This window comes from Microbacterium pasadenense, from assembly GCF_047246565.1.
In the GTDB taxonomy this organism is placed as follows: domain Bacteria; phylum Actinomycetota; class Actinomycetes; order Actinomycetales; family Microbacteriaceae; genus Microbacterium.
Genome location: NZ_JBFOKN010000001.1, coordinates 449041 through 506711, shown reverse-complemented (window position 1 = coordinate 506711; position 57671 = coordinate 449041). Strand labels below are relative to the sequence as shown.

Annotated in this window: 43 protein-coding genes and 1 pseudogene (2 of these 44 only partly in view); 15 read left to right on the top strand and 29 right to left on the bottom strand. The window is 71.4% G+C overall.

Annotation, left to right across the window (positions count from 1 at the left end; all coding sequences use genetic code 11):
• Positions 1 to 273, top strand: the 3' portion of a protein-coding gene (locus AB3M83_RS02400) for a recombinase family protein (RefSeq protein WP_412944809.1). The gene continues 162 nt to the left of window position 1, outside the view; 273 of the gene's 435 nt are visible here — the last part of the coding sequence; its start codon lies beyond the left edge, outside the window; the stop codon is at positions 271 to 273.
• Positions 274 to 301: 28 nt separating this feature from the next.
• On the opposite strand, the gene AB3M83_RS02395 is transcribed toward AB3M83_RS02400, so the two are convergent.
• The 11 genes from AB3M83_RS02395 to AB3M83_RS02345 all read right to left on the bottom strand — a co-directional run bounded on the left by AB3M83_RS02395 (position 302) and on the right by AB3M83_RS02345 (position 21278).
• Positions 302 to 1945 carry a serine/threonine-protein kinase gene (locus tag AB3M83_RS02395; protein WP_412944808.1) on the bottom strand — a complete coding sequence of 548 codons (1644 nt, stop codon included), beginning with the start codon at positions 1943 to 1945 and terminating at the stop codon, positions 302 to 304.
• The gene (locus tag AB3M83_RS02390; protein WP_412944807.1) at positions 1942 to 3354 is read right to left on the bottom strand and encodes an FHA domain-containing protein; all 1413 of its coding nucleotides are present in this window, start codon (positions 3352 to 3354) and stop codon (positions 1942 to 1944) included. The genes AB3M83_RS02395 and AB3M83_RS02390 overlap by 4 nt, the downstream gene beginning before the upstream one ends.
• Complete coding sequence (locus AB3M83_RS02385; protein ID WP_412944806.1) at positions 3354 to 4181, bottom strand: PP2C family protein-serine/threonine phosphatase; 828 nt, start codon at positions 4179 to 4181, stop codon at positions 3354 to 3356. The genes AB3M83_RS02390 and AB3M83_RS02385 overlap by 1 nt, the downstream gene beginning before the upstream one ends.
• A complete protein-coding gene (locus AB3M83_RS02380; protein WP_412944805.1) occupies positions 4178 to 5251 on the bottom strand; it encodes an RDD family protein in 1074 nt (357 codons plus the stop codon). Before AB3M83_RS02380 ends, AB3M83_RS02385 begins: the two co-directional genes overlap by 4 nt.
• A gap of 7 nt (positions 5252 to 5258) precedes the next feature.
• A complete protein-coding gene (locus AB3M83_RS02375; RefSeq protein ID WP_412944804.1) occupies positions 5259 to 7574 on the bottom strand; it encodes a transglutaminaseTgpA domain-containing protein in 2316 nt (771 codons plus the stop codon).
• Entirely contained in the window at positions 7571 to 8926 is a 1356-nt protein-coding gene (locus AB3M83_RS02370) for a DUF58 domain-containing protein (RefSeq protein WP_412944803.1), read from the bottom strand. The genes AB3M83_RS02375 and AB3M83_RS02370 overlap by 4 nt, the downstream gene beginning before the upstream one ends.
• Positions 8926 to 9897: an AAA family ATPase gene (locus tag AB3M83_RS02365; RefSeq protein WP_412944802.1), complete on the bottom strand. Its 972-nt coding sequence runs from the start codon at positions 9895 to 9897 to the stop codon at positions 8926 to 8928. The genes AB3M83_RS02370 and AB3M83_RS02365 overlap by 1 nt, the downstream gene beginning before the upstream one ends.
• Positions 9898 to 9941: 44 nt before the next feature.
• A complete protein-coding gene (locus tag AB3M83_RS02360) occupies positions 9942 to 16034 on the bottom strand; it encodes an Ig-like domain-containing protein (protein ID WP_412944801.1) in 6093 nt (2030 codons plus the stop codon).
• 188 nt (positions 16035 to 16222) lie between these two features.
• Positions 16223 to 18565 carry an ATP-binding cassette domain-containing protein gene (locus AB3M83_RS02355; RefSeq protein WP_412944800.1) on the bottom strand — a complete coding sequence of 781 codons (2343 nt, stop codon included), beginning with the start codon at positions 18563 to 18565 and terminating at the stop codon, positions 16223 to 16225.
• 5 nt (positions 18566 to 18570) lie between these two features.
• Positions 18571 to 19143 carry a DNA-3-methyladenine glycosylase I gene (locus tag AB3M83_RS02350; RefSeq protein WP_412944799.1) on the bottom strand — a complete coding sequence of 191 codons (573 nt, stop codon included), beginning with the start codon at positions 19141 to 19143 and terminating at the stop codon, positions 18571 to 18573.
• A gap of 29 nt (positions 19144 to 19172) precedes the next feature.
• Positions 19173 to 21278, bottom strand: a complete 2106-nt coding sequence (locus AB3M83_RS02345; RefSeq protein ID WP_412944798.1) for an acyl-CoA dehydrogenase family protein — start codon at positions 21276 to 21278, stop codon at positions 19173 to 19175.
• Between the two features lie 285 nt (positions 21279 to 21563).
• Here AB3M83_RS02345 and AB3M83_RS02340 point away from each other — a divergent pair, with 285 nt between their 5' ends.
• Complete coding sequence (locus tag AB3M83_RS02340) at positions 21564 to 22634, top strand: Gfo/Idh/MocA family protein (RefSeq protein WP_412944797.1); 1071 nt, start codon at positions 21564 to 21566, stop codon at positions 22632 to 22634.
• Positions 22631 to 23893, top strand: a complete 1263-nt coding sequence (locus AB3M83_RS02335) for an endo-1,4-beta-xylanase (RefSeq protein ID WP_412944796.1) — start codon at positions 22631 to 22633, stop codon at positions 23891 to 23893. Before AB3M83_RS02340 ends, AB3M83_RS02335 begins: the two co-directional genes overlap by 4 nt.
• Here AB3M83_RS02335 and recQ read toward each other — a convergent pair.
• The 6 genes from recQ to AB3M83_RS02305 form a co-directional block, all read right to left on the bottom strand.
• A complete protein-coding gene (gene recQ / locus AB3M83_RS02330; protein WP_412944795.1) occupies positions 23854 to 25929 on the bottom strand; it encodes a DNA helicase RecQ in 2076 nt (691 codons plus the stop codon). The two genes, AB3M83_RS02335 and recQ, sit on opposite strands and share 40 nt — an antisense overlap.
• Before the next feature lie 82 nt (positions 25930 to 26011).
• Complete coding sequence (locus tag AB3M83_RS02325) at positions 26012 to 26548, bottom strand: DUF1697 domain-containing protein (RefSeq protein WP_412944794.1); 537 nt, start codon at positions 26546 to 26548, stop codon at positions 26012 to 26014.
• A gap of 45 nt (positions 26549 to 26593) precedes the next feature.
• The gene (locus AB3M83_RS02320) at positions 26594 to 29095 is read right to left on the bottom strand and encodes a DEAD/DEAH box helicase (RefSeq protein ID WP_412944793.1); all 2502 of its coding nucleotides are present in this window, start codon (positions 29093 to 29095) and stop codon (positions 26594 to 26596) included.
• Positions 29096 to 29141: 46 nt separating this feature from the next.
• Complete coding sequence (locus AB3M83_RS02315) at positions 29142 to 30599, bottom strand: sodium/solute symporter (RefSeq protein ID WP_412944791.1); 1458 nt, start codon at positions 30597 to 30599, stop codon at positions 29142 to 29144.
• Positions 30596 to 30958 carry a heavy metal transporter gene (locus tag AB3M83_RS02310; protein ID WP_412944790.1) on the bottom strand — a complete coding sequence of 121 codons (363 nt, stop codon included), beginning with the start codon at positions 30956 to 30958 and terminating at the stop codon, positions 30596 to 30598. The genes AB3M83_RS02315 and AB3M83_RS02310 overlap by 4 nt, the downstream gene beginning before the upstream one ends.
• Positions 30955 to 31650, bottom strand: coding sequence for a LytR/AlgR family response regulator transcription factor (locus AB3M83_RS02305; protein WP_412945958.1), 696 nt, complete (start codon positions 31648 to 31650; stop codon positions 30955 to 30957). The genes AB3M83_RS02310 and AB3M83_RS02305 overlap by 4 nt, the downstream gene beginning before the upstream one ends.
• On the opposite strand from AB3M83_RS02305, the pseudogene AB3M83_RS02300 reads away from it, so the two are divergent.
• Positions 31627 to 31695: pseudogene (locus AB3M83_RS02300) on the top strand (hypothetical protein); the annotation flags it as partial. The gene AB3M83_RS02305 and the pseudogene AB3M83_RS02300 sit on opposite strands and share 24 nt — an antisense overlap.
• Here the strand turns inward: AB3M83_RS02300 and AB3M83_RS02295 are convergent.
• Genes AB3M83_RS02295 through AB3M83_RS02285 form a run of 3 tightly spaced genes read right to left on the bottom strand, consistent with a single transcriptional unit; the run spans position 31671 to position 35414 of the window.
• Positions 31671 to 32858 (bottom strand): sensor histidine kinase, encoded by a 1188-nt coding sequence (locus AB3M83_RS02295; protein WP_412944789.1) that lies wholly within the window; start codon positions 32856 to 32858, stop codon positions 31671 to 31673. The pseudogene AB3M83_RS02300 and the gene AB3M83_RS02295 overlap by 25 nt on opposite strands.
• Before the next feature lie 25 nt (positions 32859 to 32883).
• Positions 32884 to 33123 (bottom strand): YbdD/YjiX family protein, encoded by a 240-nt coding sequence (locus tag AB3M83_RS02290; RefSeq protein ID WP_412944788.1) that lies wholly within the window; start codon positions 33121 to 33123, stop codon positions 32884 to 32886.
• A gap of 11 nt (positions 33124 to 33134) precedes the next feature.
• The gene (locus tag AB3M83_RS02285; RefSeq protein ID WP_412944787.1) at positions 33135 to 35414 is read right to left on the bottom strand and encodes a carbon starvation CstA family protein; all 2280 of its coding nucleotides are present in this window, start codon (positions 35412 to 35414) and stop codon (positions 33135 to 33137) included.
• Between the two features lie 181 nt (positions 35415 to 35595).
• Here AB3M83_RS02285 and AB3M83_RS02280 point away from each other — a divergent pair, with 181 nt between their 5' ends.
• From AB3M83_RS02280 to AB3M83_RS02255, 6 genes are all read left to right on the top strand, one after another.
• Entirely contained in the window at positions 35596 to 35904 is a 309-nt protein-coding gene (locus tag AB3M83_RS02280) for a GNAT family N-acetyltransferase (RefSeq protein WP_412944786.1), read from the top strand.
• Positions 35901 to 36872, top strand: coding sequence for a pirin family protein (locus tag AB3M83_RS02275; protein ID WP_412944785.1), 972 nt, complete (start codon positions 35901 to 35903; stop codon positions 36870 to 36872). Before AB3M83_RS02280 ends, AB3M83_RS02275 begins: the two co-directional genes overlap by 4 nt.
• An 86-nt stretch (positions 36873 to 36958) precedes the next feature.
• Entirely contained in the window at positions 36959 to 37537 is a 579-nt protein-coding gene (locus AB3M83_RS02270) for an ECF transporter S component (RefSeq protein WP_412944784.1), read from the top strand.
• A complete protein-coding gene (locus AB3M83_RS02265; protein ID WP_412944783.1) occupies positions 37534 to 39303 on the top strand; it encodes an ABC transporter ATP-binding protein in 1770 nt (589 codons plus the stop codon). The genes AB3M83_RS02270 and AB3M83_RS02265 overlap by 4 nt, the downstream gene beginning before the upstream one ends.
• The gene (locus tag AB3M83_RS02260; protein ID WP_412944782.1) at positions 39300 to 40094 is read left to right on the top strand and encodes an energy-coupling factor transporter transmembrane component T family protein; all 795 of its coding nucleotides are present in this window, start codon (positions 39300 to 39302) and stop codon (positions 40092 to 40094) included. Before AB3M83_RS02265 ends, AB3M83_RS02260 begins: the two co-directional genes overlap by 4 nt.
• Positions 40095 to 40183: 89 nt before the next feature.
• On the top strand, positions 40184 to 41728 hold the full coding sequence (locus AB3M83_RS02255; protein WP_412944780.1) for an APC family permease: 1545 nt from the start codon (positions 40184 to 40186) through the stop codon (positions 41726 to 41728).
• Between the two features lie 227 nt (positions 41729 to 41955).
• Here the strand turns inward: AB3M83_RS02255 and AB3M83_RS02250 are convergent, their stop codons facing one another.
• A complete protein-coding gene (locus AB3M83_RS02250) occupies positions 41956 to 43119 on the bottom strand; it encodes an acyl-CoA dehydrogenase family protein (protein WP_412944779.1) in 1164 nt (387 codons plus the stop codon).
• 153 nt (positions 43120 to 43272) lie between these two features.
• A complete protein-coding gene (locus tag AB3M83_RS02245) occupies positions 43273 to 44247 on the bottom strand; it encodes a M15 family metallopeptidase (RefSeq protein WP_412944778.1) in 975 nt (324 codons plus the stop codon).
• A 103-nt stretch (positions 44248 to 44350) separates the two neighbouring features.
• Here AB3M83_RS02245 and AB3M83_RS02240 point away from each other — a divergent pair, with 103 nt between their 5' ends.
• Both AB3M83_RS02240 and nagA read left to right on the top strand, forming a co-directional pair.
• Positions 44351 to 45418, top strand: coding sequence for an Rv2578c family radical SAM protein (locus tag AB3M83_RS02240; RefSeq protein WP_412944777.1), 1068 nt, complete (start codon positions 44351 to 44353; stop codon positions 45416 to 45418).
• A 179-nt stretch (positions 45419 to 45597) separates the two neighbouring features.
• Positions 45598 to 46752, top strand: coding sequence for an N-acetylglucosamine-6-phosphate deacetylase (gene nagA, locus AB3M83_RS02235; RefSeq protein WP_412944776.1), 1155 nt, complete (start codon positions 45598 to 45600; stop codon positions 46750 to 46752).
• A 51-nt stretch (positions 46753 to 46803) separates the two neighbouring features.
• Here the strand turns inward: nagA and AB3M83_RS02230 are convergent, their stop codons facing one another.
• Positions 46804 to 49092 (bottom strand): DEAD/DEAH box helicase, encoded by a 2289-nt coding sequence (locus AB3M83_RS02230; RefSeq protein WP_412944775.1) that lies wholly within the window; start codon positions 49090 to 49092, stop codon positions 46804 to 46806.
• 245 nt (positions 49093 to 49337) lie between these two features.
• Between AB3M83_RS02230 and AB3M83_RS02225 the strand changes: the two genes are divergently transcribed.
• Positions 49338 to 50252: an aldose 1-epimerase family protein gene (locus AB3M83_RS02225; RefSeq protein WP_412944774.1), complete on the top strand. Its 915-nt coding sequence runs from the start codon at positions 49338 to 49340 to the stop codon at positions 50250 to 50252.
• Positions 50253 to 50259: 7 nt separating this feature from the next.
• Here the strand turns inward: AB3M83_RS02225 and AB3M83_RS02220 are convergent, their stop codons facing one another.
• The 5 genes from AB3M83_RS02220 to AB3M83_RS02200 form a co-directional block, all read right to left on the bottom strand.
• Positions 50260 to 53712: an efflux RND transporter permease subunit gene (locus AB3M83_RS02220; protein WP_412944772.1), complete on the bottom strand. Its 3453-nt coding sequence runs from the start codon at positions 53710 to 53712 to the stop codon at positions 50260 to 50262.
• 106 nt (positions 53713 to 53818) lie between these two features.
• A complete protein-coding gene (locus AB3M83_RS02215) occupies positions 53819 to 54199 on the bottom strand; it encodes a fluoride efflux transporter FluC (protein WP_412944771.1) in 381 nt (126 codons plus the stop codon).
• Complete coding sequence (locus tag AB3M83_RS02210) at positions 54196 to 54600, bottom strand: CrcB family protein (protein WP_412944770.1); 405 nt, start codon at positions 54598 to 54600, stop codon at positions 54196 to 54198. The genes AB3M83_RS02215 and AB3M83_RS02210 overlap by 4 nt, the downstream gene beginning before the upstream one ends.
• A gap of 19 nt (positions 54601 to 54619) precedes the next feature.
• Positions 54620 to 55582, bottom strand: coding sequence for a DNA topoisomerase IB (locus AB3M83_RS02205; RefSeq protein WP_412944769.1), 963 nt, complete (start codon positions 55580 to 55582; stop codon positions 54620 to 54622).
• A gap of 1 nt (position 55583) precedes the next feature.
• Positions 55584 to 55853 (bottom strand): DUF7218 family protein, encoded by a 270-nt coding sequence (locus tag AB3M83_RS02200; protein ID WP_412944767.1) that lies wholly within the window; start codon positions 55851 to 55853, stop codon positions 55584 to 55586.
• Positions 55854 to 56034: 181 nt separating this feature from the next.
• Between AB3M83_RS02200 and AB3M83_RS02195 the strand changes: the two genes are divergently transcribed.
• On the top strand, positions 56035 to 56193 hold the full coding sequence (locus tag AB3M83_RS02195; RefSeq protein ID WP_412944765.1) for a hypothetical protein: 159 nt from the start codon (positions 56035 to 56037) through the stop codon (positions 56191 to 56193).
• Between the two features lie 117 nt (positions 56194 to 56310).
• Here AB3M83_RS02195 and AB3M83_RS02190 read toward each other — a convergent pair whose 3' ends face one another.
• Entirely contained in the window at positions 56311 to 57078 is a 768-nt protein-coding gene (locus AB3M83_RS02190) for a MerR family transcriptional regulator (protein ID WP_412944764.1), read from the bottom strand.
• A 134-nt stretch (positions 57079 to 57212) separates the two neighbouring features.
• On the opposite strand from AB3M83_RS02190, the gene AB3M83_RS02185 reads away from it, so the two are divergent.
• Positions 57213 to 57671 carry the 5' portion of a DUF4097 family beta strand repeat-containing protein gene (locus AB3M83_RS02185; protein ID WP_412944762.1) on the top strand. The gene runs 396 nt beyond the window's last position, so 459 of the gene's 855 nt are visible here — the first part of the coding sequence; its start codon is at positions 57213 to 57215; its stop codon lies beyond the right edge, outside the window.

Here is a 57671-nt window from a genome sequence, read left to right as displayed (position 1 = left end):
GTCGTCTCACGGCCCGACATGCCGAGCATCTTCACCCAGCGCGAGGCGCTGGCGCGCTTCGGCGTCCCGATCGAGGGCTTCCGGCACCCGGCGCCCGAGACCGGCGAGACCTGGGAGGACCGTCTCACCCGGCTGTTCGGCCGCCTCGGCGCGGGCGACGTCCTCGTCGTGACCGACGTGAAGGCGCTCGGCCGCGACGTCGACGAGGAGACCCGCACGGTCGCCGAACTGCGGCGCCGGTCGGTGATCGTGAAGGTCCTCGACCGCGGCTGAGGTCAGCCGCGGCCCGACGGATGCCGCGTCACTCGGCCACGCAGATGCGGCTTTCCTGGCTGACCGTGCCGTCGGCACGACGCAGTGCGACGTCGATGCAGACCTGGGTGTCGCCGTCCAGCGACACCGTCACGGTCGGGTCGGGCACGTTCCGGGCATCGCCGCCACCGCCGTCGAGCCGCACCCGCTGCCAGATGAAGCTGTCCCCGTCCTGCGGGTCGGGATTGTTCCAGCGGAACACGACCTGATCGCCGTCGATACGGCCTGACCCGTCCTCGGGCGCCGGCACGAATCCCGCGACCGGATCCTGCGGCTGGGGCGGTGCCGCGGAGGTCGACGGCGCGGGCGAGGTCTCGTCGGGGGGCGGCGCGAGCAGGCTGGCGGTCGCGACGATCCCGACGATCACGATCGCGGCGGCCGCGATGCCGAGCCCGACCCACAGGCCGCGACGCGACGTCGCCGCCGGGGCGGACGGCGCCCCCGGAGGCATGCCCGGCGCGGTCGCCGCGGGAGCGGCGGATGCCGTCGCGCCCGGGATCGTCCCCTGCGGCGGGACGCTCCGCGGCCCGCGGACGATCGTGCCGTCGTCGACGGCGGTCGTGGCCGTGTGCGCCGGCGGAATGGACGTGGGCGCGCGGAGCATCGTGGCATCCGCCCCCGTCGTCTCCGGCTGCACCTGCGCGGCGTACGCGCTCCGCTCCCAGGTGGGGCCGGCCGCGGGGGCGGTGTGCGGATCGATCGAGACGATCCCGCGCACGCGGGTCAGCTCGCCGTCGTCCTCCTCCTCCTCCGCCGGCGGCGAGTCGTCGAGGATGTCGATCGGCGTCACGGAGTGCGCGAGCTCGATCTGCACCTTCTGCAGAGCGCGGGCGAAGGCGACCGCGGATTCGAAGCGGTCACCGGCGCGCTTGGCCATCGCGCGCTCGAGCACGAGCTGCAGCGATGCCGGCGCATCGGGGCGCTCCAGCCGCGGCAACGGCTCGCCCTCGATGCGCCGGATGAGCTCGGCGCCGCCGTTCCGCCCGCCCGGCACCTCGAAGGGCGAGCGACCGGAGAGCAGGTTGTAGACGGTGGCGCCGAGCGCCCACACGTCGGATCGGACGGTGAACTCGGGATTGTCGGCGAAGGATTCCGGCGGCGACCACGGAATCGACATCCCCGCCGCCGGGTCGGCGCCGTCGGCCGTCGTCGCGATGCCGAAGTCGGTGAGCGCGGGGCGGTTGTACTCCGTGACGAGGATGTTCGCCGGTTTGATGTCGCGGTGCAGGATGCCGGCGCGGTGAGCCGTCTCGACCGCCGCCGCGACCTGGATGCCGACGCGCAGCGCCTCGGCGACCGAGATCGGAGAGCTCCGCGCGCGCACCTGCAGGTTCGGCTTGGAGCAGTACTCCATGACGAGATAGGACCGACCGTCGTCGGACACTCCCGCCTGGTAGATCGTGACGATCGCAGGGTGGGTCGAGAGCATCGCCATGACGTTCGCCTCGGCCTGGAACTGCTCGCGCGCACCGCCCGTCATCTTCTCGGCGAGCAGCACCTTGACGGCGACGCGGCGACGCGGCAGCGCCTGCTCGTACAGGTAGACGTCGGCGAATCCGCCGGAGCCGAGGACCTGCTGATAGCTGAAGCCCGCCAGCTGCGGCGGGGGCGCGGGAGCGCGCTTCGAACTCACGGAAGATCCTCGAAGGTCAGCGTCACGCCGTCGCCGAGGTCCAGGACGTCGGCGTTCACCACCATGGTCGGCTCGTTCGGGTGCAGGCGCACGGGGTCGTGCCCGCCGCGCAGGAGGACGGTGCCGTTGGTGCTGGCGAGGTCGATCGCGAGCACGTGCTCGCCCTCGGCCCGGATCTCGACGTGGTTGCGCGAGATGTCGTGCTGCGGTCCGTCCACGGCGATGAGGGTGGGCAGCTCCGCCTCCGCGGGCCGGGTCGAGCGCGGGCGCCGACCGATGATGACGGTCCGCTCGAGCTCGAACGTCCGGCCGTCGGCGAGGCGGATGCGTCCCTGCGACGGGCTTCGGCCGGGCACGTTGTCGATCGATTCGTACGACACCGGCGCCTCACCCCGGAGCGCACGCGCCTCGGCGACCGAGATCGTCGCGCCGTCGTGGTCGCCCAGCTGGCCGGGGAGAGGTGGGGCCGGTGCGACGAACGGCGGGAACGCCGGCACCTCGAGGAGGGCGGGCGCGGGTGACGTCGCCGGCTTGCGGGGACTGGCGATCGTCTCGCCGAGGACGGGGTCGTCGAATCCCGCGACCGTGTCGGCGCTGACCGGCGCGGGCGGAGGTTCCGGCGCCGCGAGAGGCTCGGATTCCGGGTTCGCCTCCGGCGCTGCGAGAGGTTCGGGTTCCGGGTCCGCTTCGGGCGCTGCGAGCGGTTCCGGGTCCGCCTCCGGCGCTGCCGGCGGTTCCGGGTCCGCTTCCGGCGCCGCGAGCGGTTCCGGCTCAAGCACAGGCACGGGCTCGGGCACCGGCACGGCCGCGAGCACGGGCTCGGGAACCACCGGGGGCTCGACCACGCGCGGCGTCGGGTCCGCGGCATCCGCGAGGGATGCCGGCACGGCAGCGGCGACCGGGACGTCGGGCGCGGTCCGAGGGACCTCGGCCGAGCGGGCGTCGGCGGACGCGTCGCTTGCGTCGAGGGTGAGGACGAGACTCGCGATCGGAACGACGCCCGAGTCGATGGGGAGCGGATCCGCGGCGCCGTCCGCGCCGAGATCGACGCTCACCCGGGTCGCGCCGGCGATGAAGCGCTCCGTCCAGGTGGACACACCCGCGCCCGAGACGGCCTCCGGGCCAGAGGGGGTCTCGATGATGAGCTCGACCGGTCCGCGAGCGGCGACGCGCACGCCGTCACCCTCGGCGACGGCCAGCCCGAAGGGAGGGATCGCCGTCAGCGACGTGCCGAACGCCCCCGTGAGGGATTCCAGGATGGCGCCGATGCCGCCGCCGTCCAGCCGGCGCCAGACCGCCTCGACCGCGTGCGGGGTGACTTCGGGTGGAAGGACCGCGAGCGCCGTGCCGGTCACCGCGGCACGCCACGCCCCCGCGGCTCCATCCGGCTGATATCGCACTCCGCGCATCACGCGCCCCCTTTCGCCGCAGAACGCGGTCGTGTGTCTCCGTCTGCCTCCGAGACGGCGCCCGCGGGAGCCGTCTCGTACGCATCATCATCGTGCCCTGCCACGCTCAGGGCGTCGACCACGACCGCCGTGATGTTGTCCCGGCCGCCGTGCAGCATCGCCTCGTGGACCAGTCGGGTGGCGGCATCCTCCGCGCGCGGGACGTCGCCGAGCACCTCGGCGATCCGCTCCGCCGACACCTCTCCCGAGAGTCCGTCGGAGCAGATCAGGATGCGGTCGCCAGGCTCCGCCGGGACGAGCCAGAAGTCCGCCTCGCCGCCGCTGCCCGCGCCGATCGCGCGGGTGATCTCGTTGCGCCGACTGTCGCGGCCGGCCGATTCGCCGTCGAGGACGCCCGCGTCGATGAGCTCCTGCACGACGGAGTGGTCGACGCTGATCTGCTCGAGCAGGCCGTCCGCGTAGCGGTAGGTCCGCGAGTCGCCCACATTGATCGTCAGCCAGTATCCGGATCCGCCGACCTCGGTGACCGCGACGCCGCTCAGCGTGGTGCCGGCGGCACGACCCTGGTGGCCGATGCGCTCGACCGCGACCCGCGCCCGGGCGAGGGCGTCGCGCATCGCGTCGATCCCCACGGTCGCGGAACCCGCCAGCAGCCCGAACTCCGCCATCACCGCCTGACTCGCGGCCGCGCCGGCATCGTGACCGCCCATGCCGTCGGCGACGAGGAAGAGGGGGTACCGGGCCAGATGGGAGTCCTCGTTCACCCGCCGACGCAGCCCTGGATGGGTCGCCGCGCCGATGCGCACGTCGATCACCCGCGCCGTCACCGGGCACCCTCCACGGTCACGCGACGATCGCCGACCTCGAGGACGTCGCCGGACCACAGTCGCGCACGCTCCCCGGGGACGATCCGCTGCGGCTGACCGGAGCGCACGACGACGACGCCGTTCAGCGAGTGCCGGTCGAGCACCCAGGCGCCTCGCTCGTCCGCGCCGATCTCGAAATGCGTCTTGGAGATCGACAGGGTCTCGTCGCGGACCGGCACGGCCTGCAGACCCGGCTCGGCCACGGGACTGCGCCCGAACAGTGTCGCCTCGTACACGGTGTGGCGCGTGCCGTCGTCCCAGACCAGCATCGCCAGCGTCGGCGCACTGGAGGGGTGCGCCTTGGGACGGATGCCGTTGCGCGTGGGGACTCCCGGCACGGTCGAGATGACGTCCACCGGCAGGGTGCGCGGCACGGCTCCGGCCGCCCGCGACGCCGGCGCCCACGACGCGGGTGCGGGTGCGGCTGCGGCGGGCGCCGCAACCTTCTCGGCGCGCACCGGAACGGGCCCCCGCGGTGGAGCGGATGCCAGGGCGATCACGGCCGGCTGCGGCGGGACGCGGGTCGCGCCTCCGATGGGCGCCGGCGCGACGGACCGGCGCAGCGCCGGCTCGATCCGCGCCGGTGCCGTCGCCGCGGGCCGTACCGGCACGGCATCCGTCATCACGGCGCCGGAGGCCAGGTCATGCCAGCCGCGGCGCCACGAGGACGGGTCGAAGAGGGGCGAGAACAGGCCGACGACGGCCGATGCGGTGAGGACCCAGAGGACGTTGCGGCCGAGGGCGCGAGCGAACCCGAGATCATCGTCGTCGTCGGCGTGCGCGAGGCGCAGGCCCATGACGCGCATCCCGAGGGAGCCGCTCCGTCCCTGCATCGCGGTCTGCACGACGAACCAGCCGAGTGCGACACCGGCGGCGGTCGGCGCCAGCGCGGCCAGGGGCACGGCGCCGTCCGTCAGGACCGAGAGCGTCACGACGAGGCTCGAGGCGACCGCCGTGACCGCCACCGAGATGGCGAGGTCGATCGCCACCGCGGAGACGCGGTGGCTGAGCGCGGCAGCGGAACGACCCATCAGCGCGTCACCTCCGCCCCGAACGCGACCGGCGAAGCGATCGCAGGCTCAGCCGTGCGCGCAGCCGCGCCCAGAAGCCGCGGCCCCCGGCGAGCCCGGTGACGATCTCGTCGACCTCCCGCCAGAAGGCCTCGACGTCCTCGGGCGAGGGATCGCCGGGCCCGTACACCTCGGCGTCCGCACGAGTCGCGAGGGTCGTGACGCGCGCCTCGTCGAGCGCCTCACCGAGCATCTCGGCGCTCTCCACGCGCGTCGCTCCGGCAGCGACCGGAACGCGGTAGTCGACGGCACGGTCGACGAGCTCGTCCCAGCCGCCCGAGATCCGATCGGCGGTGCGCTCCGCGCTCCGGCGACGGGTGCGACGGGCAGCCTTGAGGGCGCCGATGATGAGGAACGGCGAGAGCAGCAGCGCGAGGGTGCCGAGTCCGATGCCCGTGTAGAGCAGGATCGGCCCGAGCCAGTTCTCCGCGGGCTCCTCCTCGTCGTCCTGCCCGCGGTCCTCCGCGGGGGCCGGGGGCGCCTCCGCCGGCTCCTGTGCGGGAGGCGGCGGCTGCAGCACCTGCGGCTTCGGGTTGGCGCGGGGCTTGGTGTTCTGCTCGCTCGGCTCGTTGTCCTCGTCGGGGGTCGGGTCGAACGGGATCCACCCGTGGCTCGTGAAGGCGATCTCCACCCAGGCGTGCAGGTTGTCGCCGGTCGCGGTGAAGACGCCGTTCGCGCTGCGCTCCTCCTCGTCGGGATACCAGCCCATGACGACGCGGGCGGGCATGCCGAGCTGCGTCGCCATCAGCGCCATCGCGACGGCGTACTGCTCGTCGTCGCCGACCATCTGCTCGCCGCTGACGAGCTGCGTGATGCGGGCCGAGCCGTGCCCGGACGGCGAGTAGACGTCGTCCGCGAGGCCGTGGCTGAAGTACCCGTCGCTCTGCAGCCAGGCCTCCAGCGCCCGGGCCCGCTCGATGGGTGTCTCGGCGTCCTCGGTGGCGTCCGAGGCCAGCTCGCTGAGCGACTGCGGGATGCCGCTCTGCTTGGGCATCTTCAGCGGCGCGAACGGGACGTCGGCGAGAGCCTCGTCCTCGGGGATCGCCGGGATGACGGTGTCGATCGTGTAGGCGTCGCCCGGACGGAGCTCGGCCGTCGTCACCGCCGTGCCGGTGGCGTCGTTGAAGTGGGCGCCGCGACGCAGGTCGCTCGCGCGGGAGCCGTCGAAGGCGAACTCGGTGGCGGACCCGACCGACGGCATCCACACGCCGTCGAGCTCGGCGACCTCGACGCGCACTGTCGTCTCGTCGCCCTCCGCGGCCGGCGACATGTTGGACCGGACGGCGGTGAAGGCGCTCGACGACCCGGCACCGTCGTCGGCGACGTTGAAGACGATCCCGTCATAGGCGTCCATCGTCGCGAGCCGGACGCGACCGTCCTCGGGCAGACCCGAGACGGTGAAGAGCGGATCGGTCTCGTGGTCGCGGACGAACATGCGCCAGGACTGCAGCGGACTGGCGTAGTCGTGGATGTCGAACGGCGGGATCACGAAGTCGCGGAGGATGTAACGCTGCACGGGCGGTGCGGCGGAAGCCGCGGCCGCCGCGCCGGCACCGGCGGCGAGGACGAGGACCAGCCCGCCCGAGACGAGCCGACGTGTCCGCGCGGCGTTCGAGGCGCCTTCGCCGGGCTCCGCGGCGACGACCGCGGCCCGCTCCGGGCTCCACAGGGCGCGGAGCCCGAGCCACACCACGGCGACGAGGGCGAACAGCAGACCCTGCGCGATCGGCGCCGCGGGCTCCGCCGTGCCGAGCAGGATGCCGAGGGCGACGTACAGCGCGAGGGGCAGGAGTGCCCACACGGCGTGCCGGGCGCGCAGCGCGAGCGAGGCGGCGAGCACCGTCGCGACGAGGGTCATGAGGAACGGGACGATCAGGTGCCCGTCGCTCGCCGCGACCGGCGGCACGGTGGTGAGCAGATCCTTCCACGCCGTGATGACGCCGACGGCGAGCTGTCGCCAGGTCTCCAGGGTCGGGATCACGCCGAAGAACGCGGTGTGCGGCAGCGCGAGGGCACCGCCGAGGAGGAAGTACACGGCGACGGTCGCGCCGCTGAGGGTCAGGACGCCCCAGCGCCGGCGCTGCCCGACGAAGGCCAGGGCCAGCCCGAGGACGACGGCGCCGATCGAGGCGACGAGATACTGGCCGGTCTCGAAGGTGGTCGCGAAGCCGATGATGCCGACCGCCAGGAGCAGCACGACGGCCGCCACATCGGTGATCAGGCGTCGCACGTCGATGCCGGCGAGGTTCAGCCCGGGCAGCTTCACCCCGGTCACGCGACTCACGACAGCACCTTCCGGATCGCGCTCGGGAGCTGATCGAGGGCGCCCAGGGCGACCACGTCGGCGTCGCCGACGCGGCGCAGCACGGGGCTGTCGACGCGGCTGTCCGCGATGATCGCGAGCGCGCGGACGCCGTACGGAACACGCGAGCACGCGAGGCGGAGCTCGCCGGCGTCCACCAGCGAGCCGCAGATGAGGACCGCGACCGCGGCATCCGGCGCATGCGTCGCCAGCACGCCGGCGAGCGCCACGATGCCGCCCTCACGGGGCCGGCTCGGCTCGAGCGCCGACAGGGAATCGAGGAAGCGCCGACCCGACTCGGCGCGGATCTTGCCGGCGGAGGTCCGGACATCGAGCGTCCGCGAGTCGCGCAGCGCACGCAGGCCGATGGAGCCGGCGACGGAGATGGCCGTCTCGAACTCCTCGGGGTCGCGGTACTCGCCGGGGTGGGTCGACAGGGCGACCACGAAGTGCGACCGGCGTGTCTGCTCGTACTCGCGGACCATCAGATCGCCGACCCGCGCCGTCGACTTCCAGTGCACGTGACGGAGGTCGTCACCGGGCTGATACTCCCGCAGCGCGTGGAAGGAGACGTCGTCGCGGGCGAGATGCTGATCCGGCAGGCCCTCGAGATCACGCATCTGCCCGAGCGAGAGCCCTTCGAGAAGAGAGGTCTTCGGGTGGACGAAGAGGTCCACCGCCTGGCGGCGGTCGTTCGTGCGCTCGAAGAGCCCGAGCGGGTCGCCGCGGAGCACGCTGACCGGGCCGACCGCCAGGACGCCGCGCGCCGTGGTGGGGATGGCGAAGAGCTCTTCGTGGACCTCGCCGGCGGACAGCCGCGGCACCGAGAAGACGCCGCGGCCCGAGCCGACCGGCAGGACCACTTCGGCGGGCAGCAGCGGCCGCGACGTGCGATTCGCGAGTGTGAGCGCGCCGACGGCCCGCTCGCCCACGACGACGCGCGTCCGGGTGAGGTCGAGCTCGACCTGGTAGGCGGTGCGACCGAACAGGAACGCGACGCACAGGAGCGCGATCACCGTCGCGACGACGGCGGCGACGAGGGCCTCCTCCCACCCGAGCGTGAGGGTCGTGATCCACAGCGCGACGGCGAGCCCGACGACGATCCACCCGATCGGTCGGACGACTCGGGCGACGACGGCCGTCTTCGCACCCGCGATCCGCGCCCAGGCAGCGGCGGTCTCGCGGAGGCGCTCCGCTCGGGTGGCCTCGCGCGGAGCGAGCTGCGGGGCGCTGACCGGTGCGGTCTCGGGTGGCGGCGCATCCGGATATTCGGGCAGGCCGGAGGGCCCGGGTGCGTTCCGCACCTCGGGGGCCGTCTCCGGCGACAGGGTCATCAGGCGCTGGCCCGCGCGAGCGGTGCCTCGACATCTGCGAGGGCGCGTTCGATGACGGATTCCGCGGTGGTCCCGGCGAACTCCGCCTCGGGGTCGAGGACCAGACGGTGCGTCCACACCGGCGCTGCGAGCGCCTTCACGTCGTCGGGGATCACGTAGTGCCGGCCCTGCGAGGCCGCGACCACGCGCGCCATGCGCATCATCGAGATCGCGCCGCGCACCGAGACGCCGAGCTTCGTCGACGACGACTCGCGGGTCGCCTCGACGAGCTGCGCCGCGTAGCGGGCGACGGCGGGGTCGACGTGGACGGATGCCGCGAGGTCGGCCATGTCGGCCACGGCGCGCGTGGTGATGACGGGGCTGAGACGCGACGAGGGGTTCCGCTCCACCGTGCCCGCGAGGATGCGCTCGGCGACGGCCAGCGACGGGTAGCCGATGGACGTCTTGATCATGAAGCGGTCCAGCTGCGCCTCGGGCAGCTTGTAGGTGCCGGCCTGCTCGATGGGGTTCTGGGTCGCGATCACGAGGAAGGGACGGCCGACCTCGTGCGGGGTGCCGTCGACGGTGACCCGGGACTCCTCCATGACCTCCAGCAGCGCCGACTGGGTCTTCGGCGAGGCGCGGTTGATCTCGTCCGCGAGGACGATCGACGCGAACACGGGACCCCGGTGGAACTCGAACGTGTGGTTCTTCTGGTCGTAGATCGTGACGCCGGTGACGTCCGAGGGCAGCAGGTCCGGCGTGAACTGGATGCGGGTCGACGAGCCCTGCACACTGGCGGCGAGCGCCTTCGCGAGGCTCGTCTTGCCGGTGCCGGGAGCGTCCTCGAGGAGGACGTGCCCCTCGGCCAGCATGGCGGCCAGGACGAGGCCGACGACCTCGCGCTTGCCCATCACAGCCAGGTCGACGTTGTCGACCAGGCGGGTGAACGTGTCGCGGAACCAGGCCGCCTGTTCGGGGGTCATGCTCATTCGTTCAGTCCTTGCTCTCGAAGTTCGTCCGCGTCTCGGAAGGATCAGCCACGGGGCCACCAGCGCTTCTCGGTGTCGACGGCGCCGCCCCAGCCCTGGATGTCGACCCACACGTCGTAGCCGTCCGCACCGAGGAAGCATTGGAGGACGACCTGGCCATTGGCGGGCACGTTGTACGACCATGCCGTCCCGCTCACGTTGCCGCCGCTGTACTTGCACATGACGTTGTAGTTTCCGGCGGGGAAGTTCTCGGTGTTGAGGACGAACCGGTAACACCCGTTGTTGCAGGAGTCGGGAACCCTCGCTCCGCGGGTCACCCATGCCTTCGGCTGCGGCGGCGGCGGCTCGGCGACCGTGGTGGCGCTGTCATTGGCGGTCGTGGTCTGCCCTGCCGCCGTCGTCCGGACATTCAGCTCGCGGGTCGTGCTGTAGCCGAGGTCGTAGGACTCGCGTCCCGACGCGGCCACAGTCCGCCAGCCGCGCCCGTCGCCGGTGCGGATCTCGGTCTTGATATCCCGGCCGTTGCGTGCCGGCGAGGACCATTCCATCGTGATCGTCCGGCCGTTGGCGGTCGCCTTGGCACTGGGGTTGCCGATGGGCCCGTACGGACGGACCTGGTTGGATGCCCCGGACGCGGCGCCCTCGTACGTGGTGCCGTCGGCGGTCGCGACCGCCCTGATCTGGACGCTGTAGGCGCCGTTGTTGTTGACGACCCCGTTGCCGATGGTGCCGCTGCTCGACGAGCCGCCCGCGACCCAGTCCGCCCGCCACCCGGTGCCGTTGACGTTGTACTGGTAGCGGATCTCGCCCGCGTTCGCGCCGTTCGAGGCGCCCGGGCTCCAGTTGACATCGATCCTGTTGTTGCCTTCGCGAGCCGCCACGGCCGTCGGCGCACCCGGCGGCGTGAAGGCGCGGCGGGGGGCGGACTGCGGGCTGGTCTCTCCCCAGCCCGCCTTGTTCGTCGCGCGCACCGAGTACGTGTAGTCGGACTGCGAGGTGTCGACGGTGACTGCCTGGCTGGTCTGACCGGCCGGGACGGAGACGGTCCTGACCGTGCTGCCGCCGCGGATGACGTTGAGCTCGTATCCGGCGATGGCGTCGCCGTTCTCCGCGGGTGCGTTCCAGCTCACCCGCATCTGCGCCTGGTTGCCGACGGGGTCCAATCGGGCGACGGTCGGGGCGCCGGGGGCCGCCGGAGGCGCCGCCGGGATCATGCCCGCCGACCACGCCGAGAAGTCCGAGGGTTCGGGCGCGCGGTTGTGGGCGCGGACGCGGACCTGGTACTCCGTGCCGTTCTGCAGGCCGTCCCAGGTCGTGGAGTTGCCGGTCAACCCGGTCCGCTGCACGACGCCGGACGGCGGCGCCGGCGAGATCTCGAGAGTGAAGCTCTCGACCGGGGACCCCTCCGTGCGAGGCGTCGTCCACGCGACCTCGAGGCTGCGGTCGCCGAACTCGAGCGTGGGCGGGTTCGGCTGATCGGGACGCACGTCGGGGCGCGCCGTCTCGGACGACACCGACCGGTCCGACTCGCCCACGCTGTTGGTGGCCGTGACGGAGAAGTTGTACTCCACGTTGTTCGTCAGCCCGTCGAGGGTGCAGGTCGTCGACGCGCACTCGCGACTGTAGCCGCCGGCGTCGGAGCGGACCGTGTAGCCGGTGATGGGCCGTCCGTTGTCCACCGGCGGCGTCCAGCTGAGCACCACGGTCCGGCTCTCCACCGCCGTGACGGTGGGCTTGCCCGGGGCATCCGGACGCCCCTGCACGACGACGCGGACGCGGCCGTCCACGCGGCGGTCGGCGTCCTCGGTCTTGTCCTGGACGGTGTAGCGCACCACGACGGTGCCGACGAAGTCGCCGGGCGTCGCCAGGCTCACGCTGTCGCCGTCCGCGGACAGCGACGTCACCTCGCCGGTCTCCACCTGTGTGCCGACGATCGTGAGGGGGGTGTCGGGGAACGGGTTCACGTCGTTTCGGAGCACGTTCACCGAGATCGACTCGCCCTGATCCGCCTGTTCGACGACATCGTCGTTGACCGAGGGGAGCTCACGCGTGGACGCCGTCACCGTGACGGCGATCGACGCCTCCACGGGCTCGGTCTCGCCGTCGGTGACGCTCACGCTCAGCGTGAAGCGCGTGCCCTTCTCGACGTTCGCGTCCGCACCCACGCGGAGCTGCCCGTCGGACACGGACGCGTCGATGCCGGAGGGCGCGTCGGAGCCGAGCGAGAACTGGAGCCTCTCCTGATCGCCGGGGTCGGGGTCGGTGGCGAGCTCACGGAGGCCGAGCACCGCGGCATCCTCCCCCGGTGCGACGGTCATCGACGCTCCGGTCATCTCGGGCTGCTGGTTCTCCGGCGGCAGGACCGTGATCGGGATCGTCAGCGTGGCCTTGCGCCCCTTCGGATCGTCCGGCCCCGTGCCGTCGGTGACCTCGAAGGTGAGGGCGTCCGCGCCGAAGTACCGGTCGGCGGAGGTGTACACGAGCGTCCGCTGGTCCTTGACGAGGTTGGCGCCGTTGCTGTGGGCGGCAACCACCTTCGCGGCCTCGGTCACGACCACGTCGCGTCCGCCGGACGCCTGCACATAGTCGGACAGCGGCAGTTCGATGGTCTCGCCGCTGGGGACCTCGACCGGCGTGGTCGAGAGCAGACTCGGGGGCACGTCGCCGAGTGCCGGCACGTGGACGAAGGCCGCGGCGACCTGATCGTCCTGGTCGCGCACGGCGTACGTGATGAGCTGGCGCTCCTCCCCCACGGTCAGCCGGACGGACCCGTCCGCGAGGACCCGTGCGTCGCCGGCGCCGGCCCCGAGGGTGACCTCGAGCGCCGCCCGCGTGCCGTCGGGGTCATCGTCGTTGGCGAGGACGTCGACGGTGACCGTCCCGTCCTCGGCGATGTCCTCCGCGAGGACGCGATCGTCGCGGGCGATGGGCCGCATCAGCGGCACGTCGGGATCGACGGTCACCTGGACGGCGGTCGTCGCCTCGAGGCCGCGGGAATCAGCGATCGTGTAGAGCACGCTCGTCTGCATCGCCTCATCGGGCGCCGTGATCAGCAGCTGCTCACCCGACACCTCGGCGTCCAGCCCGGCCACGTCGGGGACCTCGACGGCGTTCTCGGCGAAGCCGAATCCGTCGCCGTCGGGATCGGAGTCGTTCTGCAGGACGTCCACCGCGACCTGACGACCGGGCCGGACGGTGACGGTGTCGCGGACCGCGTAGGGCGCCTGGTTCGTCGACTCCGGGGGCGCGATCCCCACCTCGACGCGTGCCGTCGCCTCCTTGCCGAGATTGTCGCGCACGCGGTAGTCGAAGCGGTCGACGCCCACGGCATCCGCGAACGCCTCGTAGACGAAGGAGTCGACCCCCACCGAGGTCACCCGGCCCTTGCGCGGGGCGGACGCGATGCCCGCGAGCTCGACGGAGTCGCCGTCCGCGTCGATCCCGTCGAGGGCGATGGGGACGGTGACCTTGGAACCGCTCAGGGTGCGGACGGTGACGTCGCGCGGGCGGGGCGCCGCGTTCGCGTCGTCGTTGCGCGGCAGGATGCGGATCGTCACGTACGCGGCATCGCGCTGGCCGGTGGAGTCGACCACCTCGTAGGTCGCGTTGACGGTCTTGGCCTCGTCGCCCGCCCGGAAGCGCAGCGTGTTCTCCGAGACGAACAGGTCGCCGTCCTCGTCGTCGACCAGCGGCGGAACGAGCTCGGGCGAGATGGAGATCTCGTCGCCGTTGGGGTGGTAGTCGTTCTTCATCACGGGGATCGTGACGATGTCGCCCACGCGGACGACCGCCTCGTCTTCGACGGCGATCGGCGGTCGGAGCTTCTCCGCGGCCGGCACCGGGATGACGATCACCTCGCCCTGGGCCGACTTCGCCCCGTTGGAGATGGTGTAGGTCAGACGCACCTGCTGGTCGAGTGAGCCCTGGTCGCTGACGCGGATGGTCTCGTGCCCGAGCACCGCCGCAGCGACGCCGCTGCCGTTCTCGGCCGTCACGGACTGGACGACGAGGATGCCGCCGGCGGGGTCCGTGTCGTTGCCGAGGACGTTGACCAGCACATCCCCACCGGCGGGCAGGAGCGCGACGTCCCGCACCGCGATGGGCACGACGTCCTCGTCCTCGTCGGGCAGGACGTCGACGCGCACGATGCCGGGCGCGGAGTTCGCGCCTGCCGAGGCGAGGTAGGTCACGTAGGAGGTGCCGACCGTGCCCGATTCGAAGGTGAACGACTTGTCGGGATAGTCGCGTGTGATCCGGCCGCCCTCGACGTCCTCGACGCGGGTGAGGCGGAGCAGCTCGCTGCCCGTGCTGGTGTCGTTGGCGAGCGGTCGCACCGTGACGGGGCGATCGACCCGCGTCACGACGTGGTCGGCGTTCGTCACCGGGAGCGTCGTGCCGAGGGGCCGGATGTCGTAGCGTGCGATGCCGGCGCCGCGCTCGGTGCCGTCGGAGACCGCGATCGGCACGTCCTTGCGGCCCTGCACGCCGCCGATGGCGCGATACGTGATCTGGCCGTCCGACGTGAACTCGGCTTCGTCGCCGCCGTCGGGAGTGACCTCCTGCAGGAAGATGTCGTCGCCGTCCGGGTCGATCCAGTCGGTCAGGACGTTGTACGACACGACACCGCCGTTCTCGACGGTGATCGCGGTGGTCCGCTTCTGCACGGGAGGCGAGTTCGCATCTAGCGGGCTGACGGTCAGGTCGACGCGCGCCTCGTCCGTGCCCCCGCGTCCGTCGTCGATCTGGTACGTGAAGGAGGTCGTGCCCGCGGCATCCTCATCGAGCTTGATCTGAAGGGCTGTGCCGTTGTAGATCGGCGTGATCTCGCCGAAGGACGGCTCGTTCTCGACGGATGCGACGAGCACGTCGCCGTCGGCGTCGAGGTCGTTCTCGATGACGGGGAGGACCGTCGTGCGACCCGGCCGGACGCCGTAGCGGTCGTTCTTCGCGATCGGCTCGGTGTTCTTGTCGGTGCGCTCGGGGAGGGTCGTCTGGATGGTCTCCTCGGTCGTCTCCTCCTCCTCTTCGCCTTCGCCCTCGGGAGGCGTGAGGTCCTCCCAGTTGTCGACCTGCTGCAGGGCGTCGCTGGCCATCCAGGCGGCGCCGCCGAAGACGTCGTTCAGCACGACGACGTCGCGGTTGACCCGGAAGCGGAGGTCGCTGGACGGGTCGATCCCCTCGACCGTCTCGACGAACGGCTTCTGGTCACCGCAGTCGCGGACGAACACGCCCGACCCCGACCAGGCGCCGTAGGCGCATCCGGCGACGTACACCGGCTGGGCCGGGGCGCCCTCGGCGCCGGAGTCGACGACGACGGGCTCACCGCCGTCGAGCGGGATGCGCATCAGCTCCGTCGGGGTCGCGAGGGTGATCGCGTCCGTCGCGTTCGAGGGCTGCTGCAGCACGGCGTCGGCGGGGACCTCGGTCTGCACGCCGTCGCTCGTGTAGAGCATCGACGTGTCGTGGTCGAGGACGACGCTGATGTCGCCCACGGCCGTCATCGAGAGCGTGTGGTCCTTCTCGACGCCCTCCAGTTCTCGTTCGCCGGTCTGCACGAAGGCGGCATCCGGACCCACGCCGTAGGCGTAGAGCATGCCTTCCTCGGGGGATGCCGCGTACGCGGTGCCGGAGGTGCTCACCGTGGTGACGGCGCCCTTGCCGAGTTCGGCGAGCGGGTCGCCCGCTTCGGCGCCGATCGCGCCGATGGACGTGAAGGCGGCGACGCGCAGGGCGCCCGTCTCGTCAACGGCCGATACCGTCGGTCCGCCCAGGACGACGCGCGCCCCGGGACCGAGGTCGGCGCTGTCGGACAGCGCTACGCGGGCGGGGTCGATGGCGGTGACGGTGGCCTCGGTCTGGTCCGTCACGAGGATGCGGTTGCCCGCCTGGGCGATGTCGTACTCGGCCGACAGCGTGCGGAGGCCGCCGTCGAGCAGCCGCGACTCGTTGTTGAAGTGACCCACGAGCAGGCTCGACTGCTTGGTCAGCCACACACCGCCGTCGTTGAGATCCACCTCGGTCGTCGGTTCGCCCTCATAGGTGGCGGCGAGAACGCCGATGGTGACGGCGGCGACCGTCACCGCCCCGACCGATGCGAGCGTGCGTGGGCGCGCACGAAGCCACGCGAACGACTTCATGAAGCTCGGCCTCCCCCGGGGCGTGCATTGTGCGTGGCGTCGGGACCTGATTGCTGGATCAGGCGCTCACAGATGAATCTGATCGTGGTCAGCCTAAGCGAGAGACCGGGGCGGTTCGAGCGCGTGACGTGGGGAGAACTCCCCATGTATGGTTCGCTTTCACGCAGAAGCCCCGGCCGTCCGGGGTTTCAGGAGGCGACGTAGCGTGCGAGGTACTCGCCGGTGAGGGTCGGCTGCTGCGCCACCAGCTCTGCCGGCGTCCCCTCGAACACGATCCGCCCGCCGTCGTTGCCCGCTCCCGGGCCGAGATCGACGATCCAGTCGGCGTGGGCCATGACCGCCTGATGGTGTTCGATGACGATCACCGAGTTCCCCGCATCCACCAGCCGGTCCAGCAGCGCGAGCAGATTGTCGACGTCCGCGAGGTGGAGCCCTGTCGTCGGCTCGTCGAGGACGTAGATCGCCCCCTTCTTCGCCATCGCGATCGCCAGCTTCAGGCGCTGCCGCTCGCCGCCCGAGAGGGTGTTGAGCGCCTGCCCGAGGGTGATGTACCCCAGCCCGACGTCGATCATGCGCCCCAGTGTCGCCTTCGCGGGACCGGTCGTGAAGCCGTGCGCCTCCTCGGCCGACATCGCGAGGACCTCGGCGATGTTCTTGCCCTCGAGCGTGTACTCGAGGACCGCGTCGCTGAACCCGGAGCCCTCGCACACCTCGCACCGCGTCTCGACGCTCTGCGTGAAGCCGAGGTTGGTGATGATGACGCCGAGCCCCTTGCACGCGAGGCAGGCGCCCTCCGAGTTGGCGCTGAACAGCGACGCCTTCACGCCGTTCGCCTTCGCGAACGCGGTCCTGATCGCGTCCAGCACGCCGGTGTACGTGGCGGGGCTCGACCGGCGTGATCCCTTGATGGCGGACTGGTCCACCACGACCACATCGTCGAACGCCGGCACGTTGCCGTGGATCAGTGAGGACTTGCCCGAACCCGCCACCCCGGTCACCACGGTGAGGACGCCCAGCGGGATGTCGACGTCGACGCCGACGAGGTTGTGCTGCGCCGCCCCGCGGATCTCGAGAGCGCCCGTCGGGACGCGCGTCGCGCCCTTCAGCCGGGCACGGTGGTCGAGGTGGCGGCCGGTGAGCGTCTCGGACGCCCGCAGCCCGGCGACGTCGCCCTCGAACATGATCTCGCCGCCGTGCGCGCCGGCGCGGGGGCCGAGGTCGACGACGTGGTCCGCGATCGCGATGACCTCGGGCTTGTGCTCCACGACGAGGACCGTGTTGCCCTTGTCGCGCAGCAGCTGCAGCAGCTCGTTCATCCGCTGGATGTCGTGCGGGTGGAGACCCGCCGTGGGTTCGTCGAAGACGTACGTGACATCGGTGAGCGCCGACCCGAGGTGGCGGATCATCTTGGTGCGCTGCGCCTCGCCGCCCGAGAGCGTGCCGGATGCCCGATCCAGCGACAGGTAGCCGAGACCGATGTCGATGAAGGACCCGATCGTCTTCTGCAGACCTCCGAGGAGGGGGCCCACCGCGGTCCGGTCGACGGTGTCGAGCCAGGCGGCGAGATCGGTGATCTGCATCGCGGCGGCATCGGCGATGCTCACCCCGTTGATCTTCGACGACCGCGCGCCGTCGTTGAGACGGGTCCCTCCGCAGGCCGGACAGGCGAGGAACTTGACCGCGCGGTCGACGAAGGAGCGGATGTGGGGCTGCAGCGCGTCACGGTCCTTCTGCAGCATCGACTTCGTGATCTTCGGCACCAGGCCCTCGTAGGTCATGTTGATGCCCGAGATCTTGACCTTCGTCGGCTCCTTGTACAGGAAGTCGGCGAGCTCCTGGTCGGTGTAGTCCGCGATCGGCTTGTCGGCGTCCACGAGTCCCGATTCGCTGATGCCGCGCACCATCCAGCCGTCGACGTTGTAACCCGGGATGGTGATCGCGCCCTCGTTCAGGGACTTCGACCGGTCGAAGAGCTCGTCGAGGTCGACGTCGGTCACCTGGCCCAGTCCCTCGCACCTCGGGCACATGCCGCCGGTGATCTCGAAGGTGCGGTGCTCCCTCGTGCCCTGCTTGTCGCCGACCTTCAGGGTCACGGCTCCCGACCCGGACACCGACGGCACATTGAACGAGAACGCCTGCGGCGACCCGACGTGCGGCTGCCCGAGGCGGCTGAACAGCACGCGCAGCATCGCATGCACGTCCGTGGCCGTGCCCACCGTCGAGCGGGCGTTGGCGCCCATGCGCTCCTGGTCGACGATGATCGCGGGACTGACGTTCTCGAGACCGTCGACCTCGGGGCGGTTCAGCTGTCCCATGAACTGCTGCACGAACGTCGGATAGGTCTCGTTGATGAGCCGCTGCGATTCCGTCGCGATCGTGCCGAACACGAGCGACGACTTGCCCGACCCGCTCACGCCGGTGAAGACGGTGAGCCGGCGCTTCGGGATCTCGACGTGGATGTCCTTCAGGTTGTTCTCGCGCGCGCCGATCACTCGGATGACGTCATGGGAGTCTGCGACGTGGCTGGCCATGGCGCTCAGTCTGCTCCCGACCGGTGACATCCCGCCACGTGATCGTCGACCATCCCGGTCGACTGCATCAGCGCGTACATCGTCGTCGACCCCACGAAGCGGAAGCCCGCCTTCCGGAGCGCCGTCGAGAGCGCATCGGATGCCGCGGTCGTCGCGGGCACCTCGGCGAGGCTCGCCGGGCGCCGACCCGGGGCGGGAGCGTACGACCACATGAACGCGTCGAGCTCGCCGGGCGCCATCGCGGTAACCAGGCGGGCGTTGCCGATCGTCGCCAGGATCTTCGCGCGGTTGCGGATGATGCCGGCATCCGTCATGAGCCGCTCGATGTCGGCGTCGTCGAAGGCGGCCACGGCCTGCGGCTCGAAACCGGCGAACACCTCGCGGAACCGCGGACGCTTGCGCAGGATCGTGATCCACGAGAGGCCGGCCTGGAAGCCCTCGAGGCTCATCTTCTCGAAGAGCGGCCGGTCGCCGTGCAGCGGCCGGCCCCACTCCTCGTCGTGATACCGGCGGTACTCGGGGTCGTCGCCGACCCAGGCGCACCGGGTGAGGCCGTCGGGGCCGACTCGCAGATCCACGGAGCCAGGCTACCGACGGGCCCCGACCGTCACCTCCCCTTGAGCGACTTCTCCGACACCGGCGCCGCGCCGCGCGCGTCGAGATCGGCGTAGTACGCCCGCGCCTCGTCCTGACGACGACGCTCGACACCCGACGCGATGGGGGCGCGGACGTGCTCGGGCTCGAGTCCGAACGCGTCGACGAGGTCCTGCGCGTGCGGACGCAGCCGGCCGCAGAGCCGGTCGATGTACTTCGAGACGGCGGCCGCGCGCTGCGTCGACAGTCGCCCGTGGATGAGGTGCCAGGCGAGGTGCTTCTCGATCAGGTGCAGGCCGAACAGATCACGGAGCCAGGTCAGCACCTGCCGCGAGCCGGCGTCGTCGATGCTCTTGACGGCGTCCGAGAAGGCCTCCCACTGCAGGAGCTCGCCGTGTGCGCGTGCCGCCTCGATCAGCTCGGCCTGGTGCTCGTTGAAGAGGGCAGCGGCGTCCTCTCGGGAGAGCTTGGATGCCGGGCGCAGCGCCCCCGCGACGTCCGAGACCATCTGCTCCACGCGTCCGGCCAGCAGCTCGTGCTGCTGCTCGGCGCGCAGCCCCAGCTCCACCGAGCGGGCCGTGGAGCCGAAGTCGGCCACGGTCTGGCCGAGACTGCGCAGGCCCGCCCCGTGGAACACCTTGCCCGCCGTCTGCCCGACGGCGAACCGGGCGAGCGTCGCCGCATCCGCGCCTTTGAACTGGGTGGCGAAGTCACCCAGCAGGCGCTTGCCGACCAGCTGCAGCAGGACGTTGTTGTCGCCCTCGAACGTGACGTAGATGTCGAGGTCGGAGCGCAGCCCGACGAGACGGTTCTCCGCCATGAAGCCCGACCCGCCGCACGCTTCGCGTGCCTCCTGGATGGTGTCGAGGGCGTTCCAGGTCGACAGCGGCTTGAGCGCGGCGGCGAGGGTCTCGAGGTCCTCGCGCTCCTCCGGCGTGTCCGAGGTGCCGCCGAAGACGCCGTCGAACTTACGGAGCAGCTCGTCGTGCGAGAAGAACTGGGCGTAGGTCTGCGCCAGGCGCGGGAGCAGACGGCGCTGGTGCTTGCCGTAGTCGAGCAGGACGACCTCGTCGGTGCCGGCGCCCGAGTCGAACTGGCGGCGCTCGTTGGCGTAGGTGATCGCGATGGTCAGCGCCAGCGACGAGGCCACCGTCGCTGCACCGTCCAGCGACACGCGACCCTGCACGAGTGCTCCCAGCATCGTGAAGAACCGGCGCCCGGTGCTCTCGATGGGGCTGGAGTAGGTGCCGTCGGCGGCGACGTCGCCGTAGCGGTTGAGCAGGTTGGTGCGCGGGATGCGGACGGCGTCGAAGGCGAGCCGGCCGTTGTCGATGCCGTTGAGGCCGCCCTTCACGCCGTCGTCCTCACTCTGCACTCCGGGCAGCAGCTCGCCGTCGGCGGTGCGGATCGGCACGAAGAAGCAGTGCACGCCGTGGTTCACGCCGTTCGTGATGAGCTGCGCGAAGACGGTCGCCGCCTGGCCGTGCACGGCGGCATTGCCGAGGTAGTCCTTCCACGCCGCGCGGAACGGGGTGTTGACGACGAACTCCTCTGTCTCGGCGTCATACGTCGCGGTCGTGCCGATGGCGGCGACGTCCGAGCCGTGGCCGATCTCGGTCATGGCGAAGGCACCGGGCAGCTTCGCCTCGGCGATGTCCTCCAGCCACAGGTCGTGGTGGTGCTTCGTGCCCAGCTGCTGCACCGCCGAGCCGAACAGTCCCCACTGCACCCCCGACTTGATCTGCATGCTCGGGTCGGCGAGGACGAGCTCCTCGAAGCCGGCGAGGTTCGAGCCGTTGTCGTTCTGGCCGCCGTACTGGGTGGGCAGCGCGCGCTTCGAGACGCCGTTCTGCGCGAGCAGGCGCACCTGCCCCATGACCCGCTCCCGGTGATCGGCGACCGACTGGCCGTCGATCCGCCAGAACGCCGGATCCTTGATCATCTCGCGCGCCTCGCGGCGGGTGTCGGCCCAGGTGCCGAGCAGCATGCTGCCGACGGCGTCGACGTCGATGCGGGCCTCGTGGGCTTCGGCGGGTGTGTGGGCCGCGGTCGGCGCGCCGCCGGCGGGGGTGCGCCGATCGGTGGCGGGGGTCTTCGGGCGGGCGACAGTGTCAGTCATCACGGGCCTTTCCGGGAAGCGGGGAAGTGTGCCCTTCACGGTAGGAGTCCTCTAACACGGGACCAACTCCCTTGTGCGATGGTGACAACCTCGCCGAGCGCCGTCGCCCGCCGCCGTTGTGCCGGGCCTACACCGGGCGCACTGTCGGAGGTCGGGTGCAGTCTCGCGAACGCGTGCGCGCGTTCCCGGCCTGACCTGTCTCCGGGCTTGACTCGGTGCACGCCGGACCGCAGGATCGTCGAGGCGCCGGATTTCGCGCCGAAGGCAACAAAAGGAGTCGGCACTGTGGCAGATCCCGTCCGTTTCGCGATCATCGGCACCGGCTGGCGGTCGGAGTTCCATCTCCGGATGGCCGCGGCCGCCCCGGATCGGCTGGAGGCCGTCGCCGTTCTCGCGCGCTCCGACGACTCCGCGGCGCGGGTCGCCGAGTGGGGGGTGCGCGTCGTCCGAACCATCGACGAGCTGCTCGCGATGCGTCCCGACTTCGTCATCGCGTCGGTGACGTGGCCCGCCATGCCGGGCGTCGTGACGGAGCTCGTCGAGCGCGGCATCCGGGTGCTGGCGGAGACCCCGCCCGCCCCGGACGCCGACGGCCTGCGCTCACTGTGGGGCGCCGTCGGATCGTCCGGGCTGGTGCAGGTCGCCGAGCAGTACATGCTCATGCCGGGACACGCGGCCCGCCTCGAGGTGATCCGCTCCGGCGCGATCGGGACACCGACGGCGGTGCAGGTCGCGTCGACGCACCTGTATCACGCGACGTCGATGATCCGATCCTTCCTCGACGCCGGGATGGCCGAGGCGACCGTGTCGGCGCGCTCGTTCACCGCCCCGCTCGTCGACCCGCTGTCGCCGCGCGGCTGGTCCGAGGATCTCTCACCGAAGGACCGGACGACCCTCATCGGCACGCTCGACTTCGGCGACGGCCGGATGGGGCTGTACGACTTCGTCGACAACCAGTGGTGGAACCCCCTGCTCTCGCGGCGCGTGGTCGTCCGCGGCACCCACGGCGAGGTCGCCGACGACACGGTGCGCCGCATGGCCGGGTCCGACGTCCTCACTTCGCCGATCACCTACCGGCGGACCGGGATCGACCTCAACCTGGAGGGGAACGACGTCGTCACGGCGGCGTTCGAGGGGCGCATCGTCTACCGGAACCCGTGGGTGGGCACCCGGCTGTCGGAGGACGACATCGCGGTCGCGTCGCTTCTCGAGCTCACCGGTCGATGGGCCCGCGAGGAAGGGCCTGCCCCGTACCCGCTGGCGGACGCGTGCCAGGACCACCTGCTCGGCCTCGCGATGGAGCAGTCCGCGCGGACCGGAGCCGACGTGCGCGTCGCGCGGGAGGCCTGGGCATGAGCGCCGATCGCATGCGGACCGGGCGAGTCCGGCTCGTCGACGCCTCCGGCAGTCCGCTGCGCGGACACCGTGTCACGGTCGAGCAGACGGCACATGCTTTCGGCTTCGGCAACATCGGCTTCGACTTCGTCGAGTGGATCGGCAATGCACCGGGAGTCGCGGGCTCGCGGGACATCGAGTTCTTCGGCGGCGCGCTGCCCCCGAACCCGGACCAGCTGGCCGAGGACTGGCTGGAGCTGTTCAACACGGCGACGCTGCCGTTCTACTGGCGGGGCTACGAACCCGTCCGCGGCCGGACGGACCGCGACCGGCTCCGCCGGACCGCCGAGTGGTTCCAGGCCCACGGCGTCACGGTGAAGGGGCATCCGCTGCTGTGGCACACCCTCGCGCCGACGTGGCTGCTCGAGCTGGACGACGCACAGGTGGAAGAAGCCATTCGCGACCGGATCACCACGCTGGTCACGGACTTCGCGGGCGTCGTCGACCTGTGGGATGCTATCAACGAAGCCGTCATCCTGCCCGTGTTCACCGCGGAGGACAACGCCGTGACGCGCCTCGCACAGCGCAAGGGCCGGGCCTGGATGGTCGCGCTGGCTTTCGAGGTCGCGCGGGAGGCGAACCCCGACGCGAGACTGGTGCTCAACGACTTCGACCTGTCGCCGGACTACGAGCGGCTCATCGCCGAGTGCCTAGACGCCGGCGTGCAGATCGACGCGCTCGGCCTGCAGACGCATATGCACCAGGGGTATCGGGGGGAGGACCACGTGTGGTCGATCCTCGAGCGGTTCGCCCGCTTCGACCTGCCGTTGCAGCTGACCGAGACGACGCTGCTGTCTGGCGACCTCATGCCGCCGGAGATCGTCGACCTCAACGACTACGTCGTCGACAGCTGGCCCTCCACGCCGGACGGGGAGGCGCGGCAGGCCGACGAGCTCGTCCGTCACTACCGAACGGTCGTCGGTCATCCCGCGACCGAGTCCCTCACCTATTGGGGCATCACCGACCACGGCGCCTGGCTGGGCGCGCCGGCCGGGCTGGTCCGGGCGGACGGCTCACGCAAGCCGGGGTACGAGGCGCTGCGGGCGCTCGTCCGCGAGGAGTGGTGGCTCGGGGCGACGCCCCACGTCGCCGATGACGACGGCGTCGTCGAGATCACCGGCTTCGCGGGGACCTACCGGCTGACGACGGGACCGACCGAGGTCGAGGTGGAGCTCGGCGCTCAGGCGCCGACGATGACCGAGATCACGGCCTCGCCGTAAGCTTCGCGCTTCTTGACGCCGATGCCGGTGATCCCCTCGAGCGCGGCGACCGAGGTGGGCCGGTGCTCGGCGAGGGCGCGCAGCGTGGCATCCCCGAACACGATGTAGGCCGGCACACCCTGCTCTCGCGCCTGCTCGGCCCGCCACGTGCGGAGCGCCTCGAAGAGGTCGCGGTCGCCTTCGGGGACGGCATCCGCGCTCGGCTGCCGCTTCGCGCGGGTCGATCCTGCGCCCGCACGGCCGAGGACATCCCGCCGGAGCGGAACCGGCTCCTCGCCGCGCAGGACGGCCGCGCCGGCGTCGCCGACGGCGAGCACCCCGTACTCGCCCTGGGCGGCGAGCACGCCGCGGGCGAGGAGCTGCCGGATGACGGAGCGCCAGTCCTGCTCCGACAGGTCGGCGCCGATCCCGTAGGTGGAGAGCTTGTCGTGCCCCTGCTGACGGATGCGGTCGGTCGAGCCGCCGCGGAGGATGTCGATCAGGTGACCGGCGCCGAACGCCTGGTTCCGCTCGCGCTGCAGCCGGACGATGGTCGAGAGCAGCTTCTGCGACGCGACGAGCCCGTCCCAGGTGTCGGGCTGGGTGAGGCAGGTGTCGCAGTTCCCGCACGGGTCGGACGCCTGCCCGAAGTAGTTCAGCAGGTTCTGCCGACGGCATGACACCGTCTCGCAGAGACCGAGCATGGCGTCGAGATGCTGGCCCATGCGCATCCTGTACGTGCGGTCGCCGGGCGATCGTTCGATCAGGCGCCGCTGCTGGACGACGTCACCGAGGCCGTACGCCATCCAGGCGACCGCGGGCTCGCCGTCACGGCCGGCGCGGCCGGTCTCCTGGTAGTAGCCCTCGACGGACTTCGGCAGGTCGATGTGGGCGACGAAGCGGACGTCGGGCTTGTCGATGCCCATGCCGAACGCGATGGTCGCGACCATCACGACACCGTCCTCGCGCAGGAACCGGGACTGGTTGCGCGCGCGGACGCCGGCGTCGAGGCCGGCGTGGTACGGCAGCGCGTCGACGCCCTGCGTGCGCAGGTAGTCCGCGGTCTGCTCGACGGACTTGCGACTGAGCGCGTAGACGATGCCCGCGGACCCCTCGGGCTGCGTGCGCACGAACTGGACGAGCTGGCGACGCATGTCGACCTTGGGCTCGATGCGGTACTGGATGTTCGGGCGGTCGAAGCTCGCGACGAAGTGGCGCGCATCGTCGAGGTGCAGCCGCTCGGTGAGCTCGGTGTGGGTCGCGCGCGTCGCGGTGGCCGTGAGCGCCATGCGCGGGACGCCCGGGAAGCGCTCGGCGAGGTCGCCGAGGGCGAGGTAGTCGGGGCGGAAGTCGTGACCCCACTGCGACACGCAGTGGGCCTCGTCGATGGCGATGACGCTCAGCTGCGCGCGCTGCAGGAGCGCGGTGGTCGCGGCGACGGACAGCCGCTCGGGAGCGACGTAGATGAGATCGAGCTCGCCCGCGAGGAGCGCTTGCTCGACGCCGGCGCGTTCGGCCGGGCTCTGCGTCGAGTTCAGGAAGGCGGCGCGCACGCCGTTGGCGATCAGTGCGTCGACCTGATCGTGCATGAGTGCGATGAGCGGGGAGATGACGAGGCCGGTGCCGGGACGGACGAGGGCGGGCACCTGATAGGTGATCGACTTGCCACCGCCGGTGGGCATGAGCACGACGGCATCCCCGCCGGCGATGACGTGGGAGACGATATCGGCCTGATCGCCCCGGAAGGCGTCGTAGCCGAACACCTCGGTGAGCACGGCGACGGGATCGGCGCCGACGTGGTCGCGCCGCTCGAGCTGCAGGACGGCCGCCGGGGCAGCCGCGGGCTGCGGGGCGACGCGCTGCGGGGCGGCGCGGGGCGCCTCGGGCGTTCCGGCATCCGTCGGCGCGGACCGGGCGGCGCGCGCGACGGCGGCGCCGTAGTCGTCGTAGCGGGGATCCGGCGGAGGCGGCGAATCGAAATCGTCGGGCGGGACGAGGTCGTCGGGATCCCACGCGAGATCGGCGTAGGGGTCGCTCTGCCATCCGCCGTTCGTCACCCGCTCCACGATAGCCGCGGCGACCGACACTCCGGTCCGAGCGTGTCGCGGCTGTGGATGCCGGCGGCCCGTGCGGGTCGCGTCAGCACCACTTCGCGGCGACGGCCCGCACGACGCTCGCGTTCCGGTTCGTCCCGACCCCCAGCAGCGACGCCGCAGCCAGCGGATCGACCGATCCGTTCTGGTAGCCCGGCTGCAGCAGCGCGTGGGCGGCCCGCCCGCGCACCAGCATCCGTCCCCGCTCGTCGGCGCGCGCCTCCACCAGGGCGGTCTGCTGCTCGTCGAGCGGTTCCTTGAGCAGATAGACGTAGTGGCGCGCGAGTCCCGGGTTCTCGTCCGCGATTGCCGCCGTGTCCCGGGCGAGGGCCGCGAACTCCGCCGCACCGTAGACGATCGCCGGCACCTCGAATCCGCGGTCTCGCGCGAACGCGGTCTCGAGGAGCCCCTCGATCTTCGCCCGCGACCGCAGCCGGGTGTCGAAGCGGACGTTGCCCGTGTTGATGTGCGTCTCGACCCCGTCGAAGCCCAGCTCGCTCACGACGCGGCGGATGTCGTCCTTCGGGAACACGCGCCGCGGTCCGAGGTTGATCGCACGCAGGAACGCGAGGTGCACGCCCATCAGAGGGGCCGTTCGTCGTCGGAGCCGCCGGGCATGCGCTGAAGGCTAGCCGAGACGGAGGACCTCCGTCACCCTGACGACCGCGGTGCCCTCCTCGACGGATGCCTCGAGGTCCACCTCCGCGCGGATGCGCCAATCGTGGTCGCCCGCCGGGTCGTCGATCACCTGCTCCACGCGCCAGACGCCGGCGGCGGCGTCGGACTCGTCGATCACGCACAGCGACGGCGACCGTGCGGGCCCGCCGGTGAGGATCTCGTCGTGATCGTCGTAGTAGCGGTCGAGGACCTCGGGCCAGTCGACGCCCGCGTCGAGCGCGACGAGCGCGTCGTCGTCCTGCAGGGCCGCGAGCCGCACCCGGCGGAACATCTCGTTGCGCACCAGCACGACGAACGCGCGCCGGTTCGTGAGGATCGACGGCGGCGCCGGGGGCACGACGGGCGCCTCCGGATCGTCGGACGGATTGACGAGCGCCTGCCATTCGTCGACGAGACTGGAATCGACCTGCCGGACCAGCTCGCCCAGCCACTCGATGAGGTCCAGCAGGTCGTCGGTGCGCGCCTCGGCCGGGACCGTCTGCCGGATCGCGCGGTACGCGTCCGAGAGGTACCGCAGCACGAGGCCCTCGCTCCGACCCAGCTGGTAGAACGACACGAACTCGCCGAACGACATGGCGCGCTCGAACATGTCGCGCACGACTGACTTCGGGCGCAGCTCGAAGTCGCGCACCCAGGGCTGGCTCGAGGCGAACGTCTCGTATGCCTGCGCAAGCAGGTCGGCGAGCGGCTTCGGCCAGGTGATCTCCTCGAGGAGCTCCATCCGCTCCTCGTACTCGATGCCGTCGCGCTTCATGGCGCCGACCGCCTCGCCGCGCGCCTTGTACTCCTGCTGCGACAGGATCGCCCGCGGGTCGTCGAGCGTCGACTCGATGACGCTGACGACATCGAGCGCGTAATGGCTCGTCCCGGTCTCGCCGTCCTCGGGCGACAGCAGTCCGATCGCGGCGAGCGCGAACGGCGACAGCGGCTGGTTGAGGGCGAAATTCGGCTGCAGGTCGACGGTGAGATGGATGCCGGCGTCGTCGGCGACCACGATCTCGGCGGCGACGAGCGTGCGGAAGAGCGCGAGCGCGCGCCGGGCGAGCTCGTACCTGCGGGCGCGCGGCTCGTGGTTGTCGAACACCAGCGAGCGGACGTTGCCGAAGACATCGCCGCCCCGGCCGATCACGTTGATGAGCATCGCCGAGGTCAGCTGCAGCTGCGGCGTGAGCGGCTCGGGCTCCGCGGCGACGAGACGCTCGAACGACCCCTCGCCCCAGTTCACGACGCCCTGCGGCGCCTTCTTGCGGACGATCTTCTTGCGCTTCGCGGCGTCATCGCCGGCCTTGGCGAGGGCGACGGCGTTCTCGATCTCCCACTCCGGCGCCATCACGACGACACTGCCCGACGTGTCGAACCCGGCACGCCCGGCTCGACCGGCGATCTGGTGGAACTCGCGCGCGGAGAGCTGCCGCATCTTCGTGCCGTCGTACTTGGACAGCGCCGTGATGAGGACGGTGCGGATCGGGACGTTGATGCCCACGCCGAGCGTGTCGGTGCCGCAGATGACCCGCAGCAGTCCGCGCTGCGCGAGCGTCTCGACGAGCCGGCGATAGCGGGGCAGCATGCCGGCGTGGTGCACGCCGATGCCGGCACGGACGAGCCGCGAGAGCGTCTTGCCGAACCCGGTCGTGAAGCGGAAGCCGCCGATCGCCTCGGCGATGGCGTCGCGCTGCTCACGCGTCGCGATCTTCACGCTCGACAGCGCCTGCGCCCGCTCGAGGGCGGCCGCCTGCGAGAAGTGCACGATGTAGACCGGCGCCTGTCCGGTCTCGAGCAGCCCTTCGAGGACCTCGTGCACCGGGCGCCGGGCGTAGGAGTAGTCGAGCGGAACGGGCCGCTCCGCCCCCGCGACCACGGACACGGGACGCCCGGTCCGGCGCTCGAGGTCGGCGGTGATCGCCGACACGTCGCCGAGCGTCGCCGACATCAGCAGGAACTGGGCGTTCGGCAGTGTGAGCAGCGGCACCTGCCACGCCCAGCCGCGGTCGGGGTCGCCGTAGTAGTGGAACTCGTCCATCACGACCTGGTCGACGACCGCATCGGGCCCCAGCCGGAGCGCCGTGTTGGCGAGGATCTCCGCCGTGCAGCAGATGATCGGGGCGTCCGCGTTGACGGAGGAATCACCGGTGATCATGCCGACGGCATCCGCGCCGAAGATGTCGACGAGCGCGAAGAACTTCTCGCTTACGAGCGCCTTGATGGGCGCGGTGTAGTAGGTGCGTCCGCCGCGGGCGAGGGATGCCGCGTGCGCCGCGACCGCGACGAGGGACTTCCCGGTGCCGGTCGGCGTCGCCAGGATGACGTGCGAACCGGACACCAGCTCGATGATCGCCTCGTCCTGGGCGGGGTACAGCTCGATCCCGCGCGACGTGGTCCAGTCGAGGAACTCGGAGTAGACGGCATCCGGCGTCGACCCCGCCGGGATCCGGTCCCGCAGCGTCGACGTCATCCTCCGAGTCTGCCTCATCGGCGACCGGGGACTCCGCCGCCGGCGCTCAGACGCGGTCGGGGGTGTGCAGCCGCGCGAGATACGCCCCGGCGCGCACGGGCGGGCCGTGCCGATCCGTCAGCGACACGAGCACCGTGACCGCGGTGGCGAGGGGGATCGTCCAGGCCGCCGGCTGGGCGAGGAGCGGCGCCGCCATGCCGACCCCGCCGACGGCGGCGTGGACGAGCAGCGCGAGGCCGCACGCGAGCGCGCCCGTCGCCATCCCGGCGACGGCTCCCCGCGCCGTGAGCCGCCGCCACCAGACGCCGAGCAGCAGGACGGGCGAGAGGCTGGATGCCGCGAACACGAAGACCAGACCGACCGACGCGCCGAGGCCCGCCGGCGCGGTGAGCAGCGCGAAACCGAGCGGCACCGCCGCGCAGATGACCGCCGACAGCCGGAACGACCGTACGGAGCCGCTGAACACGTCCTGGCTGACGACGCCGGCGAGCGACACGGTGAGCCCCGCCGACGTGGCGAGGAACGCCGCGAAGGCGCCCGCCACGACGAGCGCCGTCAGCAGCTCGCCGGCGAGGCCCGGGAACACCCGGGCCGGCAGCACCAGCGCGACCGTGTCCGCGACCCCGGGGACCGCGAGGTCGGGGGCGACGACGCGGGCGAGGAGGGCGATGATGCTCGAGACCGCGTAGAAGACGCTCACCATCACGATCACGAGGACGGTCGTCCGGCGGGCCGACTCCCCCGTCGGACTCGTGTAGAACCGCACCAGCACGTGCGGCAGGCCCATCGTCCCGAGCAGCAGGGCGAGCAGCAGCGAGCCCGCCGCGTAGGCGTCCAGCGCCGACGGCCCCGCCGTCGCGGGGAAGACGACGACCGGGTCGATGTCGTACGCCCCGCCGTTCACCGCGAACAGGATCAGCACGGCCGGGACGAGCAGCGCCGTGAGCTTCAGCCAGTACTGGAACGCCTGCACGTACGTGATGGCGCGCATGCCGCCGGCGGCCGCCGCGGCCGCGACGAGCACCGCGACCAGCACCGCGCCGACCCAGGGCGGGATGCCGGCGACGACCTGCAGCGTGATGCCGGCCCCGTGCAGCTGCGGCACGATGTAGAGCCACCCGATCAGGAGGCACACGGCGCTCGTCACGCGCCGGGCCCGCCGCGAATCCAGCCGCGCCTCGATGAAGTCGGGGATCGTGTACGCCCCGCTCCGCCGCAGCGGCGCCGCGACGAACAGCAGCACCAGCAGGTACCCGGCGGCGTAGCCGATGGGGAACCAGAATCCCTCGGCGCCGTTGAGCAGGACGAGGCCCGAGAGGCCGAGGAACGTCCCCGCGGAGAGGTACTCGCCGCTGATGGCGGAGGCGTTCCAGACCGGGCGGACGGTCCGGGATGCCACGAAGAAGTCGCTCGTCGTGCGCGAGATCCGCAGCCCGTACACGCCGATGAGCGCCGTCGCCGTGATGACGAACGCCACCGCGACGAGGTCGAGCAGCGCGTTCACTCGTCGTCCCGCAGCGCGCGGTAGCGGCGCTCGTTGCGGTTCGCGCCGTGCGCGTACAGGAGCGCGAACCCGGCGATCACCGGATAGAACGCGAACGCCTGCAGCAGCCAGGAGACCGGCACGCTCCACACCGTGATGGTGTCGAGCTCGGGGATGAGCACGATCACGCCGACGAGGGCGGCGACCACGATGACGAAGCCCAGCAGCGTGCCGACCGCGAGACGCAGCTGCGACCGGCGCAGCGCCCGGGCGTACGCCGCGTCGACGTCGTCGACCGGCGACCCCGGCAGGGCGATGCCCCGGGTGGGTGCGCCGGAGCGTCCGCTGCCGGCGGTGACCCTGACGCGCTCCCGCGTCACGGTGCGCCCCGCCGCGTCATGGCCTCGCGCACGGCGGGCAGCAGGCGACGACTGACGGGCAGCATCGTGTCCCCCACTGCGACGAAGGGCTCGGCGCCGCCGAGGCGGACCTCGGTGACGGATGCCACGCGCACGAGGTACGACCGGTGGATGCGGACGAAGCCGGCATCCGTCCACCGGTCCTCGAGCTCGGAGATCGGGATGCGGACGAGGTGCCCGGCGTCGGGTTCGGTGTGCAGCCGCGTGTAGTCGCCCTCGGCCCGCACCCACCGCACGTCGCTGCGGTGCACGAACCGCACCGTCGACCCGACCGTGACCGGCAGGACCTCGTCCGGGTCCGCGGGGCGCTCCAGCTCCACCACCCGGTCGACGGCGCGGCGCAGCCGGTCGGAGCGGACCGGCTTGAGCAGGTAGTCCAGGGCGCGCAGCTCGAACGCGTCGACAGCGTGGGCATCGTCGGCGGTGACGAAGACGACTGCGGGAGGCGTCGCCAGTGCGCGCATCGCTCCCGCGAGCTCGAGCCCCGAGAGCCCCGGCATGTGGATGTCGAGGAACGCCGCCTCGACGGGTCGCTCCGTGAGCAGGCGCAGCGCCTCGGCGCCCGATGACGCGGTCAGAACCGTGCCGATCCGGTCATCGGCGCGCAGCATCATCGCGAGCTCGTCGAGCGCGGGCCGCTCGTCGTCTGCCACGAGGACGTCGATCATGGCGCTCACCTCACCTCCGCGGAATCATGATGCGGCTGGGACTTGGGGATGCGCATCCGCACCAGGGTGCCGGCGCCGGTGTTGGTCTCGACGACGAGGCCGCCCTCCGGGCCGTAGAGCTGACGCAGGCGCGTGTCGACGTTGCTCAGGCCCACGTGCGCACCGTCCGCGGGCCGCGCGAGGAGGGTCCGCAGCTCGTCCGGGTCCATCCCGGCACCATCATCCTCCACCGTGATCTCGGTGTGGGTCGCGGCATCCGTCGAGACGATCCGGATCACCCCACCGCCCTCGCCGGGTTCGAGCCCGTGCCGGACGGCGTTCTCGACGAGTGGCTGCACCGACAGGAACGGGATGACGGTGGCGAGCGTCTCGGGCGAGATGCGGAGCGTCACCGACAGCCGCTCACCGAAGCGGGCGCGCTCGAGCTCGAGGTACGAATGGATGCTGCGGAGCTCCTCGGCCAGCGTGGTGAACTCGCCCTGGCGCCGGAACGAGTACCGCGTGAAGTCGGCGAACTCGAGCACGAGCTCGCGCGCCCGCGGCGGGTCCGTCGAGATGAACGAGGCGATCGCGGTGAGCGCGTTGTAGATGAAGTGCGGCGAGATCTGCGCCCGGAGCGCGCGCAGCTCGGCCTCGGCGAGCGCAGCGCGCGACGCGTCCAGCTCGCCGAGCGTCGCCTGCGCCGCGCACCAGTCGGCGACCTCCCCGGCCGCCCGCACCAGCGCGGCCCGCACCGGCGCCGCGAACGCGACGAGCACGCCGACGACCTCTCCGTCGACGCGCACCGGTGCCCCGACCGCCTCGAGGCCGTCGCCGCCGTCGGTGCGCGGGAAGACCTGTCGCTTGCCGCTCTCGCCGACCCGCGCGGCGATCCGGAGCGCCGCCGCATCCAGTCCGTCGGTCTGCCCGTCACGTGCCACCACGGTGTCCCCGACGACGAGCATGACCGCCGAGCTGCCGAGCACCGCCCGCAGGTGGCGTGCCGCCCGGGCCACGTCGGGTGTGCCCAGCCCGCCGCGCAGATACGGGGCCGCGAGGCTCGCCTGGTGCAGGGCGCGGTACGTCGCCTCCTCGGCCTCGCTGCCGAGCCCGCCAGGTCCGCGGGCGTACCGGCGGACGAGCATCAGCAGCGCCGACAGGACGATGCCGCCGACCGCGCCGAGCACTGCGGCGAGGACGACGGCATCATTCATGGCGTCGAGCCTAGATCCCGGGGACTCAGCAGCACCGGGCCCCCGGGTTGCGGTCCTGGTCGTCCATCTTCTGGCGCCAGAACTCCCGCTCGGTGAGCGGCTCCGACCCGGGGTGGGTCCGCCGCTGGTGCGCGACGTAGGTGGCGTAGGCGCTGTCGCCCATGAGGGTGGTCATGTACCAGCGGATGCCGCGGCCGGCCCGGAGCACCAGGGCGATCGCCGTGCGCAGCGGGGATCCGGCCCCGGCATCCGTCGATGTGGTCATGATCCGGGTCCTCAATGCCGCGTCGCCGCGCGTTCGTCGGCGAGGATCGGCTCCCATTCCTTCTCGAGCGCACGCTCGGCGGGCGTGCCGATGAAGCCCGCCGGCGCGAACCGGCGCGAGGCCACCGGGGCGTCCTCCGAGTTCTCGCCTCCGCCACGGCGGATGGCGCCGATCGAGACGATGACCGCCGCGATGATGACGACGATCGCGAGCACCACGAACACGATCGACAGGGTGCCCTGGACGAACGTGTTGCGGATCACGGCGTCCATGACCTGGGGCGTGCCGAGCGTCGTGTCGCCCGCCGCGAGGGCGTCTCGGTAGCGGAAGTGGTTCGCCCAGTATCCGATCGCCGGGTTCGGCGAGAAGATCTTGTAGGCGGATGCCGTGATGGTCACCACCGCCGCGAAGGCGAGCGGCGCGGCCACGATCCAGAGCCACCGGACGACGCTCGGCCCGCGCTTGGCGATGATCGCCATGACGACGGCGAGCGCGATGGCCGCGAGCAGCTGGTTCGCGATGCCGAAGAGCGGGAAGAACGTGTTGATGCCGCCGAGCGGGTCGGTGACGCCGAGGATCAGGATCGCGCCCCAGCCGGCCACCATGATCGCCGTCGTGATCCAGACGCCCGGACGCCACGAGACATCACGGAACTTCGGCACCCAGGCGCCGATGGAGTCCTGCAGCATGAACCGCGCGACACGCGTGCCGGCGTCGACGGCGGTGAGGATGAACAACGCCTCGAACATGATGGCGAAGTGGTACCAGAACGCCATCAGCGCCTGGCCGCCGAGCGCCTGCTGCATGATGTGGGCCAGTCCGAGCGCGAGAGTCGGCGCACCACCGGTGCGCGAGACGATCGTCTCCTCCCCGACCGCCTCGGCCGTGCCGGTGAGCATCTCGGGTGTGAGCGGCGCTCCGGTGAGACCCAGGCTGTTCACGAACGCGACGGCGCCTTCGACGGTGCCGCCCGTGGACGCCGCCGACGCGTTCATCGCGAAGTAGATCCCCTGATCGATCGAGATCGCGGCGACGAGCGCCATGATCGCGACGAACGACTCCATGATCATTCCGCCGTAGCCGATGAAGCGGGTCTGCCGCTCCTTCTCGACGAGCTTCGGGGTCGTGCCCGACGCGATGAGCGCGTGGAAGCCCGACAGGGCACCGCAGGCGATCGTCACGAACAGGAACGGGAACAGCGGACCCGCGAACACGGGCCCGGTGCCTTCGAGGCCGAACGTGGTGACCGCGGGGACCGTGATCTCAGGCCGCACGAGCACGATCGCCCCGGCGAGCATGACGATGACGCCGATCTTCATGAAGGTCGACAGGTAGTCGCGGGGGGCCAGCAGCAGCCACACCGGCAGGATCGCCGCGATGAAGCCGTAGATGATGATGCCCCACGCGATGACGGTGCGGTCGAGCGTGAACAGGTCCTGACCCCACGCGGTGTCGGCCACCCAGCCGCCGCCGATGATCGCCGCCATCAGCAGGACGAACCCGATGAGGGAGACCTCCGTCACCTTGCCCGGGCGCAGGAAGCGCAGGTACACGCCCATGAACAGGGCGATCGGGATCGTCATCGCGACGGAGAAGACACCCCACGGGCTCTCACCGAGGGCGTTGACGACGACGAGCGCGAGGATCGCGACGATGATGAGCATGATCAGCAGCGAGGCGATGATCGCCGCGGTGCCGCCGATCCGGCCGAGCTCCTGCCGCGCCATCTGCCCGATCGTGCGGCCACCGCGGCGCATCGAGAAGAACAGCACCGTGTAGTCCTGCACCGCGCCGGCGAGGACGACGCCGACGATGATCCAGATCGTGCCCGGCAGGTACCCCATCTGCGCGGCCAGCACGGGGCCGACCAGGGGACCGGCGCCGGCGATGGCGGCGAAGTGATGTCCGTAGAGCACTCGACGGTCGGTGGGAACGTAGTCCTTGCCGTCCTGCTTCACCTCGGCGGGAGTGGCGCGCCGGTCGTCCGGACGCAGCAGGTGCTTCTCGATGACCTTCGAGTAGAACCGGTAGCCGATCAGGTAGGTCGCGACGGCGGCGAACACGAACCAGATCGCGTTGACCGTCTCGCCGCGCACGATGGCGAGCATCGTCCAGCCGAGGCCGCCGAGCAGCGCGATGACCGCCCAGACCGCGATCTTCAGCGGGGTCCAGCGGCCGTCCTCGGCTCTCTGCTCCTCGGTGAGGGCGACGGGGGGAAGCGACGGATCCGGGGCGAGCCCGGCATCCGGGTCGAGCGTGACGTCCTTGCCACGGCGCGACGATGCAGACATGGGAACTCCTTCTGTGCGCGTCCTTGCGTGCGCTTCACGCTACGAAGACGGACGCGGCCTGCGCCGGGGCCGACGCTCCGGCTGCGCCGAGCGGCGGGGAACCTGCGACGAACGGCATCCGTTCCTGGTCCCGCAGCCGCTCCGCGTCGTAGGTTGGATGCCACGACGAGAGGGGGACGCGATGGCCGAGACCGACACCCGCGTCGCACGCAACACGGCGAGGAACCGGTACGAGATCTTCGTCGGCGAGACCGTCGCCGGATACACGCTCGCGATCCCCGACGCCGACACGGGGAGGACCGTCCTGCCGCACACCGTCATCGACCCGGCTTTCCGCGGCCGCGGGCTGAGCGGCGTCCTCATCGGCGGCGCGCTGGCGGATCTCGCCGCGTCCGGCGAGACGGTCGTCCCGGACTGCCCGAGCGTCGCGAAGTACCTGCACGAGAACGAGGTCGAGGGGCTGAGCGTGGCGGAGCGGAGAGCTCCGTGACCCGCCTCGACGCCGAGGCCACCGAGACCGTCGAGCGCCCCGTCGCCGGCGACGCACCGCGCTCGCTGCTGCTCCATGCGCGGGAGGTGCCGCTCGGCGGCGTGCGGGGGATGAAGGTGAGTCGCGCGCTGCCGCAGCGCGAGCTCCCCATGGTCGGAGCGTGGTGCTTCCTCGATCGATTCGGCCCGCAGGTGACGACGATGCGCGTCGAGCCGCATCCGCACATCGGACTGCAGACGGTGACATGGCCGTTCGCGGGGCAGACCCGTCACCGGGACGCGATCGGGTCGGACGTCGTCATCGCCCGCGGGCAGCTCAACATCATGACGAGCGGCGCGGGCATCTCGCACTCGGAGTACTCGGTCGGCGACGACCCCGTCGAGACCGACGCGCTGCAGCTGTGGGTGGCACTCCCCGAGTCCCGCCGCCACGGCGAACCGGGCTTCGAGCGCCACGTCGACCTGCCGATCGTGGATCTGGGCGGCGGCGCCGCCGCCGTCGTCCTCGTCGGGCACTTCGGCGAGGTGTCCTCTCCGGCGGTCATGCACACGCCCATCGTGGGGGCCGAGGTCTTCGTGCCCGCGGGAACTCGGGTGACCCTGCCGCTCGACCCGCGCTGGGAGCACGCGATCGTGGGCGTCGACGGTGCGCCGCTCGTCGTGAGCGATCCCGCTCCCGTCGCCGTCCCCGCGAACGATCTCCTCTACCTCGGCGTCGGGCGCGAGGGCGTGGAGATCGCAGCCGACACGGATGCGACGGTGTTCCTCCTCGGCGGCGAGCCGTTCGAGGACGACATCGTCATGTGGTGGAACTTCGTCGGCCGCAGTCACGACGAGATCGTCGCCGCCCGCGAGGACTGGGAGGCGGGCAGCCCGCGCTTCGGGCACGTGGTGGCCCACGGCGACGAGCGGATCCCCGCCCCGCCGATGCCGACCGTCCGGCTGACGAGGCGGCGCCGCCGGCCCTGACATCGCCGCACGGCCGACGGCCGCCCCGTCGCTTTTTGCACGGCCGTGGCCGTCCGCCCGCGAGCGTCCGCCGATACGCTGGCAGAGTGCCCCGACACGGACCCCTCTCCACGCGCGTGCTTCTCGTCTGCGCGGCGCTCGGGGTCGCCACGGGCATCGTCGGGGGCATCGCAGGCCTCCTGACCCCGGTCGTCCTCATCGTGGCGCCGTTCGCGTACGGGCTCGTCCTCGGCTCGCACGTCCTGCCCGGCATCATCGCGCAGCAGGTGTTCCGGCTGCCGCTGGTCGCGCTCACGACGCACCTCCTCGCGGCTCTCGTCGCGAGCGCGTTCAATCCGGCGTGGATGGTCCGCTTCGTCGGCACCGCGCTCCTGTTCGGGGCGATCCAGGAGGGCGTCGCCGCCCTCACCCGGTATCGGACCTGGGGCGCGTGGCGGTTCTTCGTCTCCGCCGTCGTCATCGGCGGCGCCGTCGCCGTGGTCGTCTTCCTCGCCGCCGACCTCGGCAAGCTCGCGCTGTGGGCGCAGATCGTCTACATCGCGATCTCCTTCCTCGGACCGGTCGCGTGGACGGCCGTCGGGCTGGGCGTCGGGGCGAGCCTGCGGCGCGCCGGAGTCGCCCGCCGCGCGCCCGATCCCGTTCCGCGCGCTGCCGCCGGCCGGTGACGTCACCGCCGCTCCTGCAGCTGCGCGACGTCGGGATCACCCACGACGGCGCGGATGCGGCGGTGCCGGCATCCGCCACCTTCGACGTCGCCGCGGGCGAGGTCGTGCTGCTGCTCGGGCCGAGCGGCTCGGGCAAGTCGACGCTCGCGCTGGCCGTGAACGGGCTGATCCCGCAGTCGATCGCCGCCACCGTCACGGGGTCGGTCGCCGTGGCCGGGCAGGATGCCGCCACCACGCCGGTCGCGACGCTCGCGCGGTCGGTCGGGATGGTGTTCCAGGATCCGGACGCCCAGCTCATCACCGGGACGGTGTTCGACGACGTGGCCTTCGGACCCGAGAACCTGCGGCTGCCGGTGCACGAGGTCCTGGCCCGCACCGAGCGCGCCCTGCGGCAGGTCGGGCTGTGGGAGCGGCGGGCCGAGAACCCCGACCGGCTCTCCGGTGGCGGAAAGCAGCGGCTCGCGATCGCCGCCGCACTCGCGATGGGGTCCGACCTCCTCGTCCTCGACGAACCCACCGCGAACCTCGATCCGGCGGGGATCGAGGACGTCTACGACGCGTTGCGCGCCGTGGCCGCCGACGGCCGGTCGATCCTGCTCGTCGAGCACAACCTCGACGCGGCGGTGGAGCTGACCGATCGCGTGGTCGTCCTCGACGCCGCCGGTCGCACGGTCGTCGTGGGCGGAGTCGACGAGGTCCTGCGCGGGCACGCCGAGCGGCTGCACGCGATGGGGGTCTGGCTGCCGGTGTCGACCGTCGCCGCCCTGGCGCTGCGCCGGGCCGGGTGGTCGATGGAACGGATGCCGCTCACTCCCGCCGAGCTGACCGCCGCGCTGGACGCCGCGGCGGCTCCGGCCCCTCCGGACCCGACTCCGGCTCCGGCTGCAGCGGGGGCCCCGAGCGGCCCGGCGGACGGGGGGTCGACCACGTCGCGGCCGCGGCGCCCCCAGGGTAAGGCCGCCGCGCCGGCGATCGAAGTGCGCGGGCTCACGCTGCGGCGGGGACGCGACGAAGTGCTCCACGGCATCGACCTCGACATCGCCGCCGGGGAGTTCACCGCCGTCGTCGGGGCGAACGGCGCCGGCAAGACGAGCCTCGTCCAGGCGATCGCCGGCGTCCTCCCGCCCCCGCGCGGAACCGTGCGCGTCGCCGGAGCGGACCCGGCGCGCACGCGGCTGCGCGACCTGTCCAGCCGCATCGGATTCGTGTTCCAGAACCCCGAGCACCAGTTCATCGCACACACGGTCTACGACGAGCTGGCGCACGGCCTGCGGCTGCAGCGTCTGCCCGAGGACGACGTGCGCGCGCGCACGATGGACATGCTCGCGCGGTTCGGTCTCGAGCAGAAGGCCGACGTCCACCCGTTCCTGCTGTCCGGCGGGCAGAAGCGTCGTCTCTCGGTCGGGACCGCCCTCGTCGGCGGAGCGCCGATCCTCGCGCTCGACGAGCCCACGTTCGGGCAGGACCGCGCCCGGGCGGAGGAGCTGCTCGCCCTGCTGCAGGATCTCAACGACTCCGGGACCACGATCGTCGTCGTCACCCACGACATGCAGCTGGTCGCCGAGCATGCCACGCGTGCCGTCGTGCTGGGCGGGGGCCGCGTCCTGGCCGACGCGCCGCCGGCGGAGGTGTTCGCCGACGACCGGCTGCTCCGGCGCGCGGGACTGCGGCCACCGCCGCTGGTGACGGCGCTGCGCGAAGTCACGCGGCATCCGTCCCTCGTCGGCCTCACGAGGGTCGCGGACCTCGACGGGCGGCGCGGATGACCGCCCCCGTCGATCCGTACGCCGATGCCCGGCCGTCCCGCGGCTTCCTCGACGGCCTCAGTCCGCTCGCCAAGCTCGCCGGGCCGCTGCCGGCCATGCTGCTGCTGGTCTTCGTCCGCGATGTCGCGACGCCGCTCGCCTTCCTCGTCCTGTCCTACCTGCTCGTGCTGGCCGGTTCTCGGGTGACCGGGCGGGTCGCGCTGCTGATGTTCGTCGGGATGCCGGTGGGCGCGGCCGTCATCGGGATCGCGCTGTCGCTGTGGGCGGACCCCGCATCGGTCGGAGCCTCGACGCCACTGCTCTCGATCGGTCGCTGGACGCTCTCCGTCGAGGCGCTGGAAAGCGGCATGGCGACGGGAGCACGGCTCGTCGCGATCCTGGCGCTCGCACTGATCGCCGGCGTGACGACGACGGGGGCCGACCTCGTCCGGGCGCTCGTGCAGCAGCTGCGCCTGCCGTACCGGATCGGCTACACGGCGCTCGCGGCCTTCCGCTTCGTGCCGCGCTTCGGATACGAGCTCGAGATCATCCGGCAGGCCCACCGCGTCCGCGGCGCGGCGATCGGTCGCGGGCCCGTCGCCGCGGCCGCGCGATGGTGGGGTTACATCGTGCCGCTGCTCGCCGGCGCGATCCGGCACGCCGAGCGCGTGGCGCTGGCGATGGACGCGCGCGCATTCGGTGCGCACGACACCCGGACCGAGCGCCATCTCCTCCCCTGGCGCCGGCGCGACACGCTCTTCACGCTGGCCATGTGGGTCCTCTCCGCCGGGATCTCGGCGGTGCTATGGTGAGGCCACTTCCCGCACCGCTGCGGCGCTGACGCGTCCGCGCACCACCCGACCCGCGGGGTTCAGAATCGCCTTTCCCGCAGGAGGACGCCGTGGCGACGACACCCATTCACCTGACCCGTCCGGACGGCAAGGGGCTGGCCACCGGCACGCTCGGCCTGTGGGGCTCGACCGTGATCGGGCTGGCCTCGACGGCACCGGTCTACTCGCTCGTCGCGACACTCGGATACGTCGTGCTCGCCGTCGGGGGGCAGGCGCCCATCGCCTTCATCGTCGCGTTCATCCCGATGCTGCTCATCGCCTTCGCCTACCGCGAGCTGAACAACGACGTCCCGGACTGCGGCACCACCTTCACGTGGGCGACGAAGGCATTCGGTCCATGGGTGGGCTGGATGGGCGGCTGGGGCGTCGCCGTCGCCGGCATGGTGGTCCTGGCCAACCTCGCCCAGATCGGCTCGGTGTACTTCTGGGCGCTCCTCGGCCAGGAGTTCGACGCCCCGAACGACTGGCGCATCGTCCTCGTCGCGGTCCTGTTCATCGCGGCGATGACCTGGGTGTCGTGGCGCGGTGTCGAGATCGGCGAGCGGCTGCAGAACATCCTCCTCGCCCTCCAGTACCTCGCGCTGGCCGTGTTCGTGATCGCCGCCCTCGCGCAGTTCTTCACGGGCACCGCGCCCAACCCGACGCCCTTCGACTGGGAGTGGATGAACCCGTTCGCGTTCGCGGAGTGGGGCGGATTCGTCGAGGCGATCCTGCTCGCGCTGTTCATCTACTGGGGCTGGGACACGTGCCTCGCCCTCAACGAGGAGACCAGGGACCCCAAGCGCATCCCGGGTCTTGCCGCGCTGCTGACCTGCGTCCTCCTGCTGGTCACCTACGTCACCGTCACGATCGCCGCCATGATGTACGCCGGCATCGGCGAGAGCGGAGTGGGGCTCGGGAACGCGGACAACGCCGACGACTTCTTCCTCGCCATCCGTGACGGCCTGCTCGGCCCCTGGGGGTGGCTGCTCGTGGTCGCCGTCCTGATCTCGGCCGTCTCGTCGACGCAGACGACGATCCTCCCGACCGCGCGGGGGACGCTCGCGATGGGGGTGTACCGCGCGCTTCCGGCGAAGTTCAAGGACGTGCACCCGCAGTACAAGACGCCGTCGTTCTCGACCCTCGTGATGGGCGTCGTCGCGACCGTCTACTACGTCGTGATGACCTCGATCAGCGATGCGATCCTGCAGGACACGATCCTCTCGCTCGGGCTCGCGATCGCCTTCTACTACGCCATCACGGGCTACGCGTGCGTCTGGTACTTCCGGAAGGACCTGTTCACCTCGGGACGCAACCTCGTGTACCGGGGCCTGTTCCCGCTGGTCGGCGCGCTCATGCTGACGTATGCGTTCATCCAGTCGGCCGTCGACATGCTCGATCCCGACTACGGCTACTCCGGCACCCTGCTCGGTGTCGGGTCCACCTTCGTCGTCGGCATCGGCGCTCTCGGCCTCGGCGTCGTGCTGATGGCGGCCTGGTTCTTCTTCCCCCGCGCGAAGCGGTTCTTCCGCGGCGAGAGCCTCAACCGCGAGACGCCGATCATGGTCCCCGACGAGCCGGGCTCCCTGCCGCGCTCCGTCGACGGCGGCCTCTGATCCGACGGCGCCGGCCGGCTGACGCGGCCATCCGTACCCGCCCGAGCGCGCCGGTTGCTGTCGAACGCGCCGGCTGGTGCGGGTGCGCAGGCAGCGCTCTCGGCACAGAGCGGCGCTCTCGGGCAGCGCGCGCCCGGGTGAGGTTGGGAGGTGCGGGCGAGAGGGTGCGGGGGGCACTCGCCGAGCCCGCTGCGGGCGGCGGGATGCGTCGGCATCCCGCCGCTCCGTCAGCGCTTGCCGGCGATCTGGCGCGACACGATGTCGCGCATGATCTCATTGGTGCCTCCGTAGATGCGGTGCACCCGCGCATCGACGAAGGCGCGCGCGATCGGGTACTCCATGATGTAGCCGTAGCCGCCGTGGAGCTGCACGCAGGTGTCGAGCACCTCCCATTCGCGCTCGGTGGTCCAGAACTTGACCTTCGCCGCCTCTTCGGGGCTGAGCTTGCCCTCGCCGTACAGCGCGATGGCGCGGTCGATGTACGCCCACATGACGTCGACGGTCGTGACGACGTCGGCGAGCTTGAAGCGGGTGTTCTGGAAGTCGATGACCCGCTCCCCGAACGCCTCGCGGTCCTTCGTGTACGCGATCGTCCACTCGGCTCCCGCCTGGGCCGCCGCCGCCGCCGCGACGCCGATCGACAGGCGCTCGAGCGGGAGGTTCATCATCAGCTGGATGAAACCGCGACCCTCGACGCCGCCGATGAGGTTCGCGTCGGGCACGAAGACGTCGGTGAAGCTCAGCTCCGCCGTGTCATGCCCCTGGAAGCCCATTTTGTGGAGCTTTTTGCCGTGGTCGAAGCCCGCCATGCCGTTCTCGATCAGCACGAGCGAGAACGCATCGGGACGGTTGCCCTCGCCGGTCTTCACGAAGGTGACGACGAGGTCGGCCGTGGCACCCGACGAGATGAAGGTCTTCGCGCCGTTGACGATGTAGCCCCCGTCGACCTTCTTCGCGGTGGTCGTGATGCCGCGGAGGTCGGAGCCGGCCCCGGGCTCGGTCATCGCGAGCGCGCCGATGACCTCACCGGTCGCCATGCGGGGAAGCCAGGTCGCCTTCTGCTCCTGCGTCCCCATGTGCACGAGGTACGGCACGGCGAGGTCGTCCTGGATGCCGAACGCCCCGGCGAGCGAGCCGACCCCGGCACGGATGACCTCTTCGTTGACGATCGCCCGGAACCGGTAGTCCCGGAGCATCCCGGCGCCGCCGAACTCCTCGGGCACCGACAGTCCGATGAGCCCGGACTCCCCCGCGGCGATCATCGTCTCGCGGTCGATCTCACCGGCCGCATCCCACTGCTCGCGCTTCTCGTTCGTGACGTAGCGCTTGAGGAACTCCTTGACGACGTCGCGGAACGCCTCGTGGTCTTCGTCGTAGATGTCGCGCTCCATGCGCAGACCCCTTTCGTGTCGGCGCGACGCTGCGCTCGTGGGCAGCGTCGCCGCTCCCACTGTACGCAGACCCGCGGCGCGCGCCCATCTCTTTGTGGGATCGGATGCCAGACGGGTCGCGACTCAGTGCCGCGCTTGGAGGGAGCCGGGGAGTCAGCCGTAATCGGGCGCGGGATCGAGGCCGAAGAACTCCTCGAGGGTGTGGAAACCGCCCTCGGCGTACGCCCTCGCGAGCTCGTCGCCGACGTAGCGCAGGTGCCACGGCTCCGCGGTGTAGCCGGTCGTCGGCGTGTGGCCCTCCTCGTAGCGGACCACGAATCCGTACCGCCACGCGTTCGCCACGATCCATTCGGACTGCGGCGTCCCGCCGAACCCGTCGTGGTCTCCGCAGCCCGATCCGCCGCACGCGACGACGTCGACGGCGAGCCCGGTCTGGTGCTCGCTGTGGCCCGGCCTCGCGCTGCGCAGATCCGCCTCGGCCGCGCCCCGGTCGGCGACGTGGCGCGCGTAGGTCTCGACCTGGAAGTCGTAGGGCCGGAAGCCGCTGTCCACGGCGATCGCGCCGGCGCCGGCATCCGTCATCGCGGTCGAGAGGTCGTCCAGAGCGGATGCCGTCCGCTCCAGGAGCCAGCCGCCGGCGATGATCCGCGTGGACTGCGGCCTGCCCTGCGGTGTCGGCCAGTAGTCCCGCGGCTCGAGCGCGTTCCGCTTGTTCACGACGACCCACAGGCGGCCGGCGTCATGCAGGTCGACGCAGGGGGCGTCACCCGCCGCCACGGCGGCGCGGAACTCGGCGCCGCCGCCGAACGCCTCGATGACGGCGTCGTCCGAGTCGCCGTCCAGAGCGGACTGGACCTCGGCGTCGTCGCACGGTGCCGCCGGCTGCACCGGGGCTTCAGGGGTGGCGGACGGCTCGGAGGTGGCCGGCGGGGTGGGAGTGCCGACCGGGGTCGCGGCCCGCTCGTCCGGTTCCGCCGAGGCCACGTCCGTCGATGACAGGACGCTCGACACCAGCTGGGACGCGCCGACGATCAGGGCGACGGCGACGACCAGGAGGACGAGTGCGCGCCGGCGCCGACGTGCCCGGCGGACCGCGCGGCGCCGGGCGGAGGTGCGCGGTTCGGTCATGACCCCATTCTCCCTGCCGCGGAGTCCGAGTCCCGCGCAGGGCGCGTTCGATTGCGCAGCCTCCGTCGTTGACATTCATTCGTCGCTATGTTCGACTGGCGGCATGCGGTGGCAGGGTCAGGCGATATCGACGGTGGACGACGCCGCCCTCCCCGGGATGGAGTCGACGGGTGGGCTCGTGCGCACCGTGACGACGCCCGAGTTCGCCGGGATGACCTTCCACGAGGTGCTCGCCAAGTCGGCCCTGAACCACGTTCCGAGCTCCTCCGCCATGCCGTTCTCGTGGACCGTGAACCCCTACCGGGGCTGCTCGCATGCCTGCACCTACTGCTTCGCCCGCAACACGCACACCTACCTCGACCTCGATGCGGGTCTCGACTTCGATTCGCAGATCGTCGTCAAGGTGAACGTCGCCGACGTCCTCGGCCGGGAGCTCGCACGCCCGAGCTGGTCGCGCGAGCCGGTCGCCCTCGGCACGAACACCGATCCGTACCAGCGGGCCGAGGGCCGCTACAAGCTCATGCCGGGCATCATCGGCGCCCTGGCATCGAGCGGCACGCCGTTCTCCGTGCTCACCAAGGGCACGCTGCTGCGCCGCGACCTGCCCCTGCTGACGGATGCCGCGACCGCGGTGCCCGTGCACATCGCCATGTCGATCGCCGTTCCGGACGAGCCGCTGCGGCAGCTCCTCGAGCCGGGAGCGCCGAGCTTCCAGGCGCGCCTCGACACCGTCCGCGCGGCCACGGATGCCGGCTTCAGCGTCACGGTGTTCCTCATGCCGATCGTGCCGCACCTGACCGACTCCGTCGCGGTGCTCGACGACGCGATCGCGCGCATCGCGGCATCGGGAGCGCGACGTGTCGTGTTCGGCGCGCTCCACCTGCGGCCCGGTGCGAAGGAATGGTTCTGGCAGTGGCTCGAGCGGGAGCGGCCGGACCTGGTCCCGGCGTACCGCGGCCTGTATCCGGGCGTGTCCGTGACGGCGCCCGCCGGCTACCGGACCTGGCTCTCGGCCCGCGTGCGGCCGCTGCTGAAGCGGCACGGACTGCACGGACGCCTGGAAGAGGAGGACGCGCCGCCGCGGGGCGCGTCGCGCCCGGGACCGGTGCGGACGACGGGACCGGTCATGAAGACGGCATCCCGCGAACAAGCCGCGGCCATGCTGTTCTGACGGTCGCTCGCCTGCGCGACCGCGCACGGCGTCCGCCCACCGAGCCGACCCGCCGACCGTAGACTCACGAAGACATCGGGGCCGGACCGTCCGTCCGCCCGCCTCCGACGAGAGGGACGAGGGATGCACCGTATCGAGCGTGGGAGCGCTGCGCCGCTGTCCGCGGGCAGGGAGCGACAGTGACCGGCACGACCGTCATCCATTCGGCGCGGATCGTCTCCGGCGGTCGCAGCACGCCGGACGCCTGGGTGCGATTCGAGGGCGAGCGCATCGCGGCCCGAGGTGTCGGCATCCATTGGCGCGACGGCCTCCCCGCCGAGGCGATCGTCGAGGACGCGACGGGATTGCTGCTCGTGCCCGGATTCATCGACCTGCACTGCCATGGCGCGGGCGGTGCAGCCGTCGAGGACGGCGTGGCCGGCATCGATCGGATGCTCGCCGTGCACAGCGCCCACGGCACGACCCGGACGGTCTGCTCGCTCGTGTCCGCGCCCGTCGATGCCCTCGCGGCCCGGCTCGATGCCATCGCGCAGGCCGCGGCCCGCGACCCGCGCGTGCTCGGCGCGCACCTGGAAGGCCCCTTCCTCGACACCGAGTTCCGCGGTGCCCACGATCCCGCCGTCCTGCGCGCGCCCGACGCCGCCGCCGTGACCGCTCTCCTCGAGGCGGCGGCGGGCACACTCGTGCAGCTCACCCTCGCGCCGGAGCATGACGGGGCCGTCGACGCGATCCGGCGGTTCGTCGACGCCGGCGTCCGGGTGGCGGTGGGTCACACCGGCGCCGACTTCGGGACGGCCCGCGCCGCGTTCGACGCGGGCGCATCCATCTTGACGCACGCGTTCAACGGGATGCACGGCATCCATCACCGCGCCCCCGGTCCGGTCGTCGCGGCCATGACCGCCGCGCACGTCACCCTCGAGATCATCAACGACGGCGTGCACGTGCATCCCGACGTCGTGACACTCGCCTTCCGCGGCGCACCCGGTCGGATCGCGCTGATCACCGATGCGATGGCAGCCACCGGCGCCGCGGACGGCGACTACACGCTCGGCTCGCTCGCCGTCGTCGTCGAGGCCGGCGTCGCTCGACTCGCCGGAACGGGAGCGATCGCCGGCTCGACCCTGACCCTCGACGCTGCGCTGCGGCGCACGGTCGTCGACTGCGGCATCCCGCTCCCCGACGCCGTCGACGCGGTCACCGCGATACCGGCCGCGACGATCGGTCGCGCGCACGACCTCGGCCGGCTCGACGTCGGGTACGCAGCCGACGCGGTGCTGCTCGACGACGGGTTCGGCGTCCGCTCGGTCTGGGCCGCCGGCATCCGCCGCGCTTGAGACGACGAACGCCCCGCCGGTCATCCGGCGGGGCGTTCTGGTCAGTCGATGTCAGCTGCGGCGGTCGACGTCCGCGGCCTGACGACCGCTGATCTCCTCGAGGAGGTCGTCGCCGATGCGCACCTCGTCGAACGGAGCGTCGATCTCGGCGCGCTCGAGCATCTCGGTCATCCGGCGACGGCGCTGACGGGTGATCAGCGTCACGACCGTGCCCGAGCGGCCGGCGCGGCCGGTGCGACCGGAGCGGTGCGTGTACGTCTTGTACTCGTCGGGCGCATCGGCCTGGACGACCAGGTCGATGTCGTCGACGTGGATGCCGCGGGCGGCGACGTCGGTCGCGACGAGCACGCGCACCTTGCCGTCGGTCAGGCGCTGCAGATTCCGGGTGCGCTTGGCCTGGTTCAGGTCGCCGTGGAGCGCGACGGCCGCGATGCCCACGTCCTCGAACTGCTCGGCGAGCATCTCCGTGTACGCCCGGGTGCGGGCGAAGACGAGCGTCTTGCCCTCCCGGTCGACGAGGGAGGCGAGGATCTCGGCCTTGTCGCGATGGTCGATCACGAGCACCCGGTGGTCGATCGTGCCGGTGTCCTGCGTCTCGCCGGCGACCTCGTAGACGGCCGGGTCGACGAGGAACTCGTCCACCAGAGCCGCGACCTCGCGGTCGAGGGTCGCCGAGAACAGCAGCTTCTGCGCACCGTCCTTGACCAGGCGCAGGATGCGCTGCATCGGCTCGAGGAAGCCCAGCTCGCTCATGTGATCGGCTTCGTCGAGCACGACGATGTCGATCTGCGACAGGTCGAGCTTGCCCTGGCGCTCGAGGTCCTCGATGCGGCCCGGGGTGCCGATGATGATGTCGACGCCCTTCTTGAGGGCCCCCACCTGCCGGGCCTGCGGGACGCCGCCGTAGATCTGCGTGGTGAACAGGCCGACGCTCCGCGCGAGCGACTGCACCGTGCGGTCGATCTGCAGCGCGAGCTCGCGGGTCGGCGCCAGGATCAGCGCCTTTGGCGAACGGCCGAAGGCGCGGCGCTGGCCGGCCTGGCCGCGCAGCACCGACTCGACGAGCGGTGCGCCGAAGGCGATGGTCTTGCCCGAGCCGGTGCGACCGCGGGCGAGGACGTCGCGGCCCTCGAGGATCGGACCGACGGTGGCCGCCTGGATCGGGAACGGCGCGGCCGCTCCCATGTCGGCGAGCACCTTCACGAGGTTCTGGCCGAGTCCGAGGTCGGCGAACGACGACTGCTCGACGCTGCCGGCGTCCACGGCCTCGGCCTGCAGGCGCTCGTGCACGACGTCGACGTGGTCCTGGTGGGCCTTCGCCTTCTGCGTGGCGTTCTCGCCCTGGCCGGTGGCACGGCCCCAGCCCGACCGGTCGCCCTCGTCACGACGGGGACGGTCGTCGCGCCGGGGACGCTCGGCGTCGAAGGAACGGGCGGGACGGTCGTCACGGCGCGGCCGGTCGTCGAACGACCGAGCCGGGCGATCGTCACGACGGGGACGCTCCCCGTCGAAGGAACGGGCGGGACGGTCGAACGACCGAGCCGGGCGATCGTCACGACGAGCGCGATCACCATCGGACGACCGAGCCGGACGGTCGAAGGACCGAGCGGGACGGTCATCCCGACGCGGCCGGTCGTCGAACGACCGAGCGGGACGATCATCCCGACGGGGACGGTCGCCGTCGAAGGAACGAGCCGGACGGTCGAACGACCGAGCCGGGCGATCGTCACGACGAGCGCGATCACCATCGAACGACCGAGCCGGCCGGTCGAACGACCGAGCGGGACGGTCGTCCCGACGGGGACGGTCATCGAACGACCGAGCGGGACGGTCATCGCGACGGGGACGGTCGCCGTCGAAGGACCGAGCGGGGCGGTCGAACGACCGAGCCGGACGGTCATCGCGGTCGACGCGCGGGCGGTCCGAGAACGACCGGGCGGGACGCTCGCCGGCATCGCGGCGCGGCCGCTCACCGTCGAACGACCGGCGGGGACGCTCGTCGCGCTCGTAGCGTGGGCGCTCACCGTCGAAGGACCGGCGGGGACGCTCCTCGGCGTCACGGCGCGGACGATCGTCGAAGCGGCGGTCGGTGCTGCGGGCCTGCGAGCGGATGCCGCGGGCCTCATCACGGCCGGCGCGCTCCTGCGCGGTCCAGCGTCCCTTCGACGCGGCGCCCTCTTCGGGGGCGCGGTAGCCGCGGTGGCTGGGGCTCTTGCTGCCGGCGGTTCCGGCGGATGCCTGTCCCGGACGGCGCTTCGCGTCCTGGTACGAGGTCTTCTTGCCGTAGCGGGGCTCGAAGTTCTGAGCCCGGCCGCCGGCCGGCTTCTTGTTCTTGGGCATGGAGGTGTCCTTCTGGGTTCTCGCACGAGAACAGCGTCCGCACGCACGCGCGGACAGACCCGGACTGTCGTCGGCCGGGGGCCATTCCTGTAGATGGTCCGAGGAGACGGATCGTCATCTCGGAAATCGGCCCCGAGGACTACACAGAATGCCCGTGCACAGCACGGTGTCCTCCGCCGACCTGACCACGCTACCGGATGCGCCTGGGAGGACACCCAGGTCGCCTGCGCGGATACGCTGAGCCCATGGTCGCTGATCCCACTGGAACCCGGTTCACGCTGCAGTCCGGAGCCACGTCGGCACAGATCGCCGAGGTCGGAGCGGCGCTGCGCGCCGTGCGGGTCGGGGACGTCGACCTCGTCCCCGCCTATCCCGACGACGTCCCGACACCGGCGGGGGCGGGCATCGTCCTCGCTCCCTGGCCGAACCGGATCCGCGACGGACGGTGGGACGATGCGGGCGAGATCCGACAGCTCGCGATCACCGAGCCGGCGTTCGGCAACGCCTCGCACGGCCTGCTGCGCTACACCTCGTACCGGGTGCTCGCCCAGACCGCCGACGCGATCACCCTCGGCGCCGCCGTCGTTCCGCAGACGGGCTATCCGTACCACCTCGACACCCGGGTCACGTATCAACTGACGGATGCCGGGCTGCACGTCGGCCACCTCATCACGAACATCGGCGCGGGCGACGCGCCCGTCGCCATCGGGACGCACCCGTACTTCCAGATCTCGGACGTCGACACCGCGGATCTGTCCCTGCAGCTCGAGGCGACGTCGTGGTTCCGGCTCGACGAGCAGAACATCCCCGTGGCGGAGGAGCCGCTCGACGAGGCGCATGACCTCCGCGAGCCCCGCCGCGTCGGCGATCTCGCCCTCGACGGCGCGTTCGCCGGTCTGGCGAGGGATGCCGACGACCGGGCATCCGCGTTCCTGACCGCCCCCGACGGACGTCGCGTCACGGTCTGGGCCGGCACCGGCTTCGACTACCTGCAGGTGTTCGTCACCGACCGCTTCCCCGGTCAGGAGGTCGCTGTCGCGATCGAGCCGATGACGGCGCCGGCGAACGCCTTCAACTCCGGCCGCGGCCTGCGGCGGCTCGCCCCCGGCGAAACCTGGGAGCTGGAGTGGGGCGTCCGGCTGGACGCCCCCGCCTCCTAGTCCTCGCTCAGCGCGACTCGTCGCCGTCCGCGCCGGTCTCGGCGCTCGGCGACTCTTCGACCGCCGGAGCCGATTCCGCATCGACCTCGGTCTCGTCGGACACCCCGCCCGCGGCGTCGAGCGGCTGTCCGCCGTCGTGCTCGTCGAGCACGCCCGGCTCCACCGCCTCCGGGTCACCGTCGGTGTGCGACGTGGCCGACGGCTCCGCCGGCACGGCATCCACGGGGATCTCGACGTCCGGGGACTCCTCGATGATCGGGTCGGTGACGACGGCGGCGGCTCCCGTCACCGTCGCGGCGTCCGCGAGCGCGCGCCGTTCGCGGCGCGACTGCGGCACCGTCGTGATCGCGGACGTCGCGGGAGCTCCGACGAACGGCTCGCCGCGCTTCTCGGCGCGACGCTCCTTCGCCCCTTCGACGAGGTTGTAGAGCGCGGGGAGCACCAGCAGCGTCAGCACCGTCGACGAGATCAGACCGCCGATGACGACGATCGCGAGCGGCTGCGAGATGAACCCGCCCTGACCCGTGATGCCGAGTGCCATGGGGGTGAGCGCGAAGATCGTCGCGAGCGCGGTCATCAGGATGGGGCGCAGACGGCGCGCACCGCCGGCCAGCACCGCGTCCGGCGTGCGCAGGCCCTTCTCGCGGTACTGGTTCACGAGGTCGACGAGCACGATCGCGTTCGTCACGACGATGCCGACGAGCATCAGCACGCCGATGAGCGAGGCGACGCCGAGCGGGACCCCCGACACGATCTGCAGCAGGATCGCACCGGTCGCCGCGAAGGGCACCGAGACCAGGAGCAGGATCGGCTGACGCAGCGACTTGAACGTCGCGACCATCACGATGTAGACGATGAGGATCGCAGCCAGGATCGCCAGGCCCAGCTGGACGAAGGCGTCCTGCTGCTGGGTGACGACGCCGCCGACCTCGGCGTTCGCACCCTCGGGGAGCTCGAGGTCCGCGAGGGCGGCGGTGACGGCGGTCGAGGCGGCCGTGAGGTCGTCCGTCGAGGGCGTGACCGTGACCGCGGCGGTGCGCTGGCCTCGCTCGGTCGTGATCGACGCGGGGCTCTCGGATTCCTCGACCGTCGCGACGTCGGTGATCGGGATGAGGCCCTGCGCGCTCGCGATCTCGAGGTCGCGCAGCTCCGCGATGGTCTGCGGGATCGACTCCGCCTGCAGGTAGACCGTCAGCGAGCGGTCGTCGATCTCGACCGTGCCGACCTGGCGCGGCTGCATGGTGTTCGACACGAGGGCGCCGACCGAGACCTCCGACAGTCCGAGGGCGGCGGCCTCGTCGCGGTCCACCGTCACCGAGACGAACGGCAGCGATGCCGACAGGTTCGAGTCCACCTGGTCGACGCCGTCCTCGCCTTCGAGCGCCGCGACGACGTCATCGGTGGCGTCCCGGAGCACACCGGCATCCGGCGCCGTCACGTCGACTTCGATCTCGTTCGAGCCGAACCCGCCCTGACCGGAGGAGAGGGAGATCTCGCCCACGTCGTCAAGGTCGGCGACCGCGTCCTGCACGTCGGTGCGGATGCGGTCCTGATCGGCCGACGAGTCCGTCGTGATCGAGTAGGTGATGCCGGTGCCGCCGCCGGAGAACGCGTCGGCGAGCGCCGATCCGGACGAGCCGATCGAGGTCTGCACCGTCGTGATGCCCTCGACCTCGAGGAGCGCCTCCTCCACGCGGGCGGCCGCGGCGTCCTGGATCTCCAGCGTCGCCGTGTCCCCCACGTTCTGCGTCACCGTGAGGGTGTTCTGACCGGAGTCGCCGAGGAAGTTGGTCTTCATCAGGGGGACGGCGGCGAGCGTCCCGCCCAGGACGAGGATGGCGAGGATGAGCGTGACGCCGGAGTGCTTGAGGGTCCAGCGCAGGATCGGGATGTACGACTTCTGCAGGCGCGTGGGCGGCGCGGCCGGGTCCTCGGGGTCCAGCGCACGGCCGTCCTCCGCGAGCAACGGCTTGCCGGGACGGAGGAACCAGTAGGCGAGCACCGGGACGATGGTCAGCGCCACGAACAGCGAGGCGAGCATCGCGATGGTGACGGTGAGTGCGAACGGGCGGAACAGCTCGCCGGTGAGGTCGCCGACGAAGGCGATGGGGAGGAACACGGCGACCGTCGTCAGGGTCGACGCGGTGATCGCGGCGGCGACCTCGCGCACCGCGAGCAGGATCGACGCCTTCTTGTCGGCATCGCCGACGTAGTGCCGCTTGATGTTCTCGATGACGACGATCGAGTCGTCGACGACGCGGCCGATCGCGATCGTCAGCGCGCCGAGAGTGAGGATGTTGAGCGAGTACCCGAAGGCCTGGATGCCGATGAAGGTGATGAGCACGCTCGTCGGGATCGAGATGGCGGTGACGAGCGTCGAGCGCACCGACAGGAGGAAGACGAGGATCACGAGGACGGCGAAGACGAGTCCGAGCAGACCCTCCTCGGCGAGCGCCTCGATGGACTCCTCGATGAACGGCGCCTGATCGAAGACGATCGTGAATTCGGCGCCGCCGCCGACCGCGTCCTGCAGCTCGGGGAGGGCCTCGGTGACCAGCGTCGACACCTCGACGGTGTTCGCGGCGGGCAGCTTCGTGATCGAGATCGTGAGAGCGGCCTCGCCGTCGACGCGCGAGATCGAATCGACGGGGTCCTCGTCGAGCGAGACCTCGGCCACGTCCCCGATCGTCACCGCTCCGGCGGCGATCTGCTCGGCGGACGAGGGCACGAGGGGCAGATCGGCGATCTCGTCGAGGGATGCCAGCTTCGTGCCGGTCTGGACGGTCAGGGTCCGGTCGTCGTCCTCGACCGTGCCGCCCGGGAAGAGCGCGCCGTTCTCATCGAGCGCGTCGGTGATGTCCTCCTGCGTGAACCCCGCCTCCGACAGCTCCGACTGGTCCGGGACGATGGTGACGCGGGCGGTCTGACCGCCGATGATCTCCGCGGCGGCGACACCGTCGATGTCCTCGATGTCGGGCACGACGCTGCCCTCGAGGCGCGACTGCACCTCCGCCGCGTCGTCATAGCCCGTGACGGCGAGTGAGATCACGGGCAGGTCGTCCGTCGAGAAGGCGAGGACGCTGGTGTCGATGCCGTCGGGCAGCGAGTCGTCGATGCGGTTGATCGCCTGCACGATCTTCTGCTCGGCGGTGGCGAGGTTCGTGCCGTACGCGAAGGACGCCTGGATGATGGACGCGTTGGTCGTGCTGGTCGCCGAGGTCGACTCGAGATCGGGCACCGCCTGGATCGCCTGCTCGATGGGCGTCGAGACGTCGTTGTTCACGACATCGGGCGAGGCTCCGGGATACGTCGTGAGGATCGACAGCTGCGGGAGCTGGATCGGCGGGATGAGCTCCTGCTTGAGGTTCGTGAGCGCGAGTCCGCCGAAGATCGCCGCGACGATCGTGATCAGGGCGATGAGCGCGCGGTTCTTCAGGCTCAGGACGGCGAGATTCGACACGAGTGGCCTTTTCCGTGGTGCGGGAGACGATCCGCGACAGCGGAATCCGCGTCAGTATCCCATGCAACCGCTATCGGTCCGCTGAACACCTGCGCTCGCGGCGAGGTCAGCCCAGGCGGATGCCGCCGAGGACGAGACCCGTGCTCGCCGCGACGATGCAGGCCCCGAACGTCCCGAGCAGATTGAGCCACGCCCAGTCGCGACGGCCTTCGCGCGCGAACCGCGCACTGTCGACCGAGACCGTGCTGAAGGTCGTGAAGCCGCCGAGCAGGCCGATGCCGAGGGCGCTCAGCCACGGCTCCGGGACCAGATCGCCGAGGCCTGCGATCAGGCCGAGGGCGAAGGATCCGCTGACGTTGACGAGCAGGATGCCGACGGGGAAGGCCTGCGCCGATCGCGCTCCGCTCACGGCGCGGTCGACGAGGAATCGCAGGCCGGCGCCGATGCCGCCGGCGACGATCAGCAGCGCGAGCTCGGGAGTCGTCATGCGGCCGCGTCCCGCCGCCGAGTCGCCAGCATCAGCCCGGCCCCTGCAGCCACGACGCCGCCGAAGAGCGTCACCGCGACCAGCAGCAGACCGACGACGGGAGCATTCGTGAACACCTGCAGCGCATGGACGGCGAAGGCGCTGTAGGTCGTGAACCCGCCGAGCATTCCCGTGCCGAGCAGCAGACGCAGCCCCGGACGTCGATCGCCGAGGATCCCCGTCACGAGTCCGAGGGCGAACGACCCGACGAGGTTGATCCCCGCCGTGGCGGCCGGGACGGCCAGCGGGTGGGCGTCGGAAGGGAAGGGAAGGATGCACGCCGCGCGGAGCGCGACCCCCGCCGCACCGCCGACGACGACGATGAGGAACGAGACCCACCAGACCGGACGCGCGGATGCCACGCGGCCACGCTAGCGGTGCTCAGTCGAGGATGAGCCGCCGGATCGCCGACTCCGGCGAGACCGACGTGTCGAGCAGGATGCCGCGGCGGTAGCGATCGAACACCCGCGGGTCGATGTAGGAGCTGCGCGCGACGGCCGGTGTGTTGCCGAGCGCCTCGGCGGTCGCCTTCACCGCGAGCACCTCGGCGCGCTTGAGCTGGGTCTTGGTGTCGACGGCGCCGATGCGGGCGAGCGCGTCGGCCGCGAGGATCGTGCCGCGCAGGGTGCGGAAGTCCTTCGCGGTGAACGTGCCGCCGGTCATCGCGCGCACGTAGACGTTGACGTCCTTCCCCGTGAGCGGCACGCGGCGGCGCCCCCGGCGGTACGCCAGCAGCGGCGAGCTGGGTCGGCCGGCGACGAGCAGCTGGACGGCGGCGGCCAGGTCGTCGTCGTCGATCTCCATCTCCTGCCGCTGCCCGCTCTTGCCGGGGAAGCGAAGGGCGACGGTGCCACCCTCGACCTCGGCGTCACGCCGCAGCAGCGTCGTCAGGCCGCGGCTGCCGTGCTTGACGAGATAGCGCTCGGCACCCACGCGAGGGGCCGCCTGGTCGAGCAACCGGAAGGCGGCGGCGAGGACGCGCTCCCGGTCGATGTCCTCGCGGCGCAACGAGCTCGTCACGCGCCCCCGGGCGCGCGGCAGCGCCTCGGCGAGGGCCAGGGCGCGCGCGTACTTGCCGCGATCACGGCCCGCCGTCCACTGCGGGTGGTACATGTACTGGACCCGGCCGGCGTCGTCGACTCCGGTGGCCTGGATGTGCCCGTTCGCGTCCGAGCAGATCCACACCTCCCGCCAGGCGGGTGGGATCACGAGCGCGCGCACCCGCTCCGCATCTCGGGTGGGGAGGGGTTCGCCGTCGGCATCCACGTAGCGGAAGCCGCTGCCGGCGCGCAGTCGTCGATATCCGACGTCGGTTCCGGGACGGACGCGTTTGAGGCGGGGCACCTCAGTGGGACCGCAGCATCTCGATGAGATCCGCCTTGCGCTTGTCGGAATACGCCGACAGTCCCAGTTCCTTCGCACGACCGCGCAGGTCCGCCACGGTCCAGTCCTCGTAGTCGCCGGATTCGCCGCCACGCCGTCCGACCGTCTTGCGCCCGTCGCGAGCCGCGGCGTTGGAGATGCGGGCCGCCTTCTCCTTCGACGCACCGTCCTCCCGGAGCTCCTCGTAGAGCCCCGGATCCTTCAGGCTGTTCGAGCCGCGTCCTGCTGGCATGACATCCCCTTCTCGTCGGCACCGGCCGGGAATTCCCGGGTCGAGTCACGCTATGTCATCACCGGCGACCTCTGTCAAGACCCTCCCGTTGTCTGGGAGAACGCTGGTAAGAATGACGTGGCGCACACCTGCGCCGCCCTCCGTCCTCGGGCGGAAGCGGAGACACAACAAGGAGCCTCCAATGAACATCGCACTGCTCATCATCATCGTCGTGGCCATCGTTCTCGCGATCGTCAGCGGCCTCGGATCGGGGCTCGAATTCCTCCTCTGGGTCGCCATCATCGTGGGCGTCATCGCGCTGATCGCGTTCCTGATGCGAGTACTTCGCAAGAACACGTGACACCCGAGCACGAGTAAGCCCGACACGTCCCCCAGCGTTGTCGGCGGCGCTTACCCCAGAGCGCGCGAAGGACCCCCTCCCGGTCACCCGGTCGAGGGGGTCCTTTCTGTCGTGTCCTCAGACGGCCGGTTCGAAGCCGTAATGCTGCCGCAGGACGTCCCGGACGAACCGGGCACCGACGTCGCCGCCGTAGTTGGCGGCGAAGCGGGCGTCAGCGACGTACATGTCGGCGAGACCCAGAACGTACGACTCCACGTCGCCGCCCTGTGCGGCCGGCGTCCCCGGCACGCCGGAGAGCCACTCGATGTGACGCGCCGCGAGATCCTGCGCCTCGTCGGAATCGACGGGAACTCCGCGCTCGGCGGCATCCGCCCAATCGGCGCCGAGGCGCTTCGTCTGCTCCTGCCAGTGCTCCTTCGCCTGCGCGTCGAGACCGCGCCACCACGCGTCGCTCTCGGCGTATGCGCCGGCGCCCCAGCGATGGGTCACCTCTTCTTCGTACACGGTGTGATCGAAACCGTCGAACATCTGCTCTGCCACGGGTACCTCTCCTCTCTGCAACGCCTGGATGGTCGATTCGACCGCGGCGACCTGGCGCCCGAGGCGGTCCTGCTCGTCGTGCAGCAGCGCGAGGTGCGCCGCCAGCGCATCCTGCTCGCTCTGCCCCCGCGAGAGGACGTCGGCGATCTGGGGCAGACCCAGCCCGAGCGCGCGAAGCAGCAGCACGCGCTGCAGCCGGACGAGCGATGCCGCGTCGTAATACCGATAGCCATTGGCGCCGACCCTCGCCGGCGGCAGCAGCCCGATCTCGTCGTAGTGACGCAGGGTCCTGCTCGTCGTCCCTGCGACCTTCGCGAGGTGCTGGATCGACCATTCGTTGCTCATGGAAGTCACGTTAGAACTTCCCGTTGCGGCAAGGTCAAGCACTGTTCTCGAAAGTCCTCTGGATGAACGCGATATATCGTGTTACCGTTCGTCAACGCGATATATCTCGATATCGCCTCATCCCAGGAGACAACATGACTCTCGAGAAATGGCTGGTCCAGCCCGGGGAGACCCGGGTCATCGACGTGGACGGCATCCGCAGGCTGAAGGTGGGACTCGTCGGCGGTCAGGTCGACGTGGTCGCGCACGATGAGCCCGGCGTCCGCATCGAGGTGCATTCCGTCACCACCCGCGAACTCCGCATCGAGGCGAAGGACGGCGCCATCGAGATCGATCACGCGCAGCTGCGCTGGGACAACTTCCTCGAGGTGTTCCGCAACTTCGGTGCCGGCGGGCCGCAGGCCGAGGTCAGCATCGCCGTCCCCCGCTCCGTCGCGCTTACACTCGGCGTGGTCAGCGCGAGCGCGCTGGTCGCCGGCCTCGAGTCCGGAGCCAAGCTGAACACGGTGTCGGGCGACATCATCGTCGACGGCCTCTCGGGCGATGTCACGGTGAACTCGGTCTCGGGCGACGTGCAGATCCGCTCGCTCACC

Coding starts and splice junctions, on each gene's coding strand:
- AB3M83_RS02245 (WP_412944778.1), bottom strand. CDS start 44,247: ATGACCGAACCGCGCACCTCCGCCCGGCGCCGCGCGGTCCGCCGGGCA.
- AB3M83_RS02260 (WP_412944782.1), top strand. CDS start 39,300: ATGACCGCCCCCGTCGATCCGTACGCCGATGCCCGGCCGTCCCGCGGC.
- AB3M83_RS02295 (WP_412944789.1), bottom strand. CDS start 32,858: ATGAATGATGCCGTCGTCCTCGCCGCAGTGCTCGGCGCGGTCGGCGGC.
- AB3M83_RS02335 (WP_412944796.1), top strand. CDS start 22,631: ATGAGCGCCGATCGCATGCGGACCGGGCGAGTCCGGCTCGTCGACGCC.
- AB3M83_RS02190 (WP_412944764.1), bottom strand. CDS start 57,078: ATGAGCAACGAATGGTCGATCCAGCACCTCGCGAAGGTCGCAGGGACG.
- AB3M83_RS02320 (WP_412944793.1), bottom strand. CDS start 29,095: ATGACGTCGACGCTGCGGGACCGGATCCCGGCGGGGTCGACGCCGGAT.
- AB3M83_RS02240 (WP_412944777.1), top strand. CDS start 44,351: ATGCGGTGGCAGGGTCAGGCGATATCGACGGTGGACGACGCCGCCCTC.
- AB3M83_RS02325 (WP_412944794.1), bottom strand. CDS start 26,548: ATGGGCGTGCACCTCGCGTTCCTGCGTGCGATCAACCTCGGACCGCGG.
- AB3M83_RS02250 (WP_412944779.1), bottom strand. CDS start 43,119: ATGGAGCGCGACATCTACGACGAAGACCACGAGGCGTTCCGCGACGTC.
- AB3M83_RS02360 (WP_412944801.1), bottom strand. CDS start 16,034: ATGAAGTCGTTCGCGTGGCTTCGTGCGCGCCCACGCACGCTCGCATCG.
- AB3M83_RS02225 (WP_412944774.1), top strand. CDS start 49,338: ATGGTCGCTGATCCCACTGGAACCCGGTTCACGCTGCAGTCCGGAGCC.
- AB3M83_RS02195 (WP_412944765.1), top strand. CDS start 56,035: ATGAACATCGCACTGCTCATCATCATCGTCGTGGCCATCGTTCTCGCG.
- AB3M83_RS02215 (WP_412944771.1), bottom strand. CDS start 54,199: ATGACGACTCCCGAGCTCGCGCTGCTGATCGTCGCCGGCGGCATCGGC.
- AB3M83_RS02285 (WP_412944787.1), bottom strand. CDS start 35,414: ATGTCTGCATCGTCGCGCCGTGGCAAGGACGTCACGCTCGACCCGGAT.
- AB3M83_RS02365 (WP_412944802.1), bottom strand. CDS start 9,897: ATGAGCATGACCCCCGAACAGGCGGCCTGGTTCCGCGACACGTTCACC.
- AB3M83_RS02390 (WP_412944807.1), bottom strand. CDS start 3,354: ATGCGCGGAGTGCGATATCAGCCGGATGGAGCCGCGGGGGCGTGGCGT.
- AB3M83_RS02280 (WP_412944786.1), top strand. CDS start 35,596: ATGGCCGAGACCGACACCCGCGTCGCACGCAACACGGCGAGGAACCGG.
- AB3M83_RS02370 (WP_412944803.1), bottom strand. CDS start 8,926: ATGACCCTGTCGCCGGAGACGGCCCCCGAGGTGCGGAACGCACCCGGG.
- AB3M83_RS02380 (WP_412944805.1), bottom strand. CDS start 5,251: ATGGGTCGTTCCGCTGCCGCGCTCAGCCACCGCGTCTCCGCGGTGGCG.
- AB3M83_RS02230 (WP_412944775.1), bottom strand. CDS start 49,092: ATGCCCAAGAACAAGAAGCCGGCCGGCGGCCGGGCTCAGAACTTCGAG.
- AB3M83_RS02290 (WP_412944788.1), bottom strand. CDS start 33,123: ATGACCACATCGACGGATGCCGGGGCCGGATCCCCGCTGCGCACGGCG.
- AB3M83_RS02200 (WP_412944767.1), bottom strand. CDS start 55,853: ATGCCAGCAGGACGCGGCTCGAACAGCCTGAAGGATCCGGGGCTCTAC.
- AB3M83_RS02345 (WP_412944798.1), bottom strand. CDS start 21,278: ATGACTGACACTGTCGCCCGCCCGAAGACCCCCGCCACCGATCGGCGC.
- AB3M83_RS02355 (WP_412944800.1), bottom strand. CDS start 18,565: ATGGCCAGCCACGTCGCAGACTCCCATGACGTCATCCGAGTGATCGGC.